Source organism: Streptomyces sp. NPDC046925 (assembly GCF_040644915.1).
In the GTDB taxonomy this organism is placed as follows: domain Bacteria; phylum Actinomycetota; class Actinomycetes; order Streptomycetales; family Streptomycetaceae; genus Streptomyces.
Genome location: NZ_JBEYWZ010000001.1, coordinates 1 through 57671, shown reverse-complemented (window position 1 = coordinate 57671; position 57671 = coordinate 1). Strand labels below are relative to the sequence as shown.

Annotated in this window: 46 protein-coding genes, 1 tRNA gene and 1 rRNA gene (1 of these 48 running past the window's edge); 16 read left to right on the top strand and 32 right to left on the bottom strand. The window is 70.6% G+C overall.

The genetic code is table 11. From position 1 onward, the window contains the following. From hflX to miaA, 6 genes are all read right to left on the bottom strand, one after another. Positions 1-477 carry the start of a GTPase HflX gene (gene hflX, locus ABZ906_RS00240; RefSeq protein WP_361375591.1) on the bottom strand. It extends 1023 nt beyond the left edge of the window, so only the first 477 of its 1500 coding nucleotides appear in the window; the start codon lies at positions 475-477; the stop codon falls past the left edge of the window. A 181-nt stretch (positions 478-658) separates the two neighbouring features. Beyond that, the gene (locus ABZ906_RS00235; protein WP_361197854.1) at positions 659-2146 is read right to left on the bottom strand and encodes a M1 family metallopeptidase; all 1488 of its coding nucleotides are present in this window, start codon (positions 2144-2146) and stop codon (positions 659-661) included. 112 nt (positions 2147-2258) lie between these two features. Next, positions 2259-4409 carry an HD domain-containing protein gene (locus ABZ906_RS00230; RefSeq protein ID WP_361197857.1) on the bottom strand — a complete coding sequence of 717 codons (2151 nt, stop codon included), beginning with the start codon at positions 4407-4409 and terminating at the stop codon, positions 2259-2261. 142 nt (positions 4410-4551) lie between these two features. After that, the gene (gene dapF / locus ABZ906_RS00225) at positions 4552-5433 is read right to left on the bottom strand and encodes a diaminopimelate epimerase (RefSeq protein WP_361375588.1); all 882 of its coding nucleotides are present in this window, start codon (positions 5431-5433) and stop codon (positions 4552-4554) included. A gap of 75 nt (positions 5434-5508) precedes the next feature. Then, positions 5509-5970: a hypothetical protein gene (locus tag ABZ906_RS00220; RefSeq protein WP_361197863.1), complete on the bottom strand. Its 462-nt coding sequence runs from the start codon at positions 5968-5970 to the stop codon at positions 5509-5511. Positions 5971-6071: 101 nt separating this feature from the next. After that, positions 6072-7010: a tRNA (adenosine(37)-N6)-dimethylallyltransferase MiaA gene (gene miaA / locus ABZ906_RS00215; protein WP_361375585.1), complete on the bottom strand. Its 939-nt coding sequence runs from the start codon at positions 7008-7010 to the stop codon at positions 6072-6074. A gap of 182 nt (positions 7011-7192) precedes the next feature. On the opposite strand from miaA, the gene ABZ906_RS00210 reads away from it, so the two are divergent. Then, a complete protein-coding gene (locus tag ABZ906_RS00210; protein ID WP_361375582.1) occupies positions 7193-7555 on the top strand; it encodes a hypothetical protein in 363 nt (120 codons plus the stop codon). Positions 7556-7580: 25 nt separating this feature from the next. After that, positions 7581-7850 (top strand): antitoxin, encoded by a 270-nt coding sequence (locus tag ABZ906_RS00205; RefSeq protein WP_361375579.1) that lies wholly within the window; start codon positions 7581-7583, stop codon positions 7848-7850. A gap of 323 nt (positions 7851-8173) precedes the next feature. On the opposite strand, the gene ABZ906_RS00200 is transcribed toward ABZ906_RS00205, so the two are convergent. From ABZ906_RS00200 to miaB, 3 genes are read right to left on the bottom strand one after another with little or no spacing between them, the layout of a single operon-like run. Continuing rightward, positions 8174-8896 carry a class III extradiol dioxygenase subunit B-like domain-containing protein gene (locus tag ABZ906_RS00200; RefSeq protein ID WP_361375576.1) on the bottom strand — a complete coding sequence of 241 codons (723 nt, stop codon included), beginning with the start codon at positions 8894-8896 and terminating at the stop codon, positions 8174-8176. Between the two features lie 27 nt (positions 8897-8923). Continuing rightward, positions 8924-9235: a hypothetical protein gene (locus ABZ906_RS00195; protein ID WP_361375573.1), complete on the bottom strand. Its 312-nt coding sequence runs from the start codon at positions 9233-9235 to the stop codon at positions 8924-8926. A 19-nt stretch (positions 9236-9254) separates the two neighbouring features. Then, entirely contained in the window at positions 9255-10775 is a 1521-nt protein-coding gene (miaB, locus tag ABZ906_RS00190) for a tRNA (N6-isopentenyl adenosine(37)-C2)-methylthiotransferase MiaB (protein ID WP_361197878.1), read from the bottom strand. Between the two features lie 86 nt (positions 10776-10861). Here miaB and ABZ906_RS00185 point away from each other — a divergent pair, with 86 nt between their 5' ends. Next, entirely contained in the window at positions 10862-11857 is a 996-nt protein-coding gene (locus ABZ906_RS00185; RefSeq protein ID WP_361375570.1) for a TAXI family TRAP transporter solute-binding subunit, read from the top strand. A gap of 40 nt (positions 11858-11897) precedes the next feature. Here the strand turns inward: ABZ906_RS00185 and ABZ906_RS00180 are convergent, their stop codons facing one another. Together ABZ906_RS00180 and ABZ906_RS00175 are read right to left on the bottom strand one after the other, a co-directional pair. Next, positions 11898-13316: a HAMP domain-containing sensor histidine kinase gene (locus ABZ906_RS00180; RefSeq protein WP_361375567.1), complete on the bottom strand. Its 1419-nt coding sequence runs from the start codon at positions 13314-13316 to the stop codon at positions 11898-11900. A 16-nt stretch (positions 13317-13332) separates the two neighbouring features. Beyond that, the gene (locus ABZ906_RS00175) at positions 13333-14022 is read right to left on the bottom strand and encodes a response regulator transcription factor (RefSeq protein ID WP_361375564.1); all 690 of its coding nucleotides are present in this window, start codon (positions 14020-14022) and stop codon (positions 13333-13335) included. A gap of 287 nt (positions 14023-14309) precedes the next feature. On the opposite strand from ABZ906_RS00175, the gene ABZ906_RS00170 reads away from it, so the two are divergent. From ABZ906_RS00170 to ABZ906_RS00135, 8 genes are all read left to right on the top strand, one after another. Then, positions 14310-15089: an amino acid ABC transporter ATP-binding protein gene (locus ABZ906_RS00170; protein WP_361197890.1), complete on the top strand. Its 780-nt coding sequence runs from the start codon at positions 14310-14312 to the stop codon at positions 15087-15089. Positions 15090-15135: 46 nt separating this feature from the next. Then, a complete protein-coding gene (locus ABZ906_RS00165; RefSeq protein WP_361197894.1) occupies positions 15136-16056 on the top strand; it encodes a glutamate ABC transporter substrate-binding protein in 921 nt (306 codons plus the stop codon). 168 nt (positions 16057-16224) lie between these two features. Next, a complete protein-coding gene (locus ABZ906_RS00160; protein WP_361197897.1) occupies positions 16225-16872 on the top strand; it encodes an amino acid ABC transporter permease in 648 nt (215 codons plus the stop codon). Beyond that, positions 16869-17816 (top strand): amino acid ABC transporter permease, encoded by a 948-nt coding sequence (locus ABZ906_RS00155; protein WP_361197900.1) that lies wholly within the window; start codon positions 16869-16871, stop codon positions 17814-17816. The genes ABZ906_RS00160 and ABZ906_RS00155 overlap by 4 nt, the downstream gene beginning before the upstream one ends. A 273-nt stretch (positions 17817-18089) precedes the next feature. Next, positions 18090-19733 carry an FAD-dependent monooxygenase gene (locus ABZ906_RS00150; RefSeq protein ID WP_361375561.1) on the top strand — a complete coding sequence of 548 codons (1644 nt, stop codon included), beginning with the start codon at positions 18090-18092 and terminating at the stop codon, positions 19731-19733. 43 nt (positions 19734-19776) lie between these two features. Then, entirely contained in the window at positions 19777-19863 is an 87-nt protein-coding gene (locus ABZ906_RS00145) for a putative leader peptide (RefSeq protein WP_361058708.1), read from the top strand. Positions 19864-19929: 66 nt separating this feature from the next. Next, positions 19930-20490 (top strand): cysteine dioxygenase, encoded by a 561-nt coding sequence (locus tag ABZ906_RS00140; protein WP_361197906.1) that lies wholly within the window; start codon positions 19930-19932, stop codon positions 20488-20490. Continuing rightward, entirely contained in the window at positions 20487-20921 is a 435-nt protein-coding gene (locus tag ABZ906_RS00135) for a rhodanese-like domain-containing protein (RefSeq protein ID WP_361375558.1), read from the top strand. The genes ABZ906_RS00140 and ABZ906_RS00135 overlap by 4 nt, the downstream gene beginning before the upstream one ends. 108 nt (positions 20922-21029) lie before the next feature. On the opposite strand, the gene ABZ906_RS00130 is transcribed toward ABZ906_RS00135, so the two are convergent. The 6 genes from ABZ906_RS00130 to ABZ906_RS00105 form a co-directional block, all read right to left on the bottom strand. After that, complete coding sequence (locus ABZ906_RS00130; protein WP_361375555.1) at positions 21030-23573, bottom strand: FtsX-like permease family protein; 2544 nt, start codon at positions 23571-23573, stop codon at positions 21030-21032. Next, positions 23570-24238 (bottom strand): helix-turn-helix domain-containing protein, encoded by a 669-nt coding sequence (locus ABZ906_RS00125; RefSeq protein WP_361375552.1) that lies wholly within the window; start codon positions 24236-24238, stop codon positions 23570-23572. The genes ABZ906_RS00130 and ABZ906_RS00125 overlap by 4 nt, the downstream gene beginning before the upstream one ends. A gap of 268 nt (positions 24239-24506) precedes the next feature. Beyond that, entirely contained in the window at positions 24507-25256 is a 750-nt protein-coding gene (gene recX / locus ABZ906_RS00120) for a recombination regulator RecX (protein WP_361197918.1), read from the bottom strand. Positions 25257-25259: 3 nt separating this feature from the next. Beyond that, complete coding sequence (recA, locus tag ABZ906_RS00115) at positions 25260-26381, bottom strand: recombinase RecA (RefSeq protein WP_361197921.1); 1122 nt, start codon at positions 26379-26381, stop codon at positions 25260-25262. Between the two features lie 294 nt (positions 26382-26675). Beyond that, positions 26676-28004, bottom strand: coding sequence for an AI-2E family transporter (locus ABZ906_RS00110; protein ID WP_361197924.1), 1329 nt, complete (start codon positions 28002-28004; stop codon positions 26676-26678). Positions 28005-28109: 105 nt separating this feature from the next. Beyond that, positions 28110-28304 (bottom strand): DUF3046 domain-containing protein, encoded by a 195-nt coding sequence (locus ABZ906_RS00105; protein WP_361197927.1) that lies wholly within the window; start codon positions 28302-28304, stop codon positions 28110-28112. 79 nt (positions 28305-28383) lie between these two features. Between ABZ906_RS00105 and ABZ906_RS00100 the strand changes: the two genes are divergently transcribed. Next, positions 28384-29340, top strand: coding sequence for a hypothetical protein (locus ABZ906_RS00100; RefSeq protein WP_361375549.1), 957 nt, complete (start codon positions 28384-28386; stop codon positions 29338-29340). A gap of 60 nt (positions 29341-29400) precedes the next feature. Here ABZ906_RS00100 and ABZ906_RS00095 read toward each other — a convergent pair whose 3' ends face one another. The 3 genes from ABZ906_RS00095 to ABZ906_RS00085 are packed head-to-tail and all read right to left on the bottom strand — an operon-like array spanning position 29401 to position 31390. Next, a complete protein-coding gene (locus ABZ906_RS00095; RefSeq protein WP_361375546.1) occupies positions 29401-29709 on the bottom strand; it encodes an AzlD domain-containing protein in 309 nt (102 codons plus the stop codon). Next, the gene (locus tag ABZ906_RS00090) at positions 29706-30476 is read right to left on the bottom strand and encodes an AzlC family ABC transporter permease (protein WP_361377977.1); all 771 of its coding nucleotides are present in this window, start codon (positions 30474-30476) and stop codon (positions 29706-29708) included. Before ABZ906_RS00090 ends, ABZ906_RS00095 begins: the two co-directional genes overlap by 4 nt. 20 nt (positions 30477-30496) lie before the next feature. Next, a complete protein-coding gene (locus tag ABZ906_RS00085; protein ID WP_361375543.1) occupies positions 30497-31390 on the bottom strand; it encodes an AraC family transcriptional regulator in 894 nt (297 codons plus the stop codon). An 80-nt stretch (positions 31391-31470) separates the two neighbouring features. Here ABZ906_RS00085 and ABZ906_RS00080 point away from each other — a divergent pair, with 80 nt between their 5' ends. The 3 genes from ABZ906_RS00080 to ABZ906_RS00070 all read left to right on the top strand — a co-directional run bounded on the left by ABZ906_RS00080 (position 31471) and on the right by ABZ906_RS00070 (position 38184). Next, positions 31471-36171 carry an ATP-dependent helicase gene (locus ABZ906_RS00080; RefSeq protein WP_361375540.1) on the top strand — a complete coding sequence of 1567 codons (4701 nt, stop codon included), beginning with the start codon at positions 31471-31473 and terminating at the stop codon, positions 36169-36171. Between the two features lie 212 nt (positions 36172-36383). Further along, a complete protein-coding gene (locus ABZ906_RS00075) occupies positions 36384-37184 on the top strand; it encodes a DNA-formamidopyrimidine glycosylase family protein (RefSeq protein ID WP_361375537.1) in 801 nt (266 codons plus the stop codon). A 139-nt stretch (positions 37185-37323) separates the two neighbouring features. Next, a complete protein-coding gene (locus ABZ906_RS00070) occupies positions 37324-38184 on the top strand; it encodes an SDR family NAD(P)-dependent oxidoreductase (protein WP_361375534.1) in 861 nt (286 codons plus the stop codon). 603 nt (positions 38185-38787) lie between these two features. Here the strand turns inward: ABZ906_RS00070 and ABZ906_RS00065 are convergent. From ABZ906_RS00065 to ABZ906_RS00025, 9 genes are all read right to left on the bottom strand, one after another. Then, positions 38788-39258 (bottom strand): DNA starvation/stationary phase protection protein, encoded by a 471-nt coding sequence (locus ABZ906_RS00065; protein ID WP_361197949.1) that lies wholly within the window; start codon positions 39256-39258, stop codon positions 38788-38790. 205 nt (positions 39259-39463) lie between these two features. Beyond that, on the bottom strand, positions 39464-39838 hold the full coding sequence (locus tag ABZ906_RS00060; RefSeq protein WP_135333667.1) for a helix-turn-helix transcriptional regulator: 375 nt from the start codon (positions 39836-39838) through the stop codon (positions 39464-39466). Between the two features lie 109 nt (positions 39839-39947). Further along, on the bottom strand, positions 39948-40574 hold the full coding sequence (locus ABZ906_RS00055; protein WP_361197952.1) for a CinA family protein: 627 nt from the start codon (positions 40572-40574) through the stop codon (positions 39948-39950). After that, positions 40571-41293, bottom strand: a complete 723-nt coding sequence (pgsA, locus tag ABZ906_RS00050; protein WP_361197955.1) for a CDP-diacylglycerol--glycerol-3-phosphate 3-phosphatidyltransferase — start codon at positions 41291-41293, stop codon at positions 40571-40573. The genes ABZ906_RS00055 and pgsA overlap by 4 nt, the downstream gene beginning before the upstream one ends. Continuing rightward, positions 41290-42783 carry a 30S ribosomal protein S12 methylthiotransferase RimO gene (gene rimO / locus ABZ906_RS00045; protein ID WP_361375532.1) on the bottom strand — a complete coding sequence of 498 codons (1494 nt, stop codon included), beginning with the start codon at positions 42781-42783 and terminating at the stop codon, positions 41290-41292. The genes pgsA and rimO overlap by 4 nt, the downstream gene beginning before the upstream one ends. Positions 42784-42885: 102 nt before the next feature. Then, positions 42886-43803, bottom strand: coding sequence for a RodZ domain-containing protein (locus tag ABZ906_RS00040; RefSeq protein ID WP_361377974.1), 918 nt, complete (start codon positions 43801-43803; stop codon positions 42886-42888). 212 nt (positions 43804-44015) lie between these two features. Further along, a complete protein-coding gene (locus ABZ906_RS00035) occupies positions 44016-46889 on the bottom strand; it encodes a DNA translocase FtsK (protein ID WP_361375529.1) in 2874 nt (957 codons plus the stop codon). A gap of 102 nt (positions 46890-46991) precedes the next feature. Continuing rightward, positions 46992-47675, bottom strand: a complete 684-nt coding sequence (locus ABZ906_RS00030) for a response regulator (protein ID WP_190086597.1) — start codon at positions 47673-47675, stop codon at positions 46992-46994. A 244-nt stretch (positions 47676-47919) separates the two neighbouring features. Then, positions 47920-53433 (bottom strand): HAMP domain-containing protein, encoded by a 5514-nt coding sequence (locus ABZ906_RS00025; protein WP_361375526.1) that lies wholly within the window; start codon positions 53431-53433, stop codon positions 47920-47922. A 273-nt stretch (positions 53434-53706) separates the two neighbouring features. On the opposite strand from ABZ906_RS00025, the gene ABZ906_RS00020 reads away from it, so the two are divergent. Then, complete coding sequence (locus tag ABZ906_RS00020; RefSeq protein ID WP_361197971.1) at positions 53707-56370, top strand: SpoIIE family protein phosphatase; 2664 nt, start codon at positions 53707-53709, stop codon at positions 56368-56370. An 87-nt stretch (positions 56371-56457) separates the two neighbouring features. Here ABZ906_RS00020 and ABZ906_RS00015 read toward each other — a convergent pair. The 3 genes from ABZ906_RS00015 to rrf all read right to left on the bottom strand — a co-directional run bounded on the left by ABZ906_RS00015 (position 56458) and on the right by rrf (position 57510). After that, positions 56458-56530 (bottom strand) — tRNA-Thr (locus tag ABZ906_RS00015). Positions 56531-56616: 86 nt separating this feature from the next. After that, positions 56617-57279 carry a DegT/DnrJ/EryC1/StrS family aminotransferase gene (locus tag ABZ906_RS00010; RefSeq protein ID WP_361197974.1) on the bottom strand — a complete coding sequence of 221 codons (663 nt, stop codon included), beginning with the start codon at positions 57277-57279 and terminating at the stop codon, positions 56617-56619. A gap of 114 nt (positions 57280-57393) precedes the next feature. Then, positions 57394-57510 (bottom strand): 5S ribosomal RNA (rrf, locus tag ABZ906_RS00005). Positions 57511-57671 lie beyond the last annotated feature (161 nt).

The window sequence follows — 57671 nt, the reverse complement described above, 5'->3', positions numbered from 1 at the left end:
GCCGGGGCTCAGCTCACCGTCACACACGACGGTGTCGGCCCCGGTCTCGAGGACGATGTCGCGCAGCCCCTGGGCCTTGCCGGATCCGATGTACGTCGCCGGGTCGGGCTTGTCGCGGCGCTGAATGACACCGTCGAGCACGAGCGCGCCCGCCGTCTCGGCGAGGGCGGCCAGCTCGGCGACGGAGTTCTCCGCGTCCTGCACTGTGCCCGAGGTCCACACCCCGACGAGGACCACGCGCTCCAGGCGGAGCTGGCGGTACTCGACTTCGGTGACGTCCTCGAGCTCGGTGGAGAGGCCGGCGACGCGGCGCAGAGCCGCGCGCTCGGAGCGGTCGAACTGTTCGCCGTCCCGCTCTCCGTCGATCTCGTGGCTCCAGGCGACGTCCTCTTCCATCAGGGCATCGGCCCGAAGACCTTCGGGGTAGTTCTGCGCGAAGCTCTGCGCGTCCTGGGAAGGGGAAGAAGAGGAGGTCATTGGATCCTTACGTCGATGGGATTCTTCATGGTGGTCAACGCTCGGGGCCGCCCCGTGATTCCCCGGACCGGCCGGCACGGGCCCCGAGATACCCCCGAAGGGTTTTCCCGGACCCGCGGCGGCGCCGACCTGAAGATGGTTGCACGGAACGGCCCGTCTCGTCACTTGGGTTATTCCCGGGTTATTTCCCGGCAGGAGCCGCCTTACGCCAGTCCGGGTGCCCAGGCATCGCCGGTGTCTTCGCGCCGTACAGCCACGCGTCGAAGAATCCGCCCAGATCACGGCCCGCGACGGTCGAGGCGAGGCGCACGAAGTCCGCGGTCGTCGCGTTCCCGTCCCGGTGGGTCCGCACCCAGAGCCGCTCCAGGCGCTCGAAGGCCGGCTTCCCGATCTCCTGCCGCAGCGCGTAGAGCACCAGCGCACTGCCGTCGTACACGACGGGCCGGAAGATGCTGATCTTCTGTCCCGGCGCGGGCCCCTTCGGGGCGGCCGGCGGTCCGCCCGCGGCGCGCCAGCTGTCCGACTGCCGGTAGGCCTCACGCATGCGCCGCTGGAGGGGCTTGTCCGCCTTCTCCTCGGCGAAGAGCGCCTCGTACCAGGTGGCGTGTCCTTCGTTGAGCCAGAGATCGGACCAGGTGGCGGGGCTGACGCTGTCGCCGAACCACTGGTGCGCCAGCTCGTGGACCATGATCGAGTCCACGTACCACTCGGGGTACTCGGGCCGCTTGAACAGGTCGCTCTCGAAGAGGGAGAGGGTCTGCGTCTCGAGTTCGAAGCCTGTCTGCGCCTGCGCCATCAGGACGCCGTACGTCTCGAAGGGGTAGCGGCCTACCTTGTCCTCCATCCAGCCGATCTGGTCGGGCGTCTTCTTGAGCCAGCGCTCGAGGACCTTGCGGTCCTTGGTGGGCACCACGTCGCGTACGGGCAGGCCGTGCGGCCCGGTGCGGTGCACCACGGTGGAGCGGCCGATGGACACCTGCGCCAGTTCCGTGGCCATGGGGTGCTGGGTGCGGAAGGCGCGCGTCGTGGTGGCTCCCCTGTGCGCCGTGCCGACGGGCAGGCCGTTGGCGACGGCGGTGAGCCCCTTGGGGGTGGTGATGCGGAACGTGAACATCGCCTTGTCGGCGGGGTGGTCGTTGGACGGGAACACTCGGTGCCCGGCGTCGGCCTGATTGGCCATGGCGAGCCCGTCGGCCGTGGGCACCCAGCCGCCGTCCCGGTCCTTCGTGGGCCGGGGATCACTGGTGTGCCGGACGGTGATCCGCATCCCCTCGCCCTGGTTCAGGGGCTGGGGCGGCGTGACGACCAGGTCCTCGCCGGTGGATTCGAAGCGGGCGGGAGCGCCGTTGACCTCGACGGAGCGGACCTTGCCGTGGGCGAAGTCGAGGTTGATCAGCTCCAGCGGGGCGGTGGTGCGGGCGTCGATCACCGTCGTGGCGTCGAGCGGCTTCTTGTTGGAGCCGCGGTACGTGAAGTCGATGTCGTACGACATGACGTCGTAGCCGGGGTTGCCCAGGTGCGGGAAGAGCCGGTCGCCGATGCCGAGCGGTTTGACCGGTGCCGGTGCGGAAGCGGCGAGCAGGGTGGCGGAGGTGGCCGCGGCCAGGAGCGCGGTCGCGATGCGAAGGGTCTTCGACCGCGAGGCCCTGACCCGGGGGGTGAGCAGCATGAACTACCGCTATCAGCGCGGACCTACCGCGCCGGGGTCAACGCGCGCCGGGCCACTCGAACGAGTCGCCAGTAGGCGGCTGCCGCGACGCCCGGCACCCCCTGGCGCGCTGCTACGAGTTCGCCGACGCCGGGTGCTGGGCCCGGCTGACGTCGTACACCCCCGGCACGGCGCGCATCGCCCGCATCAGCCCCGGAAGGTGGTCGGCGTCGGGGAGTTGCAGCGTGTACGTGTGGCGCACGCGCTGCTGGCTCGGCGGCTCGACGGTGGCCGACATGACTTCGACGCCCTCCAGGGCGATGGCCTCGGTGAGGTCGGCCATCAGATGCGCGCGACCGAACGATTCAGCGATCAGCGTGACCCGGCACTCCGCGCTGTCCCCCCAGTGCACTCCGACCTCGGCGCGCCCCACTTCCTTCATGCGCGCGACCGCCGGGCACTCGACGCGGTGCACGGTGACGACGCCGCCGCGCACGGCGAAGGCGGTCACCTCGTCGGGCGGCACGGGCGTACAACACCCCGCGAGACGTACGCTCGCGCCCTCCCTGTCCACGACGGCGTTCGCCGCGGCGGGGCGCGGGAAGTCGGCGGCCTGCGGCGGGGGAACGGGCTTCTCCGGGGTCGACGCCGAGGGCGCCGACGCGGGCGTGGGGTGGGTGGTGAGCCAGCGCCGGATGGCGATGCGGGCGCCGGGCGTGCGCGCGTGTTCGAGCCACTCGCGGGAGGGCCCGGCCGCCGCGTCCTGTCCCATGAGGAGCTGGACCGTGTCGCCGTCCCGCAGGACCGTGCTCAGCGTCGCCAGACGGCCGTTGACACGTGCTCCGATGCAGGCGTGGGCGTCTTCGCCGTACTGGGCGTAGGCGGCGTCCACGCAGCTCGCACCTGCGGGCAGTCCCAGGGTGCCGCCGTCGGGGCGGAAGACGGCGATCTCGCGGTCCTGGGCGAGGTCTTCGCGGAGGGTGGACCAGAACGTGTCCGGGTCGGGGGCCGCTTCCTGCCAGTCGAGGAGGCGGGAGAGCCAGCCGGGCCGGGTCGGGTCGGCGCGCTCGCCCTCGACCGCGTCCTCGGACAGTCCGGAGCCGGAATCGGACTGCTCCTCCGAAGGAGGAGCGTACGGATTGCGCAGGGCGACGACGCCGGCCTCGGCCACCTTGTGCATCTGGTGCGTACGGATGAGGACTTCGGCGACCTCTCCGTCCGGGCGGGCCACGGCCGTGTGCAGCGACTGGTAGAGGTTGAACTTCGGTACGGCGATGAAGTCCTTGAACTCCGAGACCACCGGCGTGAAGCAGGTGTGCAGCTCGCCGAGGACTCCGTAGCAGTCCGCGTCCTCGTTCACCAGGACCAGGATCCGCCCGAAGTCCGCCGCACGCATCTCGCCGCGTTTGCGGTGCACCCGGTGGACCGAGACGAAGTGCCGCGGCCTGATGAGGACTTCGGCCGCGATGTCCGCCTCACGCAGAACCGTCCGGACGTCGTCGGCCGTCTCTTCCAGGGGGTCGCCGCCGACCACCGCGTTGTCCGCGATCAGCTCCTGGACCCGGGAGTACTCCTCCGGGTGGAGGATCGCGAAGACGAGGTCCTCCAGCTCGGTCTTGAGCGCCTGTACGCCGAGGCGCTCGGCGAGCGGAATGAGCACGTCCCGCGTCACCTTGGCGATCCGCGCCTGTTTCTCGGGGCGCATGACACCGAGCGTGCGCATGTTGTGCAGGCGGTCGGCGAGCTTGATCGACATGACGCGTACGTCGTTGCCGGTGGCCACGAGCATCTTGCGGAAGGTCTCGGGCTCGGCGGCCGCTCCGTAGTCGACCTTCTCCAGCTTCGTGACGCCGTCGACGAGATAGCAGACGTCGTCGCCGAACTCCGTACGCACCTGGTCGAGCGTCACATCCGTGTCCTCGACGGTGTCGTGGAGCAGCGACGCGGTCAAGGTGGTGATCTCGGCACCCAGTTGGGCGAGGATCAGGGTCACCGCGAGCGGATGTGTGATGTACGGCTCACCGCTCTTGCGCATCTGGCCGCGGTGCGAGGACTCCGCAAGGACCCACGCACGGCGCAGCGGCTCCAGATCCGCGTCCGGATAGTGGGCCCGGTGGGCTTCCGCCACATGGCCGATCGCGTCCGGCAACCGGTCCCGGGTGGCGGGCCCCATGAGGGCAGCGCGACCGAGCCTGCGCAGGTCAAGCCGCGGACGACCGCGCCTGCGCTGCCCTGCGGGCGTCGCGGCACCAGACATCGCAGGGTTTGTAGCCTCCGCACTCATGGGCACCTCCGGCTGCTCCGACCGGCGGTGAGCGGACGGCGGCATGCTCTGTCCGGGCCGGTGCTTGATGCTACCGAGCCCATCACGCGCCGCTGACCGCCTCTCGCCGAGCGTGAAACGGATCACCCATTCGAGCGACAGTTCACGGGTTTACAGTTTCGAGCCATTCCGCGTCGATTTCGCCTTCGGCGACGATCACCGCGGGACCCGTCATCTCGATCTCTCCGTCGGGACGCTCGGTGATCACCAGGCGCCCACCAGGGAGATCGACGGTATAGGTGACCGGCGTACCGGTCGTCGCAGGGTCCTGCCCGTCCCTGCGGGCCGCCGCGACGGCGACGGCGCACGCGCCCGTGCCGCACGAGCGGGTCTCGCCGGAACCGCGCTCATGCACGCGCATGGCGACGTGACGAGGACCACGGTCGACGACGAATTCGACGTTCACGCCCTGCGGGTAGGCCGAGGCGGGGCTGAACGGCGGCGGGTCGTACAGGTTCCCCGCGTGGGCCAGGTCGTCCACGAAGGCGACCGCGTGCGGGTTGCCCATGTTCACGTTGCGCGCGGGCCAGTGGCGGTCGGCCACGGAGACGGTGACGTCCTGGTCTTCGGGGAGGAACGCTTTGCCCATGCCGACGGTGATGTCCCCGCCGGCCGCGGCCTTGGCGATGTGCACGGTCTTGACGCCGCCACGGGTGGCGACGGCCAGATCGCCCTCGCCCACCAGTCCGGCGTGCTGGAGATAGCGGGCGAAGACGCGCACTCCGTTGCCGCACATCTCGGCGATCGAACCGTCGCCGTTGCGGTAGTCCATGAACCACTCGGCCTCGGCGGCCAGGTGGCGTGCCTCGGGGTGCGCCGCGGACCGCACGACATGGAGCAGGCCGTCGCCGCCGATGCCCGCGCGGCGGTCGCACAGGGCGGCCACGGCGGCTTGGGGCAGCTCGACGGCGTTGTCCGGGTCCGGGACGATCACGAAGTCGTTCTCGGTCCCGTGCCCCTTGAGGAAGGCGATCCGCGTGCTCATTCCTCGATCGTACGGGGTGCCGATGACACTCGGCCCGTACGGTGCCCTTCAGGGCCCTGAGCTGGTACGACGCGGTCAGCGAAGACGTGCGACGCGCCACACGGCAAGGACGGCGACGGCCAGGAACACCAGGGCGTACGCACAGACGATGCGCCAGTCCGGGCGGCTCCCGGAGCCGCGCTCGGGCAGCCCCGGCCAGGTGTGCCCCACGCGGCGCGCGGCCATCATGCCCCAGCCCGCGGCGCAGCAGCTGATCAGGAGTCCGAGCATGGCGACGACGGCGCCGCCGTCTCCGAACTCGAAGGCCAGCGGGAAGGCGAACATCAGCGATCCCGCCGCGGCGAGGACCACGATCGGCGCGAGCTGCCAGATGCGCAGACGGCGCTGCGGGCGCAGCTCGACCTCGACCTCGGCAACGGCCATCTGGTCCGCGCCCGGACCGTCGTCGGTCACGCCGTCCGGCGCCCCGTCAGGGCCGTCCGGAGTCAGCTCGCCGCCGGAATGTGCGGTGTCACGAGGGCCGGCCTCCATCGCCATCCGCCCTCCTACTTCGGACTCCACTGGTCGATCGATGGTCGATGATGGCACGGCGCCGGGGGCCGGGATGACCGCCGGAGCGTCCCGATGCCATCACGTGATCAGGCTGTGACCGCTCGTTCGACCAACGCCATTGCCCGTCCTGGGAGTTCCCCTCGATCGGCCACGGCGCCGCTGAGCCAGTGCACGCGGGGATCGCGGCGGAACCACGAGTCCTGACGTCGCGCGAAGCGCTTGGTCGCGCGCACGGTCTCCGCGCGCGCCTCGTCGTCGGTGCACTCCCCCGCGAGCGCCGCGAGCACCTGCTGGTAGCCGAGCGCACGCGACGCCGTACGCCCCTCGCGCAGTCCCAGCGCCTCCAATGCGCGCACCTCGTCGACCAGACCCGCGTCCCACATGCGGTCCACGCGCGTGGCGATGCGTTCGTCGAGTTCGGGGCGGCCGACGTCGACGCCGATCTGGACGGTGTCGTAGACGGAGTCGTGTCCGGGGAGGTTGGCGGTGAAGGGCTTGCCGGTGATCTCGATGACCTCCAGGGCGCGGACGATCCGGCGCCCGTTGCTCGGCAGGATGGCCTTGCCCGCTCCGGGGTCGGCGGCGGCCAGGCGGGCATGGAGCACTCCGGAGCCGCGGAGCGCGAGCTCTTCCTCCAGGCGGGCCCGGACCGCGGGGTCCGTACCGGGGAACTCCAGCTGGTCGACGGCGCCCTTGACGTAGAGGCCGGAGCCGCCGACCAGGATCGGCCAGCGGCCGTCGGCGAGGAGGCGGTCGATCTCGGCTCGCGCCAGCTTCTGGTACTCGGCGACGCTTGCCGCCTCCGTGACGTCCCAGATGTCGAGGAGGTGGTGCGGCACTCCGTCGCGCTCTTCGAGCGTCAGCTTGGCGGTGCCGATGTCCATCCCTCTGTAGAGCTGCATGGAGTCGGCGTTGACGACTTCGCCGCCGAGTTGCTGGGCGAGGAAAACGCCCAGATCGGACTTTCCGGCCGCGGTCGGCCCGACGACGGCGATGACCCGCGGTGCGGGAGCTGCTCTACTCACTGCCTCAGTCTCGCAAACTCCGCGACCTCTTCCCGAACGAGCTACGTGACGTCACACGTCCGGGGTCGTTGCCTGTTGCGAGGTTCCGGCCGCCGGTTTTGAGGACCGGCGACCCGGGAGGCGCAACAGGGCGCACCGGGCGGCGCGGGATTTCGCCCTCACGAGTACCATATGGAGTAGATATGGGCGTTTTTGCACGGTTCCGTAGGAAGTCCAAGGACGCGGAAGAGGCGTCAACGGCCGACGCGGCAGCCGGGACCCTGACGGCCGAGCCGGAAGCGGCCGGGGAGACTCCCGAGTCCGAGTCCGGCAAGGAGGAGGGCAAGACCGAGGCCGCCGCCGGGGACGAGACCGAGGCCGAGGCCGAGGCCGGTAAGGCCGACGCCGGGACCGGAGCCGAGGCCGACGCCGAGACCGCGGGCAAGACCGAGGACGAGGCGAAGGGCTCCGACGAGGCTGCTGCGGAGAACGTGGACATTCCCAAGCAGCAGTCCGCGGAGAAGGCCGCCGACAACGACGAGGCCGACGAGGGCGCCCGCAAGTGACTCTCCCGGCGAAGGAAGGCAACCGATGGGCTTCCTGCAGAGCCTGAAAGACAAGCTCGCCCCGGCGAAGGACAAGGTCGCGGGCCTCGCGCAGCAGCACGGGGACAAGATCGACCAAGGTCTCGACAAGGCCGCGAAGGCGGTCGACGACAAGACCAAGGGCAAGTACAGCGACAAGATCCAGGCCGGGACGGGCAAGGCGAAGGACGCCGTGGACCGCCTCGCCGGGACGCCCGACGAGGGCAAGGACCCGGGCGGCGGCACCGCCCGTCCCACGCCCCCTCCGGCTCCCTGAACCACCGGCTGGATCACTCGCCGCTCACCGGCGCCGGCGAGGCGCCGGAGCGGCGGCTGAGTCAGCCGACCGGGTCACCGAACGACACCGGCGGACGGCCGTGGAGCACCACCAGCTCCACGGCCGTCGCCGTACGGCACGCATCCGCCACGCTCACACCCCGAGCAACGCCCAGAACCGTCCACCTGCCCCGCTGAGCACCCAGCGGCCCCTTCTGCCCCCCTAGCGGCGTTCACGGCCCCCTGCGGCCCCGAGCAGCGCGTACCGCCGCGACAGCACGCCCCCGCGCACCCGAGAGCGCTCAGCCACGCACAGGCAAATCGCTACGACCAGGTGGCGACCAGATAGCCGACGCCGTACGGGGCGTCCTCGTAGAGCAGTTGGCCGCTCAGGTCCGCGTTTTCTGCCGCGCCCGCCAGTACCTGCCACGGCGCGCGGCCCGCCGCCTTCAGTTCGTAGGCCAGCTCCGCGTCCAGCGCCTTGAGTGCCCCCACGTCGGCCGCCCCCAGCGCACGCGCGACCTCCGCGTCGAACCCGGCCGCCCGCTCGTCGAGGTACCCCGGCGCCTTCAGCGTGCGGCACGCGCTGGCGTCGCCCATCACGAGGAGGGCCACTCGGTCGCCCCGCGCCGCGATGTCCCCGCCCGCTGCAAAGCACCGCTCGGCCGCCAGAGGTTCCCCCACCCCGAGCCCTTCCAGCGGGGCCGCCGACCACTCCGTACGGTCGAGCAGCCAGGCGGCGACGGCGAGCGACGGCGGGAGTTCGCGCTCCGCCGCGGTGGAGGCCTCGTCGCCACCACGCCCGAGCCGCACGTCGAGGTCGACGCCGAAACCGCGGAACGAGCCGCGGGCGCCCTGCGGATGCGGCCCGCGCCCGCTCTGCTCTGCGGGGCCCACCACGACGAGCCGGTCGGGCCGCGCGGCGGCGAGCACCCCGACGGCGTCCGTGCAAGCGGCGCGCGCGGCATCCAGTTCGGGGGCAGCGCCCGCGGCGACCTCGGGGACGAGCAGGGGCGGGCACGGGCAGACGGCTGCGGCGACAAGCATGATCCGCAGCGTACGCGCGCCCGCGCGCTAGTAGGAGATCGGACCGGAGTCCCACTCCAGCTCGGAGATCGAGAAGCGGTACGGGAAGGAGCCGCCGGACGAGCCGTCGCCGATCACCATCCACCCGTCGGCCGTGCGATAGCGCCGCATCCGTACGGGATAGCGCGGGTGCTTGGGACGGTAGAGGCGGACGAACTCCGCGAACCGCTCCACCGCCTCCTCATGTGTGCCGTCCACCGTGGCCATCAGCTCGAACAGATGCCACGCCCCCGGCCCCGGAGGGTTCTCCATCATCAGCGCCCAGCGCGCCATCCGCCCCGCCCCGCCCCCGTTGTCCACTGTCTGCCGCTCGCCCCGGTCAGTCGCAGCCGCAACCGCTGCCCGCGGCCACCGGAAGCGGCTCGGGGGCGCCCACCTTGGGCAGGCCCAGCATCACGCCGGCGGGCTTGGCCGCCGCCTCGGCATTGCGCTTCTCCCACGCGTCGCCCGCGCGCGTGCGGCGCACGTTCAGGACGGGGCCCTCTGCGAGCAGGTGGTGCGGAGCCGCGTACGTGATCTCGACCGTGACGACGTCACCGGGGCGGACCTCGGTGTCCGGCTTGGTGAAGTGGACCAGGCGGCTGTCCGGGGCCCGCCCGGAGAGACGGTGGGTGGCGCCGTCCTTGCGGCCCTCGCCCTCGGCGACCATCAGCTCCAGGGTCCTGCCGACCTGCTTCTTGTTCTCGTCCCAGGAGATCTCCTCCTGGAGGGCGGACAGACGCATGTAGCGGGCCTGCACGACCTCCTTGGGGATCTGCCCCTCCATGGTCGCCGCGGGCGTACCGGGGCGCTTGGAGTACTGGAAGGTGAAGGCGCTGGCGAAACGGGCCTCACGGACTACGTGCATCGTCTGCTCGAAGTCCTCCTCGGTCTCTCCGGGGAAGCCGACGATGATGTCGGTGGAGATCGCCGCGTCGGGCATGGCGGCGCGGACCTTCTCGATGATCCCGAGGAAGCGGTCCTGGCGGTACGAGCGGCGCATCGCCTTCAGGATCGGGTCCGAGCCGGACTGGAGCGGCATGTGCAGCTGGGGCATCACGTTCGGGGTCTCGGCCATGGCGGCGATCACGTCGTCCGTGAAGTCGCGCGGGTGCGGCGAGGTGAAGCGCACGCGCTCCAGGCCCTCGATCTTGCCGCAGGCCCGCAGGAGCTTGCTGAAGGCCTCGCGGTCGCCGATGTCGGAGCCGTACGCGTTCACGTTCTGGCCGAGCAGGGTGATCTCGGAGACGCCCTCGGCGACGAGGGCCTCGATCTCGGCGAGGATGTCGCCGGTCCTGCGGTCCTTCTCCTTGCCGCGCAGGGCGGGCACGATGCAGAACGTGCAGGTGTTGTTGCAGCCCACGGAGATGGAGACCCACGCCGCGTACGCGCTCTCGCGGCGCGTGGGCAGCGTCGAGGGGAACGCTTCGAGGGACTCGGCGATCTCGACCTGCGCCTCTTCCTGGACGCGGGCCCGCTCCAGGAGCACCGGCAGCTTGCCGATGTTGTGCGTCCCGAAGACGACGTCCACCCAGGGCGCCTTCTGCACGATGGTGTCGCGGTCCTTCTGGGCCAGGCAGCCGCCGACGGCGATCTGCATGCCGGGCCGCTTGGTCTTCATGGGGGCCAGGCGGCCGAGGTTGCCGTAGAGCCGGTTGTCGGCGTTCTCCCGTACGGCGCAGGTGTTGAAGACGACCACGTCGGCGTCGCCGTCCGAGCCCTCGGGCGCTCGCTCGTATCCGGCGCCTTCGAGCAGCCCGGAGAGCCGCTCACTGTCGTGGACGTTCATCTGGCACCCGTAAGTGCGTACCTCGTACGTTCCTTTAACGCCCACTGCCTGTCCCCGGTCGCCGCTGCTCATGTGACAAGGGTAGGCGGTCGGGGAAGTTTCCCCGCCGGGAGCTCGGCCCTGGCCATCACTGCGAGTGGCCTGGCAGGATCGCGCGCATGCTCAAGGCACTCCCCCACGTCAGCAGGCGCCGCGCACTCCAGGGTGCGGCGGCCGCCCTCGTGGTGTTCGGGCTCCTGGTGTGGTGGCTCGTCCCGGCGCGCGACGACTCTCCGACGGGCGGGATGACGTTCAGCACGGGCGTGAAGAACGGGGTGTACGAACGCTACGGAAAGCTCCTGCGGACCGCGGTGTCCGAGGACATGCCCAAGGTGGACGTGGAGCTGCTCAACAGCGAGGGCTCGCAGCAGAACGTCGAGCGGGTGGCCAAGGGGAAGGCCGACTTCACCATCGCGGCCGCCGACGCCGTAGCGAAGTACCGCCTGGAGGGGCGTGCGGGCGCGGACCGGCTGCGGGGCTGCGCGCGGCTGTACGACGACTACGTACAGCTCGTCGTCCGGCGCTCCTCGGACATCGAGAAGGCGCGGGACCTGAAGGGCAAGAAGGTCGCCGTGGGCCAGCCGCGGTCGGGTGTGCGGCTGATAGCGGACCGGGTGCTCAAGGCCGCAGGTCTGGATCCCGGCAAGGACCTCACGTCGGTGGACGCCGGTATCGACACCGCGCCCGATCTTCTCAAGAAGGGCGACATCGACGCCTTCTTCTGGTCGGGCGGGCTGCCGACCACCACGGTGCGGTTGCTCTCCGAGGAGTTCGACGTGCGCCTCGTCGAGCTGGGCACTCTCGTGGACGCCCTGCACAAGCAGGGCGGAGCCTCGCGCTACTACCGGGCGGCCGTGATGCCCGCAGACGCCTATCCGGCCGCCCAGGAGAACGACGCCGTGCCGACGCTGGCCGTGGCGAATCTCCTGGTCACCACGGACCGGGTGGACCCGAAGCTGTCCGAGGGGCTGACCCGCACGGTGATCGACAGCCGCGACCACATCGGTGACCAGGTGCACGCGGCCCAGCTGGTGGACCTGCGGACGGCGCTCTACACCGATCCGCTCACCCTGCACGAGGGCGCACGCCGCTACTACCAGTCGGTCAAGCCGTAGCGGTCACGCGGTCGCGCCGGGTCAGCAGCCGCAAGCGGGCTCAGCGGCCCGTGGAGCCGGGCTCGCCGCGCGGGACGCCGACCGTCACACGCAGGCCGTGCGGCTCGTGCTGCGCGTACGTGAGGGAGCCGCCGCCCGCGGTGAGCAGGGCCCGCGAGATGGACAGGCCCAGGCCCGAGCCCTGCACGTTCTGATGGCGGTTGCTGCGCCAGAAGCGGTCTCCGATGCGGGCGAGTTCGTCCTCCGTGAGGCCGGGGCCGCCGTCCGTGATCACCACGGTCGTCAGCTGACCGCTCCAGGAGACCTCCACCCGCACCTCCTCGCCCTCGGGCGTGAACTTGAGGGCGTTGTCGATCACCGCGTCCAGGGCGCTGGACAGCGCGACCGGGTCTGCCCAGCCGGTGGTCGCCGGGCAGACGCCGGTCAGCCGCACCCCGCGCTCCTCGGCGAGCGGCCGCCAGGCGCCGACCCGTTCCGCCGCGAGCTCGCCGATGTCGGTGAGCCGGAGATCGGCCGCCGTGTGCTCGGCGAGCGCGAGCCCCAGGAGGTCGTCGAGAACCCGGGCGAGGCGCTTGCCCTCGGTGCGCACGGAGGCGATCTCCTCGTTCCCCTCCGGCAGTTCGAGGGCGAGCAGTTCGATGCGCAGCAGCAGGGCGGCCAGGGGGTTGCGCAGTTGGTGCGAGGCGTCGGCGACGAAGGCCCGCTGCTGTTCGAGGACGTCCTCGACGTTGTCGGCCATCTCGTTGAACGACCGGGCCAGGCGCCGGAGTTCCGGCGGACCGCCCGTGGCCGCCACCCTGGACTTCAGGCGCCCGGTCGCGATGTCGTGCGTCGTCGCGTCGAGGACCCGCACCGGACGCAGCACCCAGCCGGTCAGGCGCAGCGCCGCACCGACGGCGAGGAGCATGGCCGCCGACTCTCCGGCGGCGATGAGCAGCCATCCCTGCAGCGTCTTCGAACGCATGCGCCCGGTAGGTGATTCGGTGACGACGACCGCGATGACGTCGCCGTCCCTGATCACCGGGGAGGCGACGACGAGCCGCCCGCGCTGCCAGGGCCACACCTGCTGCGGGTCGTGGCTTCCACGGGACCTGAGGGCCTCCTCGAAGGCCTCCCGCACCTCGGCGCCCCTGGGGGGCAGGAACCAGTTCCCGGGAGCGTGAGCCATGGGCGTACGGTCCCTGAAGAAGACGCCCGCCCTGATCCCGTATATCTGGTGGTAGTAGTCGAGTTCGGTCTGGAGCGTCTCGCGCCGTTCGTCCTTGTCCCGTAGGCGCGAACCGGTGGGACGTTTCGTGACGAACTGCGCGAGCGCCGCGAATCGCGCCGTGTCGTCGATCCGGTCGACGACCACCTTCTGCTGCTGCGCCGCGGCCACGCTCACCGCGAGCGGGAAGCCGAGAGCCAGCAGCACTCCCGCCATGAGGACGATGAGCAGCGGGAGGAGGCGAGAGCGCACCTGACCTCGCTACTGGCTACACGCCCGGGGCGACGAGCCGGTAGCCGACGCCCCGTACGGTCTCGATCAGGGCCGGCATGTGCAACTTGGAGCGCAGGGAAGCGACATGCACCTCGAGGGTGCGCCCCGTCCCCTCCCAGCTGGTGCGCCACACCTCGCTGATGATCTGCTCGCGGCGGAACACCACGCCGGGCCGCTGCGCGAGAAGCGCCAGCAGGTCGAACTCCTTGCGGGTCAGCTGGATCGTCGAACCGTCGACACTCACCTGGCGGGTGGGCAGTTCGATGCGTACGGAGCCGAGGCGCAGTTCGCTCTCCGCGGGCCCTTCGGCGGCGCCGGACGGGGGTCGCCGGATGACCGCGTGGATACGGGCGATGAGCTCCCCGGTGTCGTACGGCTTCACTACGTAGTCATCGGCTCCGAGGTTCAGGCCGTGGATACGCGAGCGCACGTCGGCACGTGCCGTCACCATGATCACGGGGGTCGAGCCGCGCTTGCGGATCTTTCCGCACACCTCGTAGCCGTCCTGGTCGGGCAGTCCCAGATCGAGGAGCACGACTCCGAAGGGTGCCGTTTTGCCGGGCAGCAGGGCCTGCAGGGCTTCCTCGCCGTTGCGTGCGTGCACGACGTCGAAGCCGTGCCTGGCCAGGACCGCGGACAGGGCGGCTGCCACGTGGTCGTCGTCCTCGACGAGGAGCAGTCTCATGCGGGCCCCCTCCGGTTCATCGGTCGTTCCGTTCGCGCTCGCCGACGGCCGGTACGCGCGCGTGCACAGGCACCAACGCATCCACGCCGATATATAAGGACCGCGTCAAGAGGGTACGGGTCACGGACACGTTCCGTTATGCAGCCGGTACGCGCGCGGGCGTCCCCTTCACACGGAGTGTCCGGTTGCGGCCGGATCGTTATGCTCAATTTCCCCTCAGATGTAATGACGCTGGTCGCACCGGGTTATTACTGTCCTCCCAACCGAGGAGGATGGAGCAACAAGCCGTGACCGAAGTATCGGTGACCAAGGACGCCATACCGCCCGGGGCGGACGACCTGGTCGTGCTGAAGAACGTCAACAAGCACTTCGGCGCTCTGCACGTCCTCCAGGACATCGACCTGACCATCAAGCGCGGTGAGGTCGTCGTCGTGATCGGCCCCTCCGGGTCGGGCAAGTCGACACTGTGCCGCGCCATCAACCGCCTGGAGACGGTCGAGTCGGGAGACATCTCGATCGACGGCAAGCCGCTGCCCCAGGAGGGCAAGGCGCTCGCCCGTCTCCGTGCGGACGTGGGCATGGTCTTCCAGTCCTTCAACCTTTTCGCGCACAAGACCGTGCTCGAGAACGTGATGCTGGGCCAGACCAAGGTGCGCAAGACGTCCAAGGCGGAAGCAGAGACAAAGGCGCGCGCCCTTCTGGACCGTGTGGGCGTCGCCTCACAGGCCGACAAGTACCCCGCGCAGCTCTCCGGCGGTCAGCAGCAGCGCGTCGCGATCGCGCGCGCGTTGGCGATGGACCCCAAGGTGATGCTCTTCGACGAGCCCACGTCGGCGCTCGACCCGGAGATGATCAACGAGGTCCTGGAGGTCATGCAGCAGCTCGCGCGTGACGGCATGACCATGGTCGTGGTCACCCACGAGATGGGCTTCGCACGCTCCGCGGCCAACCGCGTCGTCTTCATGGCGGACGGCCGCATCGTCGAAGAGGCCGTGCCGGACCAGTTCTTCAGCAACCCGCGCAGCGACCGGGCCAAGGACTTCCTGTCGAAGATCCTTAAACACTGAGGCTCCCACGTCGTCTCAACGCCAGTCGAAACAAAGGATGTTCACCATGAAGCTCCGTAAGTCCGCCGCCGCAGTAGCGGCCGTCGCCGCGCTCTCGCTCGCCGCCACCGCCTGCGGTGGCAAGGAGGGCTCCGCCGGCGACAAGCCGGAGGGCCCCGACACCTCCGGCGCCAAGGCCCTCAAGTACGAGGTCAAGAAGGACGCCGCCGTCGACTCGGCCGTCTTCAAGGCCGCCAAGAAGCGCGGGAAAATCGTCATCGGTGCCAAGGCCGACCAGCCGTACCTGGGCTTCCAGGACCAGTCGACCAAGGAGTACTCCGGCTTCGACATCGAGATCGCCAAGATGATCGCGGCCGATCTCGGCTTCTCGCCGAAGCAGATCGAGTGGAAGACGGTCGACTCCGGAGCCCGCGAGACCGCGGTCTCCAAGGGTGACGTCGACCTGATGATCGGTACGTACACGATCAACGACGAGCGCAAGAAGCAGATCGACTTCGCCGGCCCGTACTTCCACGCCGGAGCCTCCCTCCTGGTCCGCAAGGACGAGAAGGACGTCAAGGGCCCCGAGACCGTCCGTGACAAGAAGGTCTGTTCGATCGTCGGCTCGACGCCGCTGCAGAACATCAAGAAGCCGAAGTACGGCGCCAAGGTCACCGAGCTCTCCAAGTACTCGGAGTGCGTCGCCCAGCTCCTGAACAACCAGATCGACGCCGTCACCACGGACGACGCGATCCTGATGGGCTACGCCGCGCAGAACGAGGGCAAGCTCAAGGTCGTCGGCAAGCCGTTCTCGGACGAGCCCTACGGTGTCGGCCTGAAGAAGGGCGACGCGGCCCTGCAGAAGGCCGTCGCGGACGCCATCAAGGCGCACCAGGAGAGCGGCGACTACAAGAAGGCCTACGACGCCACCCTCGGCAAGTCCGGCTCCGAGTACCAGGAGCCCCCGGCCTTCACCGACCCGAAGTAATCCGGCACGTCCCGCTCCGCCCGCACCCGTCTGTGGTGCGGAGCGGGACGTTCGCTGCGCGCATCGCTGCCGGACCCGTCGCGAAACCCTGCCACCGCCCCCGAGCCTGACGGCCGGGGCCCGTCGCGATCACCTGCGACCCGTCGCGAAAGACCTCGCGGAGAATTCATGGACGTACTGCTCGACAACCTGTCGCTTTTCCGCGAAGGGTTTTTCGGGACTCTGAAGCTGACCGCAGCCAGCGCGCTGGTGGCTGTGGTGGCCGGGGTCATCATCGCCGGGTTCCGGGTGTCACCCGTTACGCCGCTGCGAATATTCGGAACCCTCTGGGTGACGCTGCTGCGTAACACCCCGCTGACCCTGCTCTTCCTTGTGGCGTTCTTCGTCGTCCCCAAGGTGCTCTTCCCCGACCTGGACTCGTTCCTTCTCGCCACGCTCGCCTGCGGCTTCTACACCTCCGCGTTCGTGGCCGAGGCGGTCCGTTCGGGCATCAACACCGTGCCCCTCGGGCAGGCCGAGGCGGCCCGCGCGATCGGGCTCACCTTCACCCAGACGATGCGGCTCATCGTCCTGCCGCAGGCCACGCGCACGGTGGTACCGCCGCTCTCCAGCATCTTCATCGCCCTGACGAAGAACACCGCGATCGCGGGCGCCTTCGACAACGTCGACCTCTTCAACGTCTCCAAGACGCTGAGCAATGACGGATACGACATCGCGGTGATCTTCATCTGGATCACCCTCGCGTACCTGATCATCACGTACGCCATCAGCGGACTCTTCCGGCTGTTGGAGCACCGCCTGGAGGTCGCCCGATGAGTGCCAACGTTCTCTTCGACGCCCCGGGCCCCAAGGCGCGTGTCCGCAACATCATCTACAGCATCGTCGGCTCCGCGGCCCTGCTGGGCGGCATCGTCTGGATCGTTCTGCGTCTGAACGACAAGGGCGAGTTCGACGCCGACCTGTGGGACATCTTCAACTACACCGGTATCCAGCAGAACATTCTGGATGCCCTGGTCGCCACGCTGAAGGTGTTCGCCTTCGCCGGAGTGTTCTCCCTGGCGTTCGCCGTGGTGCTCTGCGTCGCACGACTCTCCGAGCACAAGCCCGTGCGCTGGATCGCGGTCGCCTTCATCGACCTCTTCCGGTCCATTCCGCTGCTCATCACCATCTTCGCGCTCTGGGTCGGCCTGCTCGGCGACATGACCCCGTTCTGGGCACTGGTGATCGGCCTGACCATCTACAACGGATGCGTCCAGGCCGAGGTCCTCCGCGCGGGCATCAACGCGGTACCCAAGGGACAGAAGGAAGCCGCCTACGCCCTGGGCCTGCGCAAGACCCAGGTCATGACCACGGTGCTCTTCCCGCAGGCCGTCCGATCGATGCTGCCGACCATCATCAGCCAGCTGGTGGTCACGCTGAAGGACACCTCGCTCGGGTTCATGGTCCTCTACCCCGAGCTGCTCCACTCGGCGCGGCTGATCGCCAACAACACACCGGTCAACGGCGTGTACCCGTTCGTCCAGACGGTCACCGTGTTCGGCGCCATCTACATCGGGCTCTGCCTGCTTCTCTCGTCCCTTGCCACCTGGCTCGAGAAGCGCGGGCGTCGCACCAAGACCGGCATCGCCGTCGCCGCGGCCGCCGAACCGGCCGAGGCTCCCAGCGTGCTCGATCCGTCCGCGCCGCTCGGCCCCACCACCGGGGACGCCGCGACGGCGGACGCGGAGCCGGACGACGGCCCCGCGGAGAAGAAGAACTGACGCTTTCTCAGCGACGGTGAACCACTGCCGTCGGTACCTGCCTCAGGGCCCGTCGAATGCGTTCGACGGGCCCTGACGCGTGTCCTCACCGGGAGCCTCACCCGGCGCCGCCCGCGAACGACCTCGCAGGAAGCCCGGCCCCCGTGAGTCCAGCTTGACGGCTCGGCACCCAGTCTGTTGCATACGTTCTGTGATCGCGCACCGGGCTCCAACTGTAAGTTCCTGTACGTACGTCCAGCGCTCCCGGGCCCTTGCGGCGGGAGGGTACGCACCGTGGACCCGGTGATCGTCGTCGGCGCGGGCCCCGTGGGGCTCACGCTCGCCCTGGCTCTCGCGCGTCACTCCGTACCCACCGTCGTACTCGACGAAGGACCCGGCAAGGACGAGCAGCGGCCCGCGCGGACCGTCGTCCTGCGGGACGACACGGCGGCCCTCATGGAACGGCTCGTCGGTCACTCGTTCGGGGACCGGGACTCCGGCGCGCGGTGGGGCGGCTGGCGTTCCCTGCGGCGCAAGCAGGTGATGCGGGAGCTCACGTTCAGTGATGAGATGCCGGCCCCGCTCCATGTGCCGCAGCATGTGCTGACCGGTGCCCTGCGCGCGGCCATCGCCGACGAACACCTCGTCAAGATCGCCACGGAGAGCAAGCTCGACTCCCTGGAGCAGGACGCGGGCGGGCTGACCGCGCATACGCGCGGGCCCAAGGACACCTGGTGGCGCGGAAGTTATCTGGTGGGCTGCGACGGGCCGCGCTCGACGGTCCGCAAGCTCCTCGACATCCGCTTCCCCGGGCGCACGGCCGTCGAACGACACGCCGTGGCCGCGCTGCGCACGGAACTTCCCGGGCCCGGCGAGGCGTTGTTGCACCGAGCGCCTCCGTGGCGCCACGGAGGCGCCGAGGTGACGGGGCGTCCGCTCGCCGACGGGGTGTGGCGGATCGACTGGCTGCTGCCACCACGCGGCGACCTCGTGACGCCCGACGCCCTCGTGGTCCGCATCCGCGAGACGCTCGCGGGCTGGTGCGGGGGCTCCACACCCCCGTACGAACTGCTCGACACCGGCGTGCACACCGTCCACCACCGGCTGGCCCGACGCTGGCGGGCCGGCCGCGCCTTCCTCGCGGGGGACGCCGCGCATCTGCTCGGCGCGCTCGGCACCCAAGGGCTCGACGAGGGGCTGCGGGACGCGGACAACCTCGCCTGGAAGCTGGCCCTCGCGTGGCACCACGGTGCGCGGGACGCCCTGCTCGACAGCTATCAGGCCGAGCGGCGGGCCGGCGTCGCCGCACGTCTGCGCGCCGCCGACCAGTCCCTGCCGATACTGCGGGGCGGCGGAGGCCTGCGTTCGTACGTGCCGGGATCGGCGCGCGGGCACGACATGCTGCTCGCGGACGGCCATGTGGGACGCGGGCCGCTCGGTGCGCCCGCATCGTACGCGGACTCACCGCTGGCGCCCGCGCCCTTGGAGTCCGAGGTGGCGGTGGAGACGGAGCCGGGGTCGCCCGTGGCCGATGTGCCGGTGACGGCGCCCGACGGCTCCCTGGTCCGGCTGCGGGACCGGCTCGGCACGGGACAGCTGCTCGTCGTCCTTGTCGCGCCCGGAACGGTCGTGTGGGAGCGGCGGCACTGGGTGACGGCGGGGATCATGCCCCGGCTCGCCGCCGCGGTCTCGGCGCTGCCGCACCAGGCGGAACTGCTCGTCGCGGAGAGTTACCCCGGAGCCCCCGCGCACTCGGTGCTCCTCGTCCGCCCAGACGGTCACCTGGTCACCGCGCTCGGCGGGGTGCGGCCCGCCGAGCTGTATACGGCGGCCGAGGCGGCCGTCGGCGGGGCGGAACCGAAGCGGCGCGCGAGCCGGGCGGACACCACGGAGAAGGCGGAGAGCACGGCCTCCGCGGGACGGCCGACCACCCAGTGAACAGGAGTTGACCGGCCCGCGGCGTCATGGTCTACTCCGAAACGTGACCGACACCGATGTGCGCCTGTGGCGACGAGTCCATATGGACCTCGTCCGCTATGCGGGCTGCGTGTGTCGCCCGTCCTTCTGAATTCGCCTTCTTCTCAGCACGCCCTCTTCTTGGCGTGCGCTTCCGCGAACTTCCAGGACGGTAGCCGTGTCTCCCTCTGTTTCTGCTCCCGCTGTTCCCGCTGTCTCCACCACGCACGCCTCCACGGCGGTGGCCGCGCCCACCGCCGCCGAGCTTCTCGACTTCGTGCGCCGCAGCGCCGCCGACCCTGAATTGATCGCCTCGCTGCCGCTCGACCCCGAGGGACGCACCTGGGTGCGCCTCGAAGGGCCCGGCGGCAGCGAAGCCTGGCTGATCGGCTGGCCGCCGGGCACCGGTACCGGCTGGCACGACCACGCGGAGTCGGTCGGCGCCTTCCTCACCGCCGCCGGCACCCTCAAGGAGAACTCCCTCGCCGCCCGGCTGCCCACCGACGGCTGGAAGACCCTGGAGCTGTCCGAAGGGGTGGACCGCGAGCGGGAGTTGACGTCCGGCAAGGGCAGGGCGTTCGGCCAGAACCACGTCCATGAAGTACTGAACGAATCCACGAGCGAGCACGCCATCTCCGTGCACGCCTACTATCCGCCGCTCCCCCGCATCCGCCGGTACAGCCGTACGGGCGCGGTCCTGCGGCTTGAGTCCGTGGAGCGTCCGGAGGACTGGCAGTGACCGAGCACTCCGTAGAAGGCCACTCCGTAGAAGGCCGCTCCGAAGACGCGCCTCCCGTAGGCATCGACGACTTGCTGGAGCGCGTACGGCTCGACCTGGACCGGGTCACCCCGCAGAAGGCGCGCGACATCGCGGCCGCGGGAGGGCTGCTGGTCGACATCCGGTACGCGGCCCTGCGCGAGCGTGACGGTCTGATCCCCGGTGCCCTCGTCGTCGAGCGCAACGAGCTGGAGTGGCGTCTGGACCCGCAGGGCAGCCACCGCGCCGCGGAGGCCGTCAGCCATGACCTGCGGGTCGTCGTCGTGTGCAACGAGGGGTACGCGTCGAGCCTCGCGGCCGTGTCCCTGCGGCAGTTGGGGCTGCGGCACGCCACCGATCTCGTCGGAGGGTTCCAGGCTTGGAAGGCGGCGGGGCTTCCTGTCGCGGGGTGAGCAGGCATGTACGGCGGCGTGAGCACGCACGTCTCGCGAGGTGAGCACACGCGCGTGGGCGCCGCTTTCCGGGTTCGGTAAGGGGCGCCCACCCTTGCGTGCCGACACTTACTCCTTGGCCGTGGCCACCGTGACGGGGCGCGGCTTCAGCGCGACACGGCCGGGGAGCGCGGTCGCCGTGAGGGCGAGCAGTGCCGCGACGGCGACCACGGAGACGTACACCAAGGGAGTGACCGAAGGCGCGGCGCTGCCCGTCATGCCGACGCTGAAGGCGGTCAGGACGGCGAGCGCGATGCCGCTGCCGATGGCCGTGCCGATGAGCAGGACGGCCAGCGCCTCGGTGCGCAGCATGCCCAGGACCTGGCGGCGGCTCGCGCCCGCGAGACGCAGCATCGCGAACTCGCGGATGCGCTCGGAAACGGACATCGCCAGGGTGTTGACGACGGCGATCGCGGTGAAGGCCAGGATGAGGCCCATGGCCAGGTAGTTCACCTCGGCGTTCGCCTCCTGACGCTCGGCCTGGAGATTGTCGGCCGCCGCCGGGGCGAGGACCCGCACACCTGGGAACTTCTCGACTCCCGCCGCGAGTTGTTCCTGTGGACGGTCGCTCCTGACCAGGACCGTGGCGGCGAGCGGGTTGTCGACGTGGCGGGCGACCAGGTCGTGCGCCATGGTCAGATCCCCGAACCCGAGCCCGCGCGCGTACACGGCGCTGACCTTGAGCGCGGTCTTCGTGCCGTCTCCGAGCGTGAGCTTCAGAGTGCTGCCGGGCCGCAAGCCGAGCCGGTCCGCGGCCAGTTCGCTGACGGCGACGCTGCCCTTGCCGAGGTCCTTCAGGGATCCGGCGGTGACGTCCGGGTCCCAGGTGCGGGTGAGACCGGCCGTGCTGACGCCCTGCGCAGGGTACTTGTCGAGCCCTACGCGCACGGTGGTGCGCACGACTTCGGTGGCGGCCTCGACGCCTTCGGTCGTACGCAGCTTCTGTGCGACCCCGGCCGGGACGCCGGGCCCCTGCGCCGCCAGGACCCAGTCGGCGCGGATGCCCTCGCGTGCCTGTGCGCGGGCCGCGTCGCCGAGGGTGGGCTGGACGAACAGGACGGTGCAGGTCATGCCGGTGAGCAGGGCGAGCGGGGTGACGGCGGCCGCCATCCGGGCGGCATTGCCGCGGAGGTTGGCGTGCGCGAGGCGGCCACCGGGGCCGGTCAGGCGCAGCGGGCCGCGGAGTACGGCAGCCGCCGCCCTGACGACGAGCGGGCCGAGGAGCGCGACGGCGGAGGAGAGGACCACGACGGCCAGGAATGTCACGGGCGTCGAGGCGGGCTCGGTGCGCAGCACGCTGAGCACGGCGACCAGCACGGCGCCGCCGGCCAGGACGACGAGCCCCGCGATGATGCGGCTCCACGCCGGCCGGGTGCGCTCCACCCGTGCTTCGGCGAGGGCTTCGGCCGGGCGGATACGGGCGATGCGGCGGGCCGAGAGGCGGGCCGCGGCCCAGGCTCCGAGGAGCGTCGCGGCCACGGCGGCGAAGAGCGGGAAGACGCTCACGGTCCGCTCCAGGGTGGCGGGGACTGCGCCCAGGTCCACGAACTTGCCGTGCAGCCAGCCGCCCAGTGGAATCCCGGCGAGCGCACCGCTGACGCCTGCCGCCGCGCCGACGATCAGCGCCTCGCGGCCGAGGAGCCCGCGGATCTGCTTCGGGGTGGCGGCGATGGCGCGGAGCAGGGCGAGTTCGCGGTGGCGCTGCTGCACGGAGAGGGCGAAGGTGCCGACGACCACGAGGACGGCGACGAGGAGGGAGGTGCCGCCCATCGCGCCGCCCATACTGACCAGCTTGACGCGGGCGCCCGCCGCGTCCAGGAACTCCACGGGGCCACGGTCGTCGCCGGTGCTGACCTGCGCCTTCGTACCGGCGAGGGAGTCCGCCACCGCCTTCTTGAGAGCGGCCGTCCCGGTGCCCTCGGCCGGTACGACACCGAGGGTGGTGATCCGGCCGGGGTGGGCGGCGAGCCGCTCGGCTTCCGCGGCGGAGAAGAAGAGGGACGTCTGGTGGGCGAGGTCTCCCCGGGCGGGGGCCGCGACGCCGGTGATGCGGTAGGAGCGCGGGGCCTGCGTCGACTGGACGGTGAGGCGGTCGCCCCGCTTGAGGTGGGCGCGCTCGGCGAGTCCGCGGTCGATGACGAGGTCGCCGGTGGCGCGCGGGGCCGTACCGTCGACGAGGCGGAAGGGCGTCAGCGCGGCCGACTCCCAGGCGTGGCCGTACGCGGGCCTCTCGGCGAGGTTGCCGGCTCCGGCGGTCAACGGCACGGCGAGAAACGTCAGTTCGGGGATGACCTTGCCGACGCCCGGCGCCGCTCTGACCTTGTCCGCCACTCCGTCCGGCAGCCAGGCCCGCTCGGCGATCGGCTTGGCCTTGTGCTTGAGCTTGGTCTTGCCCTTCTTGTGCTTGACGGTGGTCTTGTGGACGTTCTGGTCGGCGGAGACGACCACGGGGGCCGCGGCGTAGCGCTCGGTCCGGATGGTGCCGCGCAGGCCTGTCTCCAGGAGGGTGCCGCAGGCCGTGATCAGGGCGGCGGCACACATCAATGCCAGGAAGGCGCCGAGGAATCCGCCTTTGCGGTCCCGGACTGTCTGCAGTGCGTAGCGGAGCATCATGAGGTCGCCTCGGGCTCGGAGGAGGGGGATTCGTCGGTGGTCGCGGGCTTGTCGATGACTGGGGGCTCGTCGGTCGGCTCCGGTGCCGGGAAAGCCAGGAGTCGTGTGAGTACGGTGCGGGCGTCCGCCGGGGTCTCCGCGTCGGGGCGCTTGTACCGGTTGAGCAGGGCGATGTACTCCTCGAAGAACGCGCGGAGTTCGGGGAGCGTGAGCCGGATCGTGCCGCGCGAGTACGGAAACGCGTCGGCCCACTCACCGGGCGCGGCATCGGAGTCCCGCTGGAGCTGCTCGAAAAGCTCCAGGTCGGCGGCGTACGAGAGGCGGTTCAACTCGTCCATGACGAGCCGCGTCTCGGCGCTCTGCTTGCTGCGCGGAGGAAAACGCCGGTCGCCGGGGATCGCGCGCCACCAGCGCTCACGCCCATGGCCCCCGCCCCCGCCCTCGGTCTCCTCGACGAAGCCGTAGCGAGCGAGCTCGCGCAGGTGGTAGCTGGTGGCGCCGGTGTTGAGACCGAGCGCCCTGGCGAGCGTCGCGGAGGTGGCCGGGCCGTGCACGGTGAGGTGCTGCAGCATCTGCTGGCGCCGGGGCTGCGCGAGCGCCTTGAGGACGCGGAGGTCGCTCAACTCCTCGGGGGCTCCGTCAGTCGTGCCGGGTTCCTTTGCCATGCGTACACAGTCGTCTGTGCACAGGTCCCTTTGCAGTGCGGCGGACCGGCGTCTTGGGTGGGGGGTTATCCCCACCCCGCTGCCACAAAGGGGGAGTTGAGGTGCACGTGATGCGGGGTCTCCCCCCTCGGTACGAGACCCCGAAGCACGAGTCGCCCCTCAGCCCGCCCCCCACCCCCCCCACCGAACGCGAAAGGGCCGGGCCGCGGTTAGTACCGCGCTGCCCGGCCCGGACCCGGGCCCCACCCCCGCGAGGGCCCCGGTCAGCTCACATCCCGTCGTACCCCAAGTCCTCCGCGTCTTCGCCCTCTTCCTCGAGTGCCTGCCGGACGATCCGGAGTGCCAGGCCTTCCGAGTAGCCCTTGCGGGCGAGCATGCCCGCGAGGCGGCGCAGTCGCTTGTCGCGGTCGAGGCCCCGCGTGGCACGGAGCTTGCGGGCGACGAGCTCGCGTGCGGTCGCCTCTTCCTGCTCCGAGTCCAGCTGTCCGACGGCCTCCTCGATCAGCACGGCGTCCACGCCCTTCGTACGCAGCTCCTGTGCGAGCGCGCGTCGGGCCAGGCCCCGGCCGTGGTGCCGGGACTCCACCCAGGCACCCGCGAAGGCGCCGTCGTTGATCAGGCCGACCTCTTCGAAGCGGGTCAGTACCTCGTCCGCGACGTCCTCGGGGATGTCCCGCTTGCGCAGCGCGTCCGCCAGCTGTTTGCGCGTGCGCGGGGTCCCGGTGAGCAGACGCAGACAGATCGCCCGCGCCTTCTCACCCGGATCCGCTGTCGGCGGCTCCCCCTTCTCGGCCCTCGACGAGGAAGGGGGGCCGCTGTCCCGTGAACCGTCACCCCGGCCTTCGCCGAAGCCGCCGCGCCGTCGACGGCCCCTGCGGCCACCGCCCCCACGGAAGCCGGTGCCGTCACCGGCCTGGTCGGCGCCGCCCTGATCCGCACCGTCCGCGGGGCCTCTGCCCGCGGGGTCGGTGTGGTGCTCGGGAGTGATCTGGTCCGCCCAGTCCGTGCGCCGCGTCATGGATCAGCTCTTGGCCGCGGCGGCCTTGGGCTTGGTGGCCTTGGCGGCCGGTGCGGGCACCGTCTTGGCGGCTTCCTCGGCCGCGCCCGCCGCGTCCTTGACCGGCTCGGCGGCCGGCTCCTCGGCCGGCTTCACGCCGACGCCCAGCTTCTCCTTGATCTTCCTCTCGATCTCGTTGGCGAGATCGGGGTTGTCCTTCAGGAAGTTACGGGCGTTCTCCTTGCCCTGGCCGAGCTGGTCGCCCTCGTACGTGTACCAGGCGCCGGCCTTGCGGACGAAGCCGTTCTCCACGCCCATGTCGATCAGGCCGCCCTCGCGGCTGATGCCCTGGCCGTAGAGGATGTCGAACTCGGCCTGCTTGAAGGGCGGCGCGACCTTGTTCTTGACGACCTTGACGCGGGTGCGGTTACCGACCGCGTCCGTGCCGTCCTTCAGGGTCTCGATGCGGCGGATGTCCAGACGCACCGAGGCGTAGAACTTCAGCGCGCGGCCACCGGTCGTGGTCTCCGGCGAGCCGAACATCACGCCGATCTTCTCGCGGAGCTGGTTGATGAAGATCGCGGTGGTCTTGGACTGGTTGAGCGCGCTGGTGATCTTCCGGAGCGCCTGGCTCATCAGACGGGCCTGGAGACCCACGTGCGAGTCGCCCATCTCACCCTCGATCTCCGCGCGCGGCACCAGGGCGGCGACGGAGTCGATGACGATGAGGTCGAGGGCACCGGAGCGGACCAGCATGTCCGTGATCTCCAGGGCCTGCTCGCCGTTGTCCGGCTGGGACAGGATCAGGTTGTCGATGTCGACGCCCAGCTTCTTCGCGTACTCGGGGTCGAGTGCGTGCTCGGCGTCCACGAAGGCGACGGCGCCGCCCGCGCGCTGTGCGTTCGCCACGGCGTGCAGCGTCAGCGTCGTCTTACCGGAGGATTCCGGTCCGTACACCTCCACCACACGGCCGCGCGGGATGCCGCCGACGCCGAGCGCGACGTCGAGCGCGGTCGATCCGGTGGGGATGACCTCGATGGGGTCGTTCGGCCGCTCGCCCATGCGCATCACTGCGCCCTTGCCGAATTGCCGTTCAATCTGTGCGAGGGCGGCTTCGAGCGCCTTCTCGCGGTCGGTTCCTGCCATGGGTTCCACCCGATTTGCTTGTGTCGATCGCTTCACGTCAATGACGCTAGCGCCTGCCACTGACAATCCGCCCCGACGGCCGTCCGGCCTGTGGATAACTCGGGGCGACCGCCCCGCCGAAAACCGCCGGAGCCCCAGGGATCCCCCCGCGAAAACCCCGGGAAAACGCCGCCAGGCAACCCATAAGAATGGATGTTCGATTTTGGTGTCAAGCGCACCACGCGGCGCCACCGAGAGTACGGAAGGGTCCGGTCCGCCGCGCGTACATCGGCCTTCCGGCCCTTCGTGCCGCGCCTACCGGCGCTCGTCCGGCCCCGGCTCGCGACCGTGCCCTGATCCGGTGTCAGGGCTCGCACCCGAAGCTTCCTCCGCCGCGACCTCGGCCTCCGAACTCCCTCCCGGATGGTTCGGCCCGCGCATCGCACGCCGCATGCGTGTCAGGAGGGACACCCCGCCCTTGCGCCGGTGCCCGTGCACGCGCGGGTCGTCCGTGACGTCGTACCGCTTCACGTACGCCCCCAGGAAGGCCTGCAGGGTCGCGATCGCCGGGATGGAGATCAGGGCGCCCACCGCGCCGAGGAGCGCCGTGCCCGCGATGACCGACCCGAAGGCGACCGCCGGGTGGATGTCGACGCTCTTGGCGGTGAGCTTGGGCTGCAGCACGTAGTTCTCGAACTGCTGGTAGACCACCACGAAGATCAGCACCCACAGGGCGTACCAGGGATCGACCGTGAAGGAGATCAGCATCGGCAGCGCGCCCGCCAGATACGTGCCGATGGTGGGGATGAACTGCGAGACCAGGCCGACCCACACCGCGAGCACGGGCGCGTACGGCACACCGAGGGCCTGCAGCAGGACGTAGTGCGCGATTCCGGAGATCAGCGCCATCAGACCGCGCGAGTAGAGATAGCCGCCGGTCTTGTCGACCGCGATCTCCCAGGCGCGGAGCACCTCGGCCTGCCGGGCGGGCGGCAGCACCGAGCAGAGCGCGCGCCGCAGCCGCGGTCCGTCGGCCGCGAAGTAGAACGAGAACAGCATGACCGTCAGGAGCTGGAAGAGGCCGCCGAGGACCTGCGCCGACACGTCCAGGACGCCGCTGGCGCTGTTCTGCACGTACTTCTGCAGCCAGTCCGAGTGGACCAGGCTGTCCTGGATCTCGACCCGGGAGAGCTCCGTGTGGAAGGTCTGGTTGATCCAGCTGATGACGTCGTCGAGGTACTCGGGGAAGTCCTCGACCATGTCCACGATCTGGCCCGCGAGCATCGACCCCATGAGCGTGATGAAGCCCGCGCTCGCGATCAGGACACCGAGGAAGACCAGGAAGGTGGCGAAGCCCCTGCGCAGCCCCCGCGCGGCCATCCAGCTCACCGCGGGCTCGACCGCGAGCGCCAGGAAGAACGCGATCAGGATGTTGATCAGCAGCCCGGTCAGCTGGTGGAAGGCCCAACTGCCCAGCTGGAAACAGGCGAAGAGCGCGAGGGCAAGCACCATGGCCCGCGGCAGCCAGCGCGGCATACTGGCGCCCCGTCCGGTCGACGCCCCGTTCGGGGGCTGTGCGGGCGGCGTCGTGCCGAGCGGAGCTGCATCCTGAGTGACCTGCGCGGTCTCGTCTGTCGGTGCCACGGGGTCAGTCTCGCCCACGCCACCGACATTCAGCCGCCGCCCCCGCATCTTCGCCACCGCCGGAAGCCGCGGCGGGTCGCCCGCGGGCGGCGAACTGTCCGGCCGTCAGCGCCTATCGGCCGGTACGTCCATCGCCGTGCACACGGCGCGCCATACGTCCTTGGCGTCCCAGCCCGCGTCCAGTGCCTGATGCACCGTGCGCCCGCCGAGCTCCGACATCACATGATCGCGAGCGAACGAGTCGGCGTACCCCTCTCCGAAGTGGGCAGCCATCCGCTCCCAGAAAATCGTCAACCGCATGCGTCCAGTATCACGCCCTTGAGAGTGCAGCCGGACCCGGAGGGCTCACCGAAGGCGCTTTCCGGCCTACGGTCTGTGCATGGCCGAAACCGGAGCTTCCCCGCCTGCCGCGTCGTCGCCGGTCGCACGCGCCGAGCACTTCGTCTGGCTCACCGCGCGCGTCCTCGAGCAGCGGCGGTTCGCGTACCACTTCCCGAGCGCCGCGGGAGGTGCCGGACCCGACCCGCTGGCCGACGCGGTCGAGGGCGCCCTGGCCGCGTACGGCACCGAGGACGGCGGGTACGGATACGCGCTCGAACCGGATCTCCGCGGCCCCGTGAGCCAGCCCCTGCACGCGGAACACGCGCTGCGCGTCCTGGACTCCATCCGGCGCTGCGGCGGACAGCGGGTGGAGCGCGTGTGCCGCTATCTGACCTCGGTCTCGACGTCCGACGGCGCCCTTCCGGCCGTTCATCCCAGCCAGCGCGGCTACCCCTCGGCCCCGTTCATGCCCGTGGTTGACGATCCGCCGAGCGAACTCCTGACCACCGGCCCCGTAGTGGGTTTGTTGCACCGCAACGAGGTGTGGCACGCCTGGCTGTTCAGGGCCACCGACTTCTGCTGGGCGGCCGTCGAGTCCCTGGAGAAGTCCCATCCGTACGAGATCCAGGCGGCCGTCGCGTTCCTGGACGGGGCGCCCGACCGCCCGCGCGCGGAGGCGGCCGCCGACCGGCTCGGCAGGATCGTGCGGGAGCAGCGTCTCGTGGCGCTCGACCCCGGGCGCCTGGACGCGTATCCCGTGGCGCCCGGCTACGCAGCGGGCGAGCATCACTTCGCGCACGACTACGCGAAGGCTCCGGAGTCGCTCGCGCGCGCGTGGTTCACCGACACGGAGATGGCACGTTCCCTGGACTACCTGGAGCGGGAGCAGCAGGAGGACGGCGGCTGGCCTCTCCGCTGGAGACAGTGGGCGCCGGGCAGCGCCCTCGAAGCGCGCCCGATCGTCACCATCGAGGCCCTGCGCACACTACGGGCGTACGGGCGGACCGTCTCCTGAGGGCGCGGCACGGCGCTTCGGTCACGGCTTCGGGGCCTCGGCGCCGGCGTCCGGCCGGGATCAGCCCGTGAGCGCCCGCACCCCCGCGGTGACCACCACGGCCGCCCCGATGACGACCAGGAACGGGGCGCGCAGCACCAGTGCCACGGCGGCAGCCGCGAGGCCCACGGCCTTCGCGTCGAGTTGCAGGACCCGTCCGTCGGCGAAGGCCTGCTGGGCCGTGAGCGCGGCCAGCAGCGCCACGGGCAGCAGGGCGGCCATGCGCTTGACGAGCGGACGTTCCAGGGCGCCCGCGGGTACCAGCAGGCCCGCGAGCTTGACGAGGTAGCAACCGGCGAAGGTCGCGCCGATCGCGATCCAGATGTTCAACGGTTTTCCTTCTGCGGATCGTTGCGGCGTGCTTCTTCCTCGGCGCCTGCTCCGGTGGCGCCCTTGCGGCCCTCTACGTAGAGCACGGCCGGCGCGGCAAGCGCGGCCACCAGGACCGGCACTCCGGCGGGCAGTACGGGCAGCAGGCCGAGACCCAGGACGACGGCGATCGCCGCCACGGCCCGCTCGGTGGTCGTACGCAGCATCGGCGCGAGGAGCGCCAGGAAGACCGCGGGTCCCGCGGCGTCGAGCCCCCATACGTCGGTGTCACCGATGGCCTCGGCGCCCAGCGCCCCGAGCAGCGTGGTGAGGTTCCACAGCACGTAGAGGCTCAGTCCGGTGACCGTGAATCCGATGCGGGCGGCGCGCCGGGTCGGCTGTGCGAGCGAGACGGCGGTGGTCTCGTCGATGACCCAGTGGGCGGCGAACGGGCGCACCGCGCGCGGGAGGGCGAGCAGCTGCGAGAGCCGCAGCCCGTAGAACGCGTTGCGTGCCCCAAGGAAGAAGGCGCCCGCCGCGGCCGTGAACGGGTTCCCGCCGCCCGCGAGCGCCCCGACCAGCGCGAACTGCGAGGCGCCGGTGAAGACCAGCAGGCTGAGCGCGCAGGTCTGCAGCACGGTGAGGCCGCTGCCTGCCGAGGTCACTCCGAAGGCGAAGCCGGAGAGCCCGACGGCGACCCCGACTCCGAGTGCGTCGCGGACCACGGCCGAGTCGGGTTTCTCCGGTGTGCGGTCGCCTGTCGTGTCTGCCGGGAGCCCTGCCGTCACGTCCGCCGGGCGACCGGCCGCTATGTCTGCGGGTGTCGTCTGTTCTGCCACACACCGGACGGTACGAGCAGGGCCGGCTCCCCGTCTTGTACGTTCTTGCGCTCGCGCTGATAGGCCCCCGGCGGCACCCCGACGATCCTCGTGAAGTGCCGGTTGAGGTGCGGCTGGTCGGTGAAGCCCACGGTGACGGCCGCCTCCGCGGGAGCCGTACCCGCGTCCAGGAGACGCCGTGCGGTGCGCACGCGCGCGTCGGTGAGCCACGCGTGCGGAGGCATCCCGTACGCGTCACGGAAAGCCCTCAGCAGGGCGAACGAGCCGACTCCGAGATCGGTGGCGAGCCGCTCCAGGCTCGGCGGATCGGCAAGGCGCTCCTGGAGGACGCCACGCGCGCGTGCGGCGACCCGTGCGCCCGCCGTGCGCACGGCACGCTGCGGGAGGGGTCCCCCGTTCAGCCGCAGCAGCCGGGTCACCGCCACCCGCAGCAGCGTGTCGGCGGCGAGCGCGTTGCCCTCCTCCGCGGCACGCAGCACCCGGTGGACGAGCGTCACCGCGTACGGGTCCTCGAGCACCGGCCGGACGAAGCCGGGGGTCCCCCGGACGGTGGTGGTCTCGGCGGCGATGGCGGCGACCAGATCCGGCGCCGGGTAGACCACCCCGTACCGCCACCCCTCGGGCACGCCCGCCCGGCCCGTGTGCATGGTGTCGGGGTTGATCAGGGCGACCGTTCCGGGCCCTGCGTGCTGGTCGGCGCCGCCGTGGTGGAAAACGTCGACGCCCTCTGCGATCGCGGCGATCACGAAGTGCTCGTGGGTGTGCCGCACAAACGTCTTGCTGATGTAGTGGGCACGCAGCAGGTCGACCCCCGGCAGCTCCGCGTACCGCCAGTGCCGCGCCTGCTCCGCCGAACCTGCCATGCCCCCCATTCTGCGCCAGGCGCGCAAACCCTTTTCCGCAGGTCGGCGCAGTTGTCAGTGGCGAGGTGCACGATGGGGTCATGGTCAGGTCCGCACCCAGTGCCCACAGCGCCCACGGCGCCCTGGACGGTTTCTCCCCCGCGACCCGCAGCTGGTTCACGGGGGCCTTCTCCGCGCCCACCTCCGCGCAGGCCGGGGCGTGGAAGGCCATCGGCGAGGGTTCGGACGTGCTGGTCGTCGCGCCCACCGGCTCCGGCAAGACGCTGGCCGCGTTCCTCGCGGCCCTGGACCAGCTGGCCTCGACCCCGCCGCCCGCCGACCCCAAGAAGCGCTGCCGCGTGCTGTACGTGTCTCCGCTCAAGGCCCTGGCGGTCGACGTGGAGCGCAACCTGCGCAGCCCGCTGACCGGCATCCGCCAGGAGTCCGTGCGCCTGGGGCGCCCCGAGCCGGAAGTGCGGGTCGGCATCCGTTCGGGCGACACCCCGCCCGCCGAGCGCCGTGCCCTGTCCACGCGCCCGCCGGACATCCTGATCACCACACCCGAGTCGCTCTTCCTGATGCTCACCTCCGCCGCGCGGGACGCGCTGACGGGCATCGAGACGGTGATCCTGGACGAGGTGCACGCCGTCGCGGGCACCAAGCGCGGCGCCCATCTGGCCCTCTCCCTGGAGCGGCTCGACGAGCTCCTGCCCAGGCCCGCCCGCCGCATCGGCCTGTCGGCGACGGTCCGTCCGGTGGACGAGGTGGCCCGCTATCTGTCCCCGCAGCGCCGGGTGGAGATCGTCCAGCCACCGTCCGGCAAGGAGTTCGACCTTTCCGTGGTCGTGCCCGTCGAGGATCTAGGCGAGCTGGGCGGGTCCCCGGCCTCCGACTCCGACGAGGGCGCGGAGCGCCCCTCGATCTGGCCGCACGTCGAGGAGCGCATCACCGACCTCGTCCAGGCGCACCGCTCGACGATCGTGTTCGCCAACTCACGCCGCCTGGCGGAGCGTCTGTGCAACAGGCTCAACGAAATCGCGTACGAACGCGCGACGGGAGAGCCTCTCCCCGAAGACCACTCCCCCGCCGAGCTGATGGCCGAGTCGGGCGCGGCCAAGGGCGCCCCTCCGGTCCTCGCCAGGGCCCACCACGGCTCGGTCTCCAAGGAGCAGCGCGCGCTCGTCGAGGAGGACCTGAAGGCGGGCCGCCTGCCCGCCGTCGTCGCCACGTCCAGCCTGGAGCTCGGCATCGACATGGGAGCGGTCGACCTGGTGGTCCAGGTCGAGTCACCGCCCTCCGTGGCCTCCGGCCTGCAGCGAGTCGGCCGCGCGGGGCACCAGGTGGGCGCGGTCTCCACCGGCGTCGTCTTCCCCAAGTACCGAGGCGACCTGGTGCAGGCCGCCGTGGTCACCGAGCGGATGCGGACCGGCTCCATCGAGTCGCTGCGCATCCCTGCCAACCCCCTGGACGTCCTGGCCCAGCAGCTCGTCGCGATGGTCTCCCTGGACACCTGGCAGGTCGACGACCTCCTCGCGCTGGTCCGCAGGGCCGCCTCCTTCGCCTCGCTCCCGGAGTCGGCGTTCACGGCCGTCCTGGACATGCTCGCGGGCCGCTATCCGTCGGACGCCTTCGCCGAGCTGCGCCCCCGTGTCGTCTGGGACCGGGTGGCCGGCACCGTCACCGGGCGCCCCGGCGCGCAGCGGCTCGCGGTCACCTCCGGGGGCACGATCCCCGACCGCGGGCTCTTCGGGGTCTTCCTCGCCGGCGCCGACCCCAAGAAGGGCGGAGGCCGCGTCGGAGAGCTCGACGAGGAGATGGTCTACGAATCCCGCGTGGGCGACGTCTTCACGCTCGGCACCAGCTCCTGGCGCATCGAGGACATCACTCGCGACCGCGTGCTCGTCTCCCCCGCCCCCGGCGTCCCCGGACGGCTGCCTTTCTGGAAGGGCGACCAGCTGGGCCGCCCGCTCGAACTGGGCCGAGCGGTGGGCGCGTTCCTCCGAGAGGTCGGTTCGCTGGCGCGCGACGACGCGCGCGTGCGTCTCCAGGCCGCGGGCCTGGACGACTGGGCGGCCGACAATGTCCTGACCTACCTCACCGAGCAGCGCGAGGCCTGCGGCCACATTCCGGACGACCGCACGATCGTGGTCGAGCGGTTCCGCGACGAGCTGGGCGACTGGCGGGTCGTGGTGCACTCCCCGTTCGGCGCGCAGGTGCACGCGCCCTGGGCCCTCGCCCTGGCCTCCAGGCTGACCGAGCGCTATGGCATGGACGCCCAGGTCATGCACGCCGACGACGGCATCGTGCTGCGCCTGCCCGACGCCGACCTGATGAGCCTGGACCTGCTCGACCAGGAGCCCGCCGACCAACCTCTGGGGTACGACAGCGAACAGCCACCCGTAGGAGCGGGAGACGTCGCCTTCGACAAGGGCGAGGTCAATCAGATCGTCACCGACCAGGTGGGCGGCTCGGCGCTGTTCGCCTCCCGCTTCCGGGAGTGCGCCGCCCGCGCGCTGCTGCTGCCGCGCCGCAGCCCCGGAAAGCGCACGCCTTTGTGGCAGCAGCGCCAGCGCGCCGCACAGCTGCTCCAGGTGGCCAGCGAGTTCGGATCGTTCCCCATCGTCCTGGAAGCGATCAGGGAGTGCCTCCAGGACGTCTTCGACGTCCCGGGTCTCACGGAACTGATGGGTGACATCGAGTCCCGCAAGGTCCGGCTCGTCGAGGTCACGACCCCCGAGCCGTCTCCCTTCGCCCGCTCGCTGCTGTTCGGTTATGTCGCGCAATTCCTGTACGAGGGTGACTCACCGCTCGCCGAGCGGCGCGCGGCGGCGCTCTCCCTGGACTCCCGGCTGCTCTCCGAGCTCCTCGGACAGGCCGAGCTGCGCGAGCTGCTCGACGCGGACGTCCTCGCGGAACTGGAGCAGGAGCTCCAGTGGCGCACGGAGGACCGCCGCATCAAGGACGCCGAAGGCGTCGCCGACCTGCTGCGCCTCCTCGGACCGCTCACCGACGCCGAGTTGGCCGAGCGCGGCGGCGAGCCTCAGTGGGCGCAGGAGCTGGCCGCCGCCCGCCGCGCGATCCAGGTCCGCATCGCCGGGACGGACCACTGGGCGGCGATCGAGGACGCGGGCCGCCTGCGTGACGCGCTGGGCACCGCGCTGCCGGTCGGTGTCCCCGAGGCGTTCACCGAGCCGGTCAAGGACCCCCTCGGCGACCTCATCGCGCGGTTCGCGCGCACGCACGGCCCCTTCACCTCCGCCACGGCCGCCGCCCGCTTCGGCCTCGGCGCGGCGGTCACCGAGGGAGCGCTGCAGCGCCTCGCCGCGGCCGGACGTGTCGTACAAGGAGAGTTCCATCCGGCGGGCATCGGTCAGGAGTGGTGCGATGCGGCCGTCCTCCGCCGTCTGCGACGTCGCTCACTGGCGGCGCTCCGGCATGAGCTGGAGCCGGTGCCGCCCGCCGCGCTTGCCCAGTTCCTGCCCCAGTGGCAGCACTTGAGCGGGCACGGACTGCGGGGCCTGGACGGGCTGGTGCGTGCCATCGAGCAGTTGCAGGGGGCGACCGTCCCCGCGTCCGCGCTCGAGAAGCTCGTGCTGCCCTCCCGCGTATCCGGGTACGCACCGGCGATGCTCGACGAACTCACCGCCGCCGGCGAGGTGGTGTGGGCCGGGTCCGGATCCCTGCCCGGCAAGGACGGCTGGGTCTCCTTGTACCTCGCCGACGCCGCGCCCCTGCTCCTGCCGCAGGCCCACCCCCTGGAGCTCACCGCGCTCCACCAGTCGGTCCTGGACACCCTCTCCGGGGGGTACGGCCTGTTCTTCCGGCAGATCGCCGACCAGATCCGCGCCACCACCCACCCCGAAGCCTCCGACCTCCAACTGGCCGACGTGATCTGGGATCTGGCCTGGTCCGGACGGCTCACGAACGACACGCTCGGCCCGATGCGCTCGCTCCTGGGCTCGGGCCGCACGGCGGGCTCCACCGCCCACCGCGCCAAGCGCAACACCCCGCGCGGGCGCTACGGCACACTGACCGCCGCCGCCCGCCCCACATCGCGTACGGGCCCGCCGACCGTAGCCGGCCGCTGGTCGCTGCTCCCCGCCCACGAACCCGACCCCACGCTGCGCGCCCACGCCCTGGCCCGCACCCTCCTGGACCGGCACGGCGTGGTCACCCGTGGGGCGGTCGCCGCCGAGGGCGTCGAGGGCGGTTTTTCGGCGACGTACCGCGTCCTGTCCGCCTTCGAGGACAGCGGGCAGGCGCGGCGCGGATACGTCGTCGAGGGGCTGGGCGCCGCACAGTTCGCCATGGACGGCGCGGTGGACCGACTGCGCGCGGCGGCGAACGCCCGCGACCGCACGGACAGTTCACCGTCCGCCATGAACTACTCCCCGCGCTCCTCGGACACCCAGGCCCTCGTCCTGGCCGCCGCCGACCCCGCCAACGCCTACGGAGCCGCGCTCCCCTGGCCCGATCCGCCCACCGACGCGGGCCACAAGCCGGGCCGCAAGGCGGGCTCACTCGTCGTCCTCGTCGACGGCGAACTGACCCTCTACATGGAGCGCGGCGGCAAGACCCTCCTGGCCTGGCCCTCGGCCCCGGAGGACGACACCCCCGCCACCGAGGACGCCCGCCTGCACATGGCCGCCGAAGCCCTCGCCGCGTCGGCCCGCGCGGGTTCGCTCGGCACGGTCACGGTCGAGCGCATCAACGGAGGCTCCTCCCTGACATCCCCCCTCGCCCCCCTCCTGGAAGGAGCAGGCTTCCACGCCACCCCCCGCGGCCTACGCCTGCGCGCATGACGCGGCCCCACGCCCAAACGCGGCCCCGCGCGCAACCCGTAACGCCCCGACCTCGGCCCCGGCGCGGACCCGGCTCGGACCCGCCCCCGGACCCTGCCCATCCGGCCCCGGCCCCATCCCGGCCTACCCCGGACCCATCCCGGCCCACCCCAGCCGCGCCCACCCACCGCGCCTGGCCTCCACCCCACCCCCGACATGCCACCCTGGACCCCATGCCCGAAGGAGACACCGTCTACCAGGCGGCCCGGCGTCTGCACACCGCCCTAGCCGGGCACACCGTCACGCTCTCCGACCTCCGCGTCCCGAAGCTCGCGACCGTCGACCTGACCGGGCGTACCGTCCTGGACGTCACCCCGCGCGGCAAGCACCTCCTCACCCGCTTCGAGGGCGGGCTCACCCTGCACTCGCACCTCCGCATGGACGGCTCCTGGCGGCTGTACGCGCCGGGCGAGCGCTGGAACGGCGGCCCCGGGTACCAGATCAGGGCGATCCTGGGCACCGACGAACGCACGGCGGTCGGCTACCGCCTGCCCGTGCTCGAACTCCTGCGCACCGCCGACGAACACAAGGCCGTGGGCCACCTGGGTCCCGACCTCCTGGGCCCCGACTGGGACCCCGAGCAGGCGCTCCGCAACCTCCTCGCCGACCCCGAGCGCCAGCTGGGCGAGGCCCTGCTCGACCAGCGCAATCTCGCGGGCATCGGCAACGTCTTCAAGTGCGAGATCTGCTTCCTCCTGGGCGTCACCCCATGGCTCCCCGTGGGCGAGCTCCCCGCCGAGACGGCCGCGCGCATCCCCGCCCTCTCCAAGAAGCTCCTGGACGCCAACCGCAACCGCCCGGCGCGCATCACCACGGGCCGCGACCGCCCGGGCCACCGCCTGTACGTCTACGGCCGCGCGCCCCGCCCCTGTCTGCGCTGCGGCACCCCCGTACGCAAGGGCCAGCAGGGCGACGGCTCCCGCGACCGTCCCACGTACTGGTGCCCCACCTGCCAATCCGGCCCGACTTCCTGAACTCCGGCAGCCGACGCGCGCCCTCCCCCGTCCCGCCCTCCCCGTTCCTCCCGGCGGCCGGGAACCCGCGCACACGGGCCGGCAACCCACACCCACGCACCAGTTGACGCCCCGTCAGATTCAGCCGTACCGTCCCGTCATGCCCCTCACGGCGTACGACCTCAGCGGACGCACGGCATTCGTCACCGGCGCGGCCTCCGGCATCGGCAGGGCATCGGCCGTACTCCTCGCGGAAGCGGGCGCGAGTGTTCACTGCGCCGACCGCGACACCCAGGGGCTCCAGGAGACGGCCACGCTCATCAAGGCCGCGGGCGGCACCGCGCACACCCATTACCTGGACGTGGCGGACAGAGCCCAGGTCGACCAGGCCGTGGCGACCGCCACCGCGGTCACCGGCCGCCTGGACGTCATGGCCGCCATCGCCGGGATCATGCACAACAGCCCGGTCCTGGAGACCCGCGACGAGGACCTCGACCGGGTCCTGAACATCAACTTCAAGGGCGTCCTGTACGCCTGCCAGGCCGCGGCCCGCGCAATGATCGCGGCCAACACCAGCACCGCGAACACCGGCACCACGAGCACCAGCACCACGAACGCCCACACAGCAAACCCCGCCGAAGCCAACGGCTCCCGCCACCCCGGCAGCATCATCACCATGGCATCGGGCGCCGTGGACACCGGCGGCCCCGGCCTCCTCTGCTACGGCGCGGCAAAAGCCGCCGTCGTGCAGCTCACGAAGACCCTGGCCACCGAGGTGGGCCCGCACGGCATCCGCGTCAACGCCGTGGCGCCGGGCTGGATCCGTACCCCCATGACCGACCGCCACGACAGCGACGCGCAGGCGCACACCGAAGGGCTCATGGTCCGCATGTCCCCGCTGGGCCGCGTCGGCGAACCGGAGGACATCGCGCACGCCGTCCTGCACCTGGCGTCCGACGCGTCCGCCTTCACGACGGGCCAGATCCTCCGCCCGAACGGCGGCGTCGCCATGCCCTGGTGACAGCGTCGGCAGCGGCCCGTGCGGCAGCTCGGCCAGCCTTGGCCGTACGCTCCCCGCAAGACCGCAACCACCCCGACCATCCCGACCACCCCGGCCCTCGCGGCCGCCCCGACCACCCCTGCCTCCCCGCCACAACGGAAGCCTCCCCCGCCGCAGACCCCGCCCGCCGAGCCCGCTCCCTGGCCAGAGCCGCCGCGCTCACCGCCCGCGACTTCGGCACGCAGTGCACCGGCAGCAGGCTCAGCCCCCACCCACCGGCCGCGACGGCCCCCTCCAGAACCCCCGCGTCAGGCGCGAGCGCCAGCCGCAGCACGCCCCACCACCAGAGCGCACCGAGCGCCAGAGCCGGCGCCCACCGCACGACTCTCCATGCCACGGCCACCACCTCCGCACGCTCAAGGCCCGCACGAGACCCGCTCGACGCCCGACACCCGTTGCCCCACGCCTGACACCCGGCACGCGATGCCCGCTCGACGCTAGACGCCCGACTTCACCGGACGGGAGGGCGCACCACGGCGCACACGAGGCACGACCACTGGGTCGGCGGTCGTGCGGGTGGTCGTGCGGCTGCTCGCGCCGGCCGTCCTGCCCCCTACACCGCGATCAGCCGTTCTCCGCCTGGAACATCCAGTGATGCTTCTCCAGGTCCGCCGTAATCCCGATGAAGATGTCCTGGCTGACCGGGTCCGCCTCACCGGTCGCCCCGACCCGCTCCCGCATCCGCGTGATCACCGAACCGAGCGCGTCCACGAGCGTGCCCACGGCGTCGGCGTCCTTGACCCAGCCACCGGCGACGTCGCCGATCCCGCTGCTCCGCGCCACGGTCCCGGCACGGCCGTCGGGCGAGACACCGAGCGTGGACGCCCGCTCCGCCACCGTGTCGGAGTGCGTCCGCGCCGTGTCCACGACCTCGTCGAGCTGCAGGTGCACGGAGCGGAATCGAGCGCCGACCACGTTCCAGTGGATCTGCTTGGCCACCAGGGAGAGGTCGACGAGGTCCACGAGCGCCCCCTGAAGGGCCTCCGAGACCGTCTTCAGATCCGCGTCCGACAGAGGACTCTTCACGACATACATGCAACCTCCAAAGATCATGGGACCTCGTGAGCTAAAATCCCCCACCAACCATGGCACAAGCGCACGAATACGGACATTCAGCGAGTGGCGCCCCGGAACAGAACAGCCCCCGGACACACAAAAGCCCCGGCCGGTAACCCGGCCGGGGCTTCGTCACACTTAAGCGCTCAAACAGCGTGCACAGTCAGCGCAGCGCCACGCGTCATCACGCGGCGACGACGTCCACCGCCTCCGCAGGCGCCTTGATCGTCACCCGTTCCGGCGGCACACCGCTCACCGAGACGGAATTGAGCATCGGGCGAACCGGTGTACGCACCGGTTCCGTAGCCGCTGCCGACGCAGCCAGTTCGGCGAGAGAGAGCTCATCGCTCACCTCGCGCATGAGCTCGGACATCCGTACGTCAAGCGCGTCGCAGATCGCGGAAAGCAGCTCGGAGGATGCCTCCTTCTGCCCCCGCTCCACCTCGGAAAGATAGCCGAGCGAGACTCGGGCGGACGAGGAGACTTCGCGCAGAGTACGGCCCTGGCGCTGGCGCTGCCGACGCAGCACGTCACCCAGCAGGCGACGGAGCAGAATCATCGGTGGCTCCCTCCTCGGACCGCGTAGCCGCATCCTTCACGCCCCACCGTACCGCCTCGCGCGGCGGCCGTGCGGGGAGCGATGTCGTGTTCACTCAGGGCTGCAAACATCAAGTCCCCCCGTTCTGTTCCGTATCCTGTGCCCGCCCATTCCCGGCACGTTCGCCGGACAGCCGCTCGAGCAGCAGCCTGAGCACGCTCCGTACACTCTCCATACGAATGTCCGAACGGCCACCGTTCAACCTCAGCGCCGCAACTTTCCCCTCAGAGCGAAGCGCGGAACCCGGTTCGCCGACCGCGAAATCCGGCCCGCCGGCCGCGGAAATCGGCCCGTCGACCGGTGAAACCAGCGCCTCGACCATGGAAACAGGCCCGTCGACCGCCACGAACACGGTCCCGACCGGCTGCCCGTCCTGCGGATCCGGCCCGGCGACGCCCGTGGTCGCGATCCCCCAGTCCGCGCCCATGACCTTGCGCACACCGGCCGCCATCTGCAGCGCCACCTCGGCATCCACGGCGCCGCGCTCCGCCAAGAGAGTGCCGTCGACCCCGAGCACCCGGTGCTTGAGCTCGGTCGCGTACGCCGTCACGGACCCCCGGAAGACCCGGGAAGCCCCCGGCACCGCCGTCACCTCGGCGGCCACCAGGCCCCCGGTGAGCGATTCGGCGACGGCGAGCGTCTCGCCCCGCGTCTGAAGAAGCCGCAGAACCTCCGCGGCCGGTTGCGCCGACGTCATGACGCCGACTCCCTGGCCCCCTCGCCGGAGGCCGCGGCGGACCCGGAGACCGCCGCGGCCGCTGCCGCCGCCTCCGCGAGCCCGAGGCGACGCAGCACGACGGCCTGCCGCACATAGTCGAGCCCGGTCAGGACGGTCAGGACGACGGCGACCGCCATCACCCAGAACCGCAGGGTGGCGAGCGGCCCGGTCAGCGCGAGGACGTACATCCCGGCCGCCGTGCCCTGCCAGAGCGTCTTCATCTTGCCGCCGCGACTGGCCGGAATGACTCCGAAGCGGATCACCCAGAACCGCAGCAGTGTGATTCCCAGCTCACGTCCGAGAATGACGCCCGTCACCCACCACGGCAGATCGCCGAGGTACGAGAGACAGACCAGCGCGGCACCCATGATCGCTTTGTCGGCGATGGGGTCGGCGATCTTCCCGAAGTCCGTGACCAGGTTGTACGTGCGTGCGAGGTGTCCGTCGAACAAGTCGGTGATCATGGCGACGGCGAAGGCCGCCCAGGCCCACGCGCGCCAGGCCGGGTCGTACCCGCCGTCGGCGAGCAGCAGCATCACGAAGCCGGGCACGAGCAGCAGCCGGATCACCGTCAACAAGTTGGCGACGTTCCACACGCTGGCCTGATTGACGGCCGCAGCGCCCAACTTTCCGCCGCGCACCGGCTTGGCGCCCTGCGCGCCGGAGCCGCCCGCCGCGGATGCCGGGACTCCGGTCATCTGCGCGCCTCCTCGGCCGGGATACGGGGCGAGGCCCCCAGAATTTCGCTGTACTCAGCCACCAGGTCCACGCCTTCCGTGCCGACCACCTTTGCCACGACCATACGGCCGACCTGCAGGTCATCCCCACCCGTGGGGCCCGCGAAGCGGATCTGGCCGTCCGTCTCGGGCGCCTGGTGCGCCGCCCGGCCGATCGCGCCGTCCTCTTCGTCCACGGACTCCACAAGCACCTCGACGGTCTCACCGAGGCGGTCGTCGGCGCGCTGCGAGGTCAGTTCCTCGGCGAGCCGCGAGATGCGCGCGAGCCGCTCGTCGACGACGTCCTGGTCGAGCTTCGCGTCGTACGTCGCCGCTTCCGTGCCCTCCTCGTCGGAGTACCCGAAGACGCCGATGGCGTCCAGCCGCGCACCCGTGAGGAACCGCTCGAGCTCGTCCACGTCGGCCTCGGTCTCGCCGGGGAAGCCCACGATGAAGTTGGACCGCACACCGGCCTGCGGGGCCTTCGTACGGATGGTGTCCAGAAGCTCCAGGAAGCGGTCGGTGTCTCCGAAGCGCCGCATCGACCGGAGCACGGTGGGCGACGAGTGCTGGAAGGAGAGGTCGAAGTAGGGCGCGACCTTCTCCGTGGACGTCAGTACGTCGATGAGTCCGGGGCGCATCTCGGCGGGCTGGAGGTAGCTGACCCGCACCCGCTCGATCCCGTCGACGGCCGCGAGCTCGGGCAGCAGCGTCTCCAGGAGACGGATGTCACCGAGGTCCTTGCCGTACGAGGTGTTGTTCTCGGAGACGAGCATGACCTCCTTGACGCCCTGCTCGGCCAGCCAGCGCGTCTCGCCGAGCACGTCGGAGGGGCGCCGCGAGATGAAGGACCCGCGGAAGGAGGGAATGGCGCAGAACGAGCAGCGCCGGTCGCAGCCGGACGCCAGCTTCACCGAGGCGACGGGGTTGGTGCCCAGCCGCCGCCGCAGCGGGGCGCGCGGCCCGGAGGCCGGCGCGAGGCCCTCGGGCAGGTCCACGGGCGCGTGCCCGGGCAGCGCGACGTCGGAACCCGCCTCCTGGCGCTCCGCGGGGCTGATCGGAAGCAGCTTGCGCCGGTCGCGCGGGGCGTGGGCCTCGACATTGCCACCGCCGAGGATGGTCTGCAGGCGGCTGGAGATGTCGGAGTAGTCGTCGAAGCCGAGGACACCGTCGGCTTCGGGGAGGGCGTCGGCGAGCTCCTTGCCGTACCGCTCGGCCATGCAGCCGACGGCCACGACGGCCTGGGTCTTGCCATGACCCTTGAGGTCATTGGCTTCCAGGAGGGCGTCGACGGAGTCCTTCTTGGCGGCTTCGACGAATCCACAGGTGTTGACTACGGCGACGTCCGCTTCTTCGGCGGCCTCGACGAGCTCCCAGCCGTCCGCCTCCAAGCGGCCTGCGAGCTCCTCCGAGTCCACCTCGTTGCGGGCGCAGCCAAGAGTGACAAGGGCGACGGTGCGGCGTTCGGGCATGCTCTCAAGACTACTTTGTCCCTGCCCGGGCCCCCGCCGCGAGGGTCCGGGCCCCGTTCACAGGGCACACGAGGCACACAAGGCGCACGAGACGCACAAGGCTCAGCCGACCTCGGGATCGCCCTTGGTGTACGTCAGCCGCTCGACCTGACCGGGATCGAACTCGTTCTCGACCGCCTTGCCGTTCACGAACAGTGCGATCGCGCCCGCGTCACCGAGGACCAGGTCGATCTTCTGCTTGTCCGTGAAGGTCTTCGACTTGCCCTCTTCGAGGACGCCGTCGAAGAGCGTCCGGCCGTTGTGGTCCTTGGCCGAGATCCAGCTGCGCCCGTCCGGGGCGCTGACCTTGACCGTGACCTTGTCCTTGGGAGCGCCGGCGATGGCGCTGTCCGACGGGTCCGGCTTGGGGTCGGCGGGCTTGTCGGGCGTCGGCTTCGTGGCGGGCTTGCTGGTGGCGGGCGACGCGCCCTCGGCCTGCGTCTTGGCCCCGCCGGTGTCCTCTTCGCCGCCGCTGAACGCGGTGAAGCCGACGAAGCCGATGACGGCGACGATCGCGGCGACCATGGCCGCGGTCCAGTTCGGACGGCGCGGATCGGACCTGATGCGCTCGGCCTCGAAGAGCGGCGCGGCCGGGGTGGGCGCGGGCGGCCGGCCACCGTGCGCCTTGTCGTACTGGGCAAGGAGAAGGGCGGGATCGATCCCCACGGCGCGCGCGAGCGTCCGGATGTGGCCGCGGGCGTAGACATCGCCGCCGCACCGGGAGAAGTCGTCCTGTTCGATCGCGTGCACGATCGGGACGCGCACCCGGGTGGACGCGCTGATCTCGTCGACGGTCTGGCCCGAGTCGATGCGTGCCTGCTGCAGCCTGCGCCCGATCGAGGGCTCTTCGACTGCCGGGATCTCGGCTGCCGGAAGGTCCTCGGCGGGCCGGTCGTCGGCGGGCCGACGATCGGTGGGCCGGTCGTCTGTGGGTCGGTGGTCTGAAGGGCGGTCGTCTTCAGGGGAGTTGCCGATGGACACGGGGGCGCCTTTCGAGCGTGTAGCCACCTGCCGGAGGTTCAGTCTAGGGGGGTTCGGAAAGGGTGGGGCAACTGGGCGAGGGACTTTGTACGCCATCGGAATGGCCGGACTTCCCGTCGTCGGAACCGCCGGACATCCAGATGTTGGTACATGGTGCTGTCCCTCCCCTCAACTTGACGTATGCCGAAGGGAAACGGTTGCCTGCCGCACCCTTATGGGTGAGCCTCCCCGCGGATCACCGCAAGCACGCCATCCAGCTCATCGGGTTTCACAAGAACGTCACGAGCCTTGGAACCCTCGCTCGGCCCCACGATCCCGCGCGACTCCATGAGGTCCATCAGCCGCCCGGCCTTCGCGAAGCCGACGCGCAGCTTGCGCTGGAGCATCGACGTGGACCCGAACTGAGTGGAAACCACCAGCTCAGCGGCCTGGCAGAGCAGATCGAGGTCATCGCCGATGTCCTCGTCGATCTCCTTCTTCTGCTTGGTGCCCACGGTGACGTCGTCCCGGAAGACGGGCGCCATCTGGTCCTTGCAGTGCTGGACGACCGCGTGGATCTCTTCCTCGGTGACGAAGGCGCCCTGCATTCGGGTGGGCTTGTTCGCCCCCATCGGCAGGAAGAGCCCGTCACCCTTGCCGATCAGTTTCTCGGCACCCGGCTGGTCGAGGATGACGCGGCTGTCGGCGAGCGAGGAGGTCGCGAAGGCGAGCCGTGAGGGCACGTTCGCCTTGATCAGACCGGTCACGACGTCCACGGACGGCCGCTGGGTGGCGAGCACCAGGTGGATGCCCGCGGCACGCGCGAGCTGCGTGATGCGGACGATCGAGTCCTCCACGTCGCGCGGCGCGACCATCATGAGGTCGGCGAGCTCGTCGACGATCACCAGGAGGTACGGGTACGGGCTGAGCTCGCGCTCGCTGCCCTCGGGCGTCTTGAGCTTGCCCTCGCGGACGGCCTGGTTGAAGTCGTCGATGTGCCGGTAGCCGAAGGCCGCGAGGTCGTCGTAGCGCAGGTCCATCTCGCGTACGACCCACTGGAGCGCCTCGGCGGCCCGCTTGGGGTTGGTGATGATCGGCGTGATCAGGTGCGGGATGCCCTCGTACGCGGTGAGCTCGACGCGCTTGGGGTCGACGAGGACCATCCGTACGTCCTCGGGGGTCGCCCGCATCATGATCGACGTGATCAGGCAGTTGATGCAGGACGACTTACCGGAGCCGGTGGCACCGGCGACCAGGATGTGCGGCATCTTCGCCATGTTGGCCATGACGAAGCCGCCCTCGACGTCCTTGCCGAGCGCGACCAGCATCGGGTGATCGTCCTCGGCCGCGTCCGCGAGCCGCAGCACGTCGCCGACGTTGACCATCTCGCGGTCGGAGTTCGGGATCTCGATGCCGACCGCGGACTTGCCGGGGATGGGGCTGATGATGCGGACGTCGGGGCTGGCGACCGCGTACGCGATGTTCTTGGCCAGAGCCGTGATCTTCTCGACCTTCACGGCCGGGCCCAGCTCGATCTCGTACCGCGTGACCGTCGGGCCCCGCGTGAAGCCGGTGACGTCCGCGTCGACCTTGAATTCCTTGAAGACGTTGCTGAGCGAGGCGACGACGGCGTCGTTGGCGGCGCTGCGGGACTTGCCGGGGCCGCCGCGCTCCAGGAGGTCGAGCTTGGGCAGGGAGTACGTGATGTCGCCGGCGAGCTGCAGCTGCTCGGCGCGCGGCGGGAGGTCCCGCGGCCTGTCCGATGGCGCCTTGGTCAGGTCAGGGACCGAGGAGTCGGAGGAACCGGCGGTGTCGGCGGCCTCACCGGGCTTCTTGCGTCGCACGCCGGGCGGCGGGGCGTCCGCGGCGCGTGCGGGGCTCTCGTCGGCCCGTGAGGGACTTTCGGTGGCGCGCGCGGTCGGCACCGCCGCCGAGGTCTCCGAGCTCTCGGCGGACTTCTGGTCGCGCTCTCCGGAGACGCCCTGCGTGAGGTCGGCGACCAGCGGCGACGGCGGCATGCCGTTCAGGACGGCGCCGTCCAGGGCTGCGGCAGCGGCGGCGGCCACGTCGACCGCGTCCATCGGGCGGTCGGGCGAAGGCTGCGAGGACGTCCTGCGGGGCCTGCGCCGCCGGGTGAGCGCCTCTTCCTCCGCCCGGTCGGGGTCGTAGGGCTCGCCGGCCGCCGGGCGCCTGCGCGAGCGGGCGGGCAGCGCCTCGCGCCACTGCTCCTCGTAGCGCTCGTCGTCCCCGTAGTCCCCGTCCTCCCACTGCGCCTCTTCGGGGTCCGCCTGGACGATGCCGAGTTTGGTGCCGAGCAGCCGCAGCCGCTGCGGGATGGCGTTGACGGGCGTCGCCGTGACCACGAGCAGCCCGAAGACGGTCAGCAGGACGAGCAGCGGTACGGCGAGGACCTCGCCCATGGTGAAGATCAGCGGGGTGGACGTGGCCCAGCCGATGAGGCCGCCGGCGTCCCTTATGGCCGCCATGCCGTCCGCGCGGGCGGGCGAACCGCAGGCGATGTGCACCTGGCCGAGCACGCCGATGACGAGCGCGGACAGGCCGATCACGATGCGGCCGTTCGCCTCGGGCTTCTCGGGGTGCCGGATCAGGCGTACGCCGATGACCGCGAGCAGTATCGGCAGGAGCAGATCGAGGCGGCCGAACGCGCCGGTCACCAGCATCTCGACGAGATCGCCGACGGGACCGCGCAGATTCGACCACGTGCCCGCGGCGACGATCAGCGCGATGCCGAGCAGCAGCAGCGCGACGCCGTCCTTGCGGTGGGCCGGGTCGAGTCCCTTGGCGCCTCGCCCTATGCCGCGGAACAGCGCACCCACGCTGTGCGCGAGGCCGAGCCACAGGGCGCGCGCGATGCGGTACACGCCGCCCGTGGGACTGGGCGCCGGCTTCGGTGCGGGCTTCTTCGCCGCGACTTTCCTGGCGGGCGCCTTCTTCGCCGGAGCCTTCTTGGCGGGCGGTTTCTTGGCGGCGGCCTTCTTCGCCGGAGCCTTTGTGGGCGCGGCCGCCTTCTTCGCGGGCGTCTTCTTGGCTGCGGACGGACGTGAGGCCATGGGACCGAGGTTACCGGTGGAGACCACTGCGGACACGTGTGCCTACTGCTTCACCCGTTTGTGTCGCCCTTGCGGGGGCGGTGAACTGACGGACGTTCACCGCTCCCGGTCGTACTTTCGCCCGGTTTTCGCGCCGGTTCAGTTCTGCGAGGACACCGAAGGCGCACCGCTGCCGGTGCCCGGTTCCAAGGCGTCAAGAGCCCGCCGAAGGCCGGTGAGTTTGCGTTCGAGATGGGCCGCGGTGGCGACCGCGGCGGCATCCGCCGAGTCGTCGTCCAGCTGTTTGGACAACGCCTCCGCCTGTTCCTCGACCGCCGCGAGGCGCGCCGAGAGCTCGGCGAGAAGACCCGCGGGCTCCTTGGCGTCACCCGCCGCGGACTTGCCGCCGCCTTCGAGCTGGAGACGCAGCAGCGCTGCCTGCTCCCGCAGTTGGCAGTTCTTCATGTACAGCTCGACGAATACCGAGACCTTCGCGCGCAGCACCCACGGATCGAAGGGCTTGGAGATGTAGTCCACCGCACCCGCCGCGTAACCCCGGAAGGTGTGATGCGGTCCGTGGTTGATGGCGGTGAGGAAGATGATCGGGATGTCCCGGGTCCGTTCTCGCCGCTTGATGTGCGCGGCGGTTTCGAAACCGTCCATGCCCGGCATCTGGACGTCCAGCAGAATGACCGCGAAGTCGTCCGTCAGTAGTGCTTTGAGCGCTTCCTCCCCGGACGATGCCCGCACCAGGGTCTGATCGAGCGCAGAGAGGATGGCCTCCAGCGCCAGCAGATTCTCCGGCCGGTCATCGACCAGGAGGATCTTGGCCTTCTGCACCATGGCCCGCCCTCCTCGTCCCGGCGGTACACCGGGCGCCGCCCCAGGGGACGACTCCCTTACGCCGTCCGTCCTTGTGCCGGTCATGGTAGCCGCACCCCGCCTGTCGCCACACCCTGTCACCGCGATGTCACCGTGCACGTAGCAGAAACGCGGTGGGAGACCAGAAGGTTCCCCGTATACCGCGCTTCTACACGACTTCGGCCACACTCTGTCAGCAACTCCGCGTAATGAAGCCGCTTCTCGGTCACTCCCCGCGCATCCACTGCTCCATCACCGAGAGCAGATGATCCGGGTCGACCGGCTTCGTAACGTAATCGGACGCGCCGGAGTCGATGGCCTTCTCCCGGTCGCCCTTCATGGCCTTCGCGGTGAGCGCGATGATCGGGAGTCCGGCGAACTGGGGCATCCTGCGGATCGCCGTCGTCGTCGCGTACCCGTCCATCTCCGGCATCATGATGTCCATCAGGACGACCGTCACGTCGTCGTGCTGTTCCAGGACCTCGATGCCCTCGCGGCCGTTCTCCGCGTACAGCACCGAGAGCCCGTGCTGCTCCAGGACACTGGTGAGCGCGAACACGTTACGGATGTCGTCGTCGACGATGAGCACCTTCTCGCCGCCGAACTGATAGCCGGGACGAGCCACGGGCGTCTCCTGCCCCGAGGTCTGCCACTGCTCCGGCGGACGCTGCTCCTCCGGCTCCCTGGCGCCCTGCCCCGGCAGCACCGGCGGCTGCTCCGAAGAGGCGTGTGCGGCGCGCCTGCGGCGCCGGAAGAGCGTGCCGGACTCCGGCGTCTCCTGCGGCTGCGGAGGCGCGACGTCCTCGCTCTGCGGCGGCTGCTCGGCCGCGGGCGGAGCCTCCTCCAGGGCGGGCCTCGGCGGCGTCCCCGGCAGGGGCGCGAGCTGCGTGTAGCCCTGGGGCGGCAGTTCGCTCGGGTGCAGCGGCAAATAGAGCGTGAACGTCGAGCCGCGGCCCGGTTCGCTCGCCGCGTGGATCTCTCCGCCCAGGAGACGGGCGATCTCCCGGCTGATGGAGAGCCCGAGTCCCGTGCCACCGTACTTCCTGCTCGTCGTGCCGTCGGCCTGCTTGAACGCCTCGAAGATGACCCGCATCTTGCTGCCCGCGATCCCGATGCCGGTGTCGCTCACCGAGAAGGCGATCAGATCGGCGTCCGCGTCCCGCAGCGAACCCGCCTCCAGGAGCTGCTCCCGGATGGCGTTGGGCACATCGGCGTTGGCGTGCCGGATCACCAGCTCGACCGCTCCGGAGTCGGTGAACTTCACCGCGTTGGACAGGAGATTGCGCAGCACCTGGAGGAGCCTCTGCTCGTCCGTGTGCAGCGTCGCGGGCAGCTCCGGGGACACCCGTACGGAGAAGTCGAGCCCCTTCTCCGCGGTCAGCGGCCGGAACGTGGCCTCTACGTAGTCCACGAGTTGCACCAGGGCGATGCGCGTCGGGGAGACGTCCATCTTGCCCGCCTCGACCTTCGACAGGTCGAGGATGTCGTTGATGAGCTGCAGCAGGTCCGAGCCCGCGCCGTGGATCGTCTCGGCGAACTCCACCTGCTTGGGGGTGAGGTTGGCGTCGGCGTTGTCGGCGAGCAGTTTGGCGAGGATCAGCAGCGAGTTGAGCGGCGTACGCAGCTCGTGCGACATGTTCGCCAGGAACTCGGACTTGTACCGCATCGAGACCGCGAGCTGTTCGGCGCGCTCCTCCAGGACCTGCCTGGCCTCTTCGATCTCGGTGTTCTTGACCTCGATGTCGCGGTTCTGCTGGGCCAGGAGCTCGGCCTTCTCCTCCAGTTCGGCGTTCGAGTCCTGCAGCGCCTTCTGCCGGTTCTCCAACTCGGCCGACCGCTCGCGCAGTTGCTCGGTCAGCTCCTGCGACTGCTTGAGCAGCACCTCGGTCTTCGTGTTGACGCTGATGGTGTTGACGCTCGTCGCGATCATCTCGGCGATCTGGCTGAGGAAGTCCTTCTGGATCTGCGTGAACGCCTGGAAGGCGGCCAGCTCGATCACGCCGAGGACAGTCCCTTCGAAGAGCACCGGAAGGACGATCACCTGGGCGGGCGGCGCCTCGCCGAGGCCGGACGCGATCCGCAGATAGCCGGACGGCGCATTCTCCACGAGGATCGTGCGCCGCTCCTGCGCGGCGGTGCCGATGAGCGTCTCACCGGGCCTGAAGGACGTCGGCATGGAGCCCATGGAGTAGCCGTAACTGCCCATCATGCGCAGTTCGTACGCGTCCTCCTGCTCGGCGCCGGGCTCCGCGGCCTCGTCCGTGGGCAGGGCCAGGAAGAAGGCGCCGTGCTGTGCGGAGACCACCGGCGTCAGCTCGCTCATGATCAGCGAGGCGACGTCCTCCAGGTCGCGGCGGCCCTGCATCAGACCGGAGATACGGGCGAGGTTGCCCTTGAGCCAGTCCTGCTCCTTGTTGGCGAGGGTGGTGTCGCGGAGGTTGGCGATCATCGAGTTGATGTTGTCCTGGAGGACCTGGATCTCGCCCGCCGCGTCCACGTCGATCTTCAGGTTCAGGTCGCCGCGCGTCACCGCGGTGGCGACCTCCGCGATGGCGCGCACCTGACGGGTCAGGTTTCCCGCCATCTCGTTCACCGACTCGGTGAGGTCGCGCCACGTGCCGTCCACGTCCCGCACCCGCGCCTGACCGCCCAGCTGCCCTTCCGTACCCACCTCGCGTGCCACGCGCGTGACCTGCTCGGCGAAGGACGACAGCTGGTCGACCATGGTGTTGATGGTGGTCTTCAGCTCCAGGATCTCGCCCCGGGCATCGATGTCGATCTTCTTGGTCAGGTCGCCCTTGGCGATCGCGGTGGTGACCATCGCGATGTTGCGGACCTGGCCGGTGAGATTGGAGGCCATGCCGTTCACGGACTCCGTCAGGTCCTTCCACGTACCCGACACTCCCGGTACGCGCGCCTGACCGCCGAGGATGCCGTCCGTGCCCACCTCGCGGGCCACGCGGGTCACCTCGTCCGCGAACGAACTCAGCGTCTTCACCATCGTGTTGACGGTGTCGGCGAGCTGCGCGACCTCGCCGCGTGCCTCGACGGTGACCTTCTTGGTGAGGTCTCCGTTGGCGACCGCCGCCGCGACCTGGGAGATGTTGCGCACCTGGCCGGTCAGGTTGTTGGCCATCAGGTTGACGTTGTCGCTGAGGTCCTTCCAGGTGCCGGTGACGCCGGGCACCCGCGCCTGGCCGCCCAGGTTGCCCTCCGTGCCCACCTCGCGGGCCACGCGGTTCACCTGCTCGGCGAAGTTGGAGAGCTGGTCGACCATCGTGTTCACGGTGGTGACGAGTTCGAGGATCTCGCCCTTCGCGTCGACGGTGATCTTCTTGGAGAGGTCGCCCATGGCGACGGCCGTGGTGACCTCGGCGATGTTGCGGACCTGGAGGGTCAGGTTGTTCGCCATGCCGTTCACGGACTGCGTGAGGTCCTTCCAGGTGCCGGAGACACCCTGCACCTCCGCCTGCCCGCCCAGGATGCCGTCGGTGCCCACCTCGCGGGCGACCCGCGTCACCTGCTCGGCGAAGGCCGAGAGCTGGTCCACCATCGTGTTGAGGGTGTTCTTCAGCTCCAGGATCTCGCCGCGCGCGTCCACGTCGATCTTCTGCGACAGGTCACCCCGCGCCACCGCGGTCGCGACCTGCGCGATGTTGCGGACCTGGGCGGTGAGGTTGCCGGCCATGCCGTTCACCGAATCCGTCAGATCACGCCACACGCCCGCCACACCGGGCACCTGCGCCTGACCGCCGAGGCGGCCTTCCGTGCCCACCTCGCGGGCCACCCGGGTCACCTGGTCGGCGAAGGCGGAGAGCTGGTCGACCATCGTGTTGATGGTGTTCTTCAGCTCCAGGATCTCGCCGCGCGCGTCCACGTCGATCTTCTGCGACAGGTCACCCCGCGCCACCGCCGTCGTGACCTGGGCGATCTGCCGTACCTGCGACGTCAGGTTCCCCGCCATGAAGTTGACGGAGTCGGTCAGTTCCTTCCAGGTGCCGCTGACACCGTCCACGCGCGCCTGGCCACCCAGGCGCCCCTCGGTGCCCACGTCGCGGGCCATCCGCGTGACCTGGTCGGCGAACGACGACAGCTGGTCCACCATCGTGTTCACGGTGTTCTTCAACTGAAGCATCTCGCCGGAGACGTCGACGGTGACCTTCTGCGAGAGATCACCGTTGGCGACCGCCGTCGTCACCTGCGCGATGTTGCGGACCTGGCCCGTGAGGTTGCGGAAGGCGGTGTTGACCGAGTCCGTCAGGTCCTTCCACGTACCGGCCGCGCCCTGCACCTGCGCCTGGCCGCCGAGCTCACCCTCGACGCCGATCTCGCGCGCCACCCGCGTCACTTCCGCACCGAAGGCGGAGAGCTGGTCCACCATCGTGTTCACGGTGTTCTTCAGCTCGAGCATCTCGCCCGCGACGTCGACGGTGACCTTCTGCGAGAGATCACCGTTGGCGACCGCCGTCGTGACCGTCGCGATGTCGCGCACCTGCGTGGTGAGGTTGCGGAAGACCGTGTTCACCGAGTCGGTGAGGTCCTTCCAGGTGCCCGCCGCGCCCGGCACGTTCGCCTGGCCGCCCAGCTGCCCCTCGGCTCCGACCTCGTTCGCGACGCGGGTGACCTCGTCCGCGAACGTACGCAGCGTCTCGGTCATCTGGTTGATCGTCTCGGCGAGTTGGGCGACCTCGCCGCGCGCGCTCACCGTCACCTTCTGGGACAGATCGCCGTTCGCGACGGCCGTCGTGACCTGGGCGATCCCGCGCACCTGTGCGGTGAGATTGCCGGCCATAAGATTCACCGAGTCGGTGAGGTCCTTCCATACTCCCGCCACACCAGGCACCTGCGCCTGGCCGCCGAGCTCGCCCTCGGTGCCGACTTCGCGCGCGACACGGGTCACCTCGGAGGAGAACGAAGAGAGCTGGTCCACCATCGTGTTGACGGTGTTCTTCAGCTCCAGCATCTCGCCGGCGACGTGAACCGTCACCTTCCGGGACAAGTCACCCTTGGCGACCGCCGTCGTCACGAGAGCAATGTCACGTACCTGCGCGGTGAGCCGGTACGCCATGGTGTTCACCGAATCCGTGAGATCCTTCCACGAACCGGACATTCCACGCACCCGCGCCTGGCCGCCCAGCTTGCCCTCGGTGCCCACCTCGCTGGCCACCCGCGTGACCTCGTCGGTGAACGTCGAGAGCTGGTCGACCAGGTTGTTCACCGTCCGGCCGACCTTCAGGAACTCCCCGCGCAGCGGGTGGCCGCTCCCCTCGTCCGCCTGCGCCCGCAGCTCCATACGCTGCTCCAGGTCGCCCTCTGCCACCGCGGAGAGCACCCGCCCGACCTCGGAAACGGGGCGCACGAGGTCTTCCACGAGCGCGTTCGACGCGTCGATCGCCGCGGCCCACGAGCCCTCGCTCGCGCCGCTCTCGAGCCGCTCCGTGAGCTTCCCCTCGCGCCCGACCATGCGCCGGACCCGCGAGAGCTCACCGGTCAGATGGAGATTCCGGTCGGCCACCTCGTTGAAGACGGCGGCGATCTCGGACATGACGTCGTCACCGGAGACCGTGAGCCGCTTGCGGAAGTTTCCGTCCCGCATGGCCGCGAGCGCCGCGAGCAGCCTGTTCAGGGCCGCCGTGTCCACCGACGTCGTCGCCCCGTGGCGCGGTTTGCGCTGTTTACTGGGGGACTGTCCGTCTTTCGCGCGCGTTTTAGTGCCCCGCGTCGCTGCGCCAGACTCCACTGTGTCCCTCCCGCAAGGGTCGACCGTACTGCTCGGGTTACCTGGGCTCTCTTTAGAAGCCTGCCCAGTGTTTCACCATGGCTGAACCAGGCCATAACAGTTCGGCAGCTTCGCACACCGTTCCGCACACCCTCCGGGCGGAAACACTGACGACCGGCATCAGCATGGACGGCGAAGGTAAGTAACCTGGCATCCGGCTGTCCAACCACCTCGGTCCTGCCCGGCCTGGGCGGTGGCACACGTACAAGCGGGCATCGGAGGGGCGGCCGCACCATGGTGGGAGATCTGGGCGTCGATACTCGTACGAGGAGTTCTGTGATCACCGCGCGCGCGGCTGCGACTTTCGACCCCGTCGGGCGTTCCGTCGCGACGGCACGCTCCTTTGTCCGCGACACCCTCCAGGGATGGGGGTTCACGGACATCGTCGACGACGCCGTCGTCCTCACCAGCGAGCTGGTCACCAACGCCGTGGTGCACGCGGGCACGGCCGCGGACGTCCTCTGCCTGCGCAGCGAGGACGCCGTCCGCATCGAGGTGTCCGACCACTATCCGGAACGGGAGATCCCGCTCCAGCAGTCCGCCGTGAACATGGGCAACCCCGACCGCGAGGGCGGCCGCGGCCTCCAGCTGTGCGCGGCGCTCGCCACCCGCTGGGGCGTCGACTACACCCCCACGCAGAAGCAGGTCTGGTTCCAACTCGACCTCCCCGACCGCTCCGTGGGCACCCGCGCCGCCGGTCCCGCCCTGCCGGCCGAGCTGCTCCCGCTGACCGACGGCAGAGTCCGCGTCGCCGTCGTCCAGATCGACCGCGCGGGCGCGATCTCCGCCTGGAACGAAGACGCGGAAGAACTCTTCGGGTACGCCGCCGAACAGGTCACCGGCAAACCGCTCACCGACCTCGCCGCCTGGCCCCACACCCCGGGCACGAGCACCGGCATCGTCGAGGCCCTGCGCCTCTCCCGCTGGGAGGGCAGCTACGGAATCCGCGACTCCGAAGGCCGCGTGACCCCCGTCTACGCCTCCCACCTGCGCGTCCGCGACGCCGACGGCGAACCATCCACGGTCTGCCTGCTCGTCCGCGACGACGAGCGCGCCGTCCTGCAGACTCCGCTGCGAGGCCCCGCCCCCGAGCCGGGCACACTCACCGAGGCCCACCCGGCCGACCCCTTCGAGGTCTTCATCGGCTCCCCCGCCCCCGACGACCTCGACGGTCTGCTCCAGCGCACCGTCGAACGCGCCCGCGACATGCTCGACGGCGACGCCGCCTTCCTGCTCCTCGCCACGGACGACGAGACGGAGCTCGAGGTCCGGGCCTCCACAGGCCTCCCGTCGGCCCGTCAGCGCTTCGCCCGCGTCCCGGTGGAGGCGGGCCCCGGACGGTACGGCTCCGCCCGCATGCCGGCCGTACACGAAGACCTCACCGTCGTCCCCGGCGCCGTCCCGCTCCTCAGCGGCACGGGCATGCGCTCCGTGGTCACGGTCCCCCTGAAGGTCGAGGGCCGCCTCACGGGCTCCCTGGGCGTCGCCGCCGAGTCCCCCGACCGGTACTCGAACGAAGAGGCCCTGCGCCTCCAGTTCGCCGCCGACCGCATCGCCCTCGCCGTCGAGTCCGCGCGCCTGGGCGAACTGGAGCGCCTGCGCCGCGGCTCGCTCTCCTTCCTCGTCGAGGCCTCCGACCTCCTCGCGGGCACCCTGGACCGCGACCAGACGCTGGCCCTCATGGCCCAGATGACGGTCCCGACGCTCGCCACCTGGTGCGCCGTCTACACGATCGCCGACCAGGCGTCCGAGCCCTATCTCTCGTACGTCCTCCATGAGGACGAGGAGCGCATCGACGGCCTGAAGGCGCTCCTCTCCAAGATCGCCCCTCCGGACCCCGTGCCGACCCCCGGAGCCCGCGTCTGGGCCGCCCCCTCGGAGGCGGCCCACCAGGCGGCCCTGCGCACCTCCATGCGCAGCCTCGGCCTTGGCGAGCCCCTGAGCCTGGGCTCGGGCATCGGCACGACGCTCTCCACGGCATCCGCGGTGGGCGGCGAGACGGTCGTCCTGCCCCTGGTCGCCCGCAACCGCGTCATCGGCATGCTTACTCTCGGTAAGCCATCCGACGAGCACTTCCGCCAAGAGATCCTGGAATTGGCCGAAGATCTCTCCCGCCGAGCGGCCCTCGCGCTGGACAACGCCCGCCTCTACTCAGAGCGCATGGCCATCAGCCAGTCCCTCCAGCGCAGCCTGCTGCCTCCGGGGCTCCCGCAGGTCCCCGGCGTCGAAGTCGACGTCATCTACCGCGCGGCGGGCGAGGGCAACGAAGTCGGCGGCGACTTCTACGACCTCTTCCCCATCCGCGACGGCGCGTACGGCTTCGCGATCGGCGACGTCTGCGGCACGGGCCCGGAGGCCGCCGCGGTCACCGGCCTGGCCCGCCACGCGCTGCGCCTCCTGGCCCGCGAGGGCTTCGGCGGCCCCGCGGTCCTCGAGCGCCTGAACGCCGCGATCCTCGACGAGGGCGCCCGCAGCCGCTTCCTGACCCTGCTGTACGGGGAGTTGTGGCCGCAGGAGGACGGCTCGGCCGTACTGAAGATCGTCTGTGCGGGACACCCGCTCCCGCTCCGCCTGCGCCAGGACGGCACGGTCGAGCCGTACGCGGAGCCGCAGCCGCTGCTCGGCGTCATGGACGACCTGGAGCTCTACGAACAGACGATGACGCTCGATCCGGGCGACGTCCTGCTCTGCGTGACGGACGGAGTCACCGAGCGCCGCGAGGGCACCCGCATGCTCGGCGACGACGGCCTCGCGGACGTCCTCACGACGTGCACGGGCCTCACGGCCGGCGCGGTCGCGGCCCGCATCATGCGGGCGGTGGAGCGCTTCGCGTCGGACGCTCCGTCGGACGACATGGCGATCCTCGCGATGCGGGTCCCCGGCCTCCAGAAAGACTGAATCTCGCCGCGGGGCCTTCGGACCCCGCCACGGGAAACGAAAAAGTCCCCGCCCAACTGGGCGGGGACTTCTCCTTCTTGCTCTCTGAGCCCCCAAGCGGAATCGAACCGCTGACCTTCTCCTTACCATGGAGACGCTCTACCGACTGAGCTATAGGGGCCTGTTGCGCTTTCGCGGTTTCCCGCGCGGCAACGGAATAAAGCATACCCCGAACTCACGCCTGGTCCGAACCGCCGTCCGCCCGCTTCAGAACGCAGGCTGCAAAAGACCGCCGAGCGCATTGCACGCCGATACGACGCGCTGCAGTCCACGCCGCGTCATGGCCGCACCGACCGGCAGTGCCAGCGTGTCGTCCGCGGCACGCTCGGTCTCGGGAAGATAGACGTCCCGCCAGAAATCCGACGTGCGGTGAACGGGCGTCTTCACGGGCACCCGGCAGTCAATTCCCTTGGCCCGCACGGCTCGTGCGAAAGCGTCGCGGTCGGGCCGCCCGTTGCCGGGCACACGCACGACGTACTGCTGGTAGCTGTGCCCCTCGACACCATCCGGGGTGATCACACCGCCAAGCCGCCCGCTGAGATAGGCCGCATGCGCCCGCCGCTGCGCGAGCTCGTCGTACGGCGCGTCGGACTCGCCCTGCTCGAGCACGAGAACCCCGTGCCGCTGCCCGACCTCACGGAGCCGCCGGACGTCGGCCGGGTGTCCGAAGCGGTGCACGACGGCGACAGCCGCCGTACGGGAGGTCACCGCGGCGTTCACCGCGTCAGGATCGAGGCAGTACGTCGACCTGTCTATGTCCGCGAACACGGGCACGGCCCCTGCCAGCACCACGGCCTCGGCGATCTCGACGTTTCCGTACGCCGGCACGATGACCTCGTCACCGGCACCGACGCCTGCGGCTCGCAACATGCCATCTGTCCTCATGCCTCAGATGCTGGCGGCGGAACATGAACGGCAAGTGTCACAAAACAAAAAAGAGCTGGTCCCCGAACCGAAGTTCGGGGACCAGCTCTATTAATAATAGTTCGGCGGCGTCCTACTCTCCCACAGGGTCCCCCCTGCAGTACCATCGGCGCTGTGAGGCTTAGCTTCCGGGTTCGGAATGTAACCGGGCGTTTCCCTCACGCTATGACCACCGAAACACTATGAAACTGTCAACCGCACCGCATGTGTGACCCATGCGGGGTTGTTCGTGGTTTCAGAACCAACACAGTGGACGCGAGCAACTGAGGACAAGCCCTCGGCCTATTAGTACCAGTCACCTCCACCCGTTACCGGGCTTCCAGATCTGGCCTATCAAC

What these genes read in the sequence shown, in the direction of transcription:
- ABZ906_RS00235 (WP_361197854.1), bottom strand. Translation starts at nt 2,146, where the DNA reads ATGCTGCTCACCCCCCGGGTCAGGGCCTCGCGGTCGAAGACCCTTCGC.
- ABZ906_RS00230 (WP_361197857.1), bottom strand. Translation starts at nt 4,409, where the DNA reads ATGAGTGCGGAGGCTACAAACCCTGCGATGTCTGGTGCCGCGACGCCC.
- dapF (WP_361375588.1), bottom strand. Translation starts at nt 5,433, where the DNA reads ATGAGCACGCGGATCGCCTTCCTCAAGGGGCACGGGACCGAGAACGAC.
- ABZ906_RS00220 (WP_361197863.1), bottom strand. Translation starts at nt 5,970, where the DNA reads ATGGCGATGGAGGCCGGCCCTCGTGACACCGCACATTCCGGCGGCGAG.
- ABZ906_RS00210 (WP_361375582.1), top strand. Translation starts at nt 7,193, where the DNA reads ATGGGCGTTTTTGCACGGTTCCGTAGGAAGTCCAAGGACGCGGAAGAG.
- ABZ906_RS00205 (WP_361375579.1), top strand. Translation starts at nt 7,581, where the DNA reads ATGGGCTTCCTGCAGAGCCTGAAAGACAAGCTCGCCCCGGCGAAGGAC.
- ABZ906_RS00200 (WP_361375576.1), bottom strand. Translation starts at nt 8,896, where the DNA reads ATGCTTGTCGCCGCAGCCGTCTGCCCGTGCCCGCCCCTGCTCGTCCCC.
- miaB (WP_361197878.1), bottom strand. Translation starts at nt 10,775, where the DNA reads ATGAGCAGCGGCGACCGGGGACAGGCAGTGGGCGTTAAAGGAACGTAC.
- ABZ906_RS00185 (WP_361375570.1), top strand. Translation starts at nt 10,862, where the DNA reads ATGCTCAAGGCACTCCCCCACGTCAGCAGGCGCCGCGCACTCCAGGGT.
- ABZ906_RS00175 (WP_361375564.1), bottom strand. Translation starts at nt 14,022, where the DNA reads ATGAGACTGCTCCTCGTCGAGGACGACGACCACGTGGCAGCCGCCCTG.
- ABZ906_RS00165 (WP_361197894.1), top strand. Translation starts at nt 15,136, where the DNA reads ATGAAGCTCCGTAAGTCCGCCGCCGCAGTAGCGGCCGTCGCCGCGCTC.
- ABZ906_RS00160 (WP_361197897.1), top strand. Translation starts at nt 16,225, where the DNA reads ATGGACGTACTGCTCGACAACCTGTCGCTTTTCCGCGAAGGGTTTTTC.
- ABZ906_RS00155 (WP_361197900.1), top strand. Translation starts at nt 16,869, where the DNA reads ATGAGTGCCAACGTTCTCTTCGACGCCCCGGGCCCCAAGGCGCGTGTC.
- ABZ906_RS00130 (WP_361375555.1), bottom strand. Translation starts at nt 23,573, where the DNA reads ATGATGCTCCGCTACGCACTGCAGACAGTCCGGGACCGCAAAGGCGGA.
- ABZ906_RS00125 (WP_361375552.1), bottom strand. Translation starts at nt 24,238, where the DNA reads ATGGCAAAGGAACCCGGCACGACTGACGGAGCCCCCGAGGAGTTGAGC.
- recX (WP_361197918.1), bottom strand. Translation starts at nt 25,256, where the DNA reads ATGACGCGGCGCACGGACTGGGCGGACCAGATCACTCCCGAGCACCAC.
- recA (WP_361197921.1), bottom strand. Translation starts at nt 26,381, where the DNA reads ATGGCAGGAACCGACCGCGAGAAGGCGCTCGAAGCCGCCCTCGCACAG.
- ABZ906_RS00105 (WP_361197927.1), bottom strand. Translation starts at nt 28,304, where the DNA reads ATGCGGTTGACGATTTTCTGGGAGCGGATGGCTGCCCACTTCGGAGAG.
- ABZ906_RS00100 (WP_361375549.1), top strand. Translation starts at nt 28,384, where the DNA reads ATGGCCGAAACCGGAGCTTCCCCGCCTGCCGCGTCGTCGCCGGTCGCA.
- ABZ906_RS00085 (WP_361375543.1), bottom strand. Translation starts at nt 31,390, where the DNA reads ATGGCAGGTTCGGCGGAGCAGGCGCGGCACTGGCGGTACGCGGAGCTG.
- ABZ906_RS00080 (WP_361375540.1), top strand. Translation starts at nt 31,471, where the DNA reads ATGGTCAGGTCCGCACCCAGTGCCCACAGCGCCCACGGCGCCCTGGAC.
- ABZ906_RS00075 (WP_361375537.1), top strand. Translation starts at nt 36,384, where the DNA reads ATGCCCGAAGGAGACACCGTCTACCAGGCGGCCCGGCGTCTGCACACC.
- ABZ906_RS00070 (WP_361375534.1), top strand. Translation starts at nt 37,324, where the DNA reads ATGCCCCTCACGGCGTACGACCTCAGCGGACGCACGGCATTCGTCACC.
- ABZ906_RS00065 (WP_361197949.1), bottom strand. Translation starts at nt 39,258, where the DNA reads ATGTATGTCGTGAAGAGTCCTCTGTCGGACGCGGATCTGAAGACGGTC.
- ABZ906_RS00060 (WP_135333667.1), bottom strand. Translation starts at nt 39,838, where the DNA reads ATGATTCTGCTCCGTCGCCTGCTGGGTGACGTGCTGCGTCGGCAGCGC.
- ABZ906_RS00055 (WP_361197952.1), bottom strand. Translation starts at nt 40,574, where the DNA reads ATGACGTCGGCGCAACCGGCCGCGGAGGTTCTGCGGCTTCTTCAGACG.
- pgsA (WP_361197955.1), bottom strand. Translation starts at nt 41,293, where the DNA reads ATGACCGGAGTCCCGGCATCCGCGGCGGGCGGCTCCGGCGCGCAGGGC.
- rimO (WP_361375532.1), bottom strand. Translation starts at nt 42,783, where the DNA reads ATGCCCGAACGCCGCACCGTCGCCCTTGTCACTCTTGGCTGCGCCCGC.
- ABZ906_RS00030 (WP_190086597.1), bottom strand. Translation starts at nt 47,675, where the DNA reads ATGGTGCAGAAGGCCAAGATCCTCCTGGTCGATGACCGGCCGGAGAAT.
- ABZ906_RS00020 (WP_361197971.1), top strand. Translation starts at nt 53,707, where the DNA reads ATGGTGGGAGATCTGGGCGTCGATACTCGTACGAGGAGTTCTGTGATC.
- ABZ906_RS00010 (WP_361197974.1), bottom strand. Translation starts at nt 57,279, where the DNA reads ATGTTGCGAGCCGCAGGCGTCGGTGCCGGTGACGAGGTCATCGTGCCG.